54 protein-coding genes (1 of these 54 running past the window's edge) are annotated in these 57,671 nt (G+C 39.9%); 45 read left to right on the top strand and 9 right to left on the bottom strand.

What is annotated here, in order from left to right; all coding sequences use genetic code 11:
- Positions 1-169, bottom strand: partial view of a hypothetical protein gene (locus BDR01S_RS06510; RefSeq protein ID WP_066255161.1) — the 5' end (the start) only. The gene continues 1,217 nt to the left of window position 1, outside the view; 169 of the gene's 1,386 nt are visible here — the first part of the coding sequence; the start codon lies at positions 167-169; its stop codon lies off the left edge, out of view.
- A gap of 390 nt (positions 170-559) precedes the next feature.
- Positions 560-895 (bottom strand): hypothetical protein, encoded by a 336-nt coding sequence (locus BDR01S_RS06505; RefSeq protein WP_066255158.1) that lies wholly within the window; start codon positions 893-895, stop codon positions 560-562.
- Between the two features lie 242 nt (positions 896-1,137).
- Between BDR01S_RS06505 and BDR01S_RS06500 the strand changes: the two genes are divergently transcribed.
- From BDR01S_RS06500 to BDR01S_RS06460, 9 genes are all read left to right on the top strand, one after another.
- A complete protein-coding gene (locus BDR01S_RS06500) occupies positions 1,138-1,467 on the top strand; it encodes a 2Fe-2S iron-sulfur cluster-binding protein (protein WP_066255156.1) in 330 nt (109 codons plus the stop codon).
- Between the two features lie 64 nt (positions 1,468-1,531).
- Positions 1,532-2,308, top strand: coding sequence for a creatininase family protein (locus tag BDR01S_RS06495; RefSeq protein ID WP_066255154.1), 777 nt, complete (start codon positions 1,532-1,534; stop codon positions 2,306-2,308).
- A gap of 235 nt (positions 2,309-2,543) precedes the next feature.
- The gene (locus BDR01S_RS06490; RefSeq protein ID WP_066255152.1) at positions 2,544-3,275 is read left to right on the top strand and encodes an iron-containing redox enzyme family protein; all 732 of its coding nucleotides are present in this window, start codon (positions 2,544-2,546) and stop codon (positions 3,273-3,275) included.
- 300 nt (positions 3,276-3,575) lie between these two features.
- Complete coding sequence (locus tag BDR01S_RS06485; RefSeq protein ID WP_066255150.1) at positions 3,576-5,039, top strand: aldehyde dehydrogenase family protein; 1,464 nt, start codon at positions 3,576-3,578, stop codon at positions 5,037-5,039.
- A 29-nt stretch (positions 5,040-5,068) separates the two neighbouring features.
- Positions 5,069-5,548 carry a GlcG/HbpS family heme-binding protein gene (locus BDR01S_RS06480; RefSeq protein WP_066255147.1) on the top strand — a complete coding sequence of 160 codons (480 nt, stop codon included), beginning with the start codon at positions 5,069-5,071 and terminating at the stop codon, positions 5,546-5,548.
- A gap of 126 nt (positions 5,549-5,674) precedes the next feature.
- On the top strand, positions 5,675-6,253 hold the full coding sequence (locus tag BDR01S_RS06475; protein WP_235846501.1) for a chromate transporter: 579 nt from the start codon (positions 5,675-5,677) through the stop codon (positions 6,251-6,253).
- Positions 6,250-6,780 carry a chromate transporter gene (locus BDR01S_RS06470; protein WP_066255145.1) on the top strand — a complete coding sequence of 177 codons (531 nt, stop codon included), beginning with the start codon at positions 6,250-6,252 and terminating at the stop codon, positions 6,778-6,780. Before BDR01S_RS06475 ends, BDR01S_RS06470 begins: the two co-directional genes overlap by 4 nt.
- A gap of 44 nt (positions 6,781-6,824) precedes the next feature.
- On the top strand, positions 6,825-7,526 hold the full coding sequence (locus BDR01S_RS06465) for a GntR family transcriptional regulator (protein ID WP_066255142.1): 702 nt from the start codon (positions 6,825-6,827) through the stop codon (positions 7,524-7,526).
- A gap of 185 nt (positions 7,527-7,711) precedes the next feature.
- Positions 7,712-8,062: a 2Fe-2S iron-sulfur cluster-binding protein gene (locus BDR01S_RS06460; RefSeq protein WP_066255140.1), complete on the top strand. Its 351-nt coding sequence runs from the start codon at positions 7,712-7,714 to the stop codon at positions 8,060-8,062.
- Between the two features lie 344 nt (positions 8,063-8,406).
- Here the strand turns inward: BDR01S_RS06460 and BDR01S_RS06455 are convergent, their stop codons facing one another.
- Both BDR01S_RS06455 and BDR01S_RS06450 read right to left on the bottom strand, forming a co-directional pair.
- Positions 8,407-9,549, bottom strand: a complete 1,143-nt coding sequence (locus BDR01S_RS06455; RefSeq protein WP_066255138.1) for a CAP domain-containing protein — start codon at positions 9,547-9,549, stop codon at positions 8,407-8,409.
- 215 nt (positions 9,550-9,764) lie between these two features.
- Positions 9,765-11,084, bottom strand: coding sequence for a helix-turn-helix domain-containing protein (locus tag BDR01S_RS06450; RefSeq protein ID WP_066255135.1), 1,320 nt, complete (start codon positions 11,082-11,084; stop codon positions 9,765-9,767).
- A 231-nt stretch (positions 11,085-11,315) separates the two neighbouring features.
- Between BDR01S_RS06450 and BDR01S_RS06445 the strand changes: the two genes are divergently transcribed.
- The 10 genes from BDR01S_RS06445 to BDR01S_RS06400 all read left to right on the top strand — a co-directional run bounded on the left by BDR01S_RS06445 (position 11,316) and on the right by BDR01S_RS06400 (position 21,073).
- Complete coding sequence (locus tag BDR01S_RS06445) at positions 11,316-11,831, top strand: flavin reductase family protein (RefSeq protein WP_066255131.1); 516 nt, start codon at positions 11,316-11,318, stop codon at positions 11,829-11,831.
- A gap of 57 nt (positions 11,832-11,888) precedes the next feature.
- Positions 11,889-13,349, top strand: a complete 1,461-nt coding sequence (locus BDR01S_RS06440) for a 4-hydroxyphenylacetate 3-hydroxylase family protein (protein WP_066255129.1) — start codon at positions 11,889-11,891, stop codon at positions 13,347-13,349.
- A 141-nt stretch (positions 13,350-13,490) separates the two neighbouring features.
- On the top strand, positions 13,491-14,750 hold the full coding sequence (locus BDR01S_RS06435; protein WP_082797321.1) for a Zn-dependent hydrolase: 1,260 nt from the start codon (positions 13,491-13,493) through the stop codon (positions 14,748-14,750).
- Positions 14,751-15,165: 415 nt separating this feature from the next.
- Positions 15,166-16,335, top strand: coding sequence for an ABC transporter substrate-binding protein (locus BDR01S_RS06430; protein ID WP_235846500.1), 1,170 nt, complete (start codon positions 15,166-15,168; stop codon positions 16,333-16,335).
- 11 nt (positions 16,336-16,346) lie between these two features.
- Positions 16,347-17,213: a branched-chain amino acid ABC transporter permease gene (locus tag BDR01S_RS06425; protein ID WP_066255119.1), complete on the top strand. Its 867-nt coding sequence runs from the start codon at positions 16,347-16,349 to the stop codon at positions 17,211-17,213.
- A gap of 14 nt (positions 17,214-17,227) precedes the next feature.
- On the top strand, positions 17,228-18,253 hold the full coding sequence (locus BDR01S_RS06420; RefSeq protein ID WP_066255116.1) for a branched-chain amino acid ABC transporter permease: 1,026 nt from the start codon (positions 17,228-17,230) through the stop codon (positions 18,251-18,253).
- Positions 18,243-19,037, top strand: a complete 795-nt coding sequence (locus BDR01S_RS06415) for an ABC transporter ATP-binding protein (RefSeq protein ID WP_066255113.1) — start codon at positions 18,243-18,245, stop codon at positions 19,035-19,037. The genes BDR01S_RS06420 and BDR01S_RS06415 overlap by 11 nt, the downstream gene beginning before the upstream one ends.
- On the top strand, positions 19,030-19,728 hold the full coding sequence (locus BDR01S_RS06410) for an ABC transporter ATP-binding protein (protein WP_066255110.1): 699 nt from the start codon (positions 19,030-19,032) through the stop codon (positions 19,726-19,728). Before BDR01S_RS06415 ends, BDR01S_RS06410 begins: the two co-directional genes overlap by 8 nt.
- Positions 19,729-19,854: 126 nt before the next feature.
- Entirely contained in the window at positions 19,855-20,307 is a 453-nt protein-coding gene (locus BDR01S_RS06405) for a RidA family protein (RefSeq protein WP_066255108.1), read from the top strand.
- A 91-nt stretch (positions 20,308-20,398) separates the two neighbouring features.
- Positions 20,399-21,073, top strand: a complete 675-nt coding sequence (locus BDR01S_RS06400; RefSeq protein WP_066255104.1) for a DUF1028 domain-containing protein — start codon at positions 20,399-20,401, stop codon at positions 21,071-21,073.
- 146 nt (positions 21,074-21,219) lie between these two features.
- On the opposite strand, the gene BDR01S_RS06395 is transcribed toward BDR01S_RS06400, so the two are convergent.
- The gene (locus tag BDR01S_RS06395; protein WP_066255101.1) at positions 21,220-22,194 is read right to left on the bottom strand and encodes a 2-hydroxyacid dehydrogenase; all 975 of its coding nucleotides are present in this window, start codon (positions 22,192-22,194) and stop codon (positions 21,220-21,222) included.
- Positions 22,195-22,361: 167 nt separating this feature from the next.
- On the opposite strand from BDR01S_RS06395, the gene BDR01S_RS06390 reads away from it, so the two are divergent.
- The 10 genes from BDR01S_RS06390 to cysI all read left to right on the top strand — a co-directional run bounded on the left by BDR01S_RS06390 (position 22,362) and on the right by cysI (position 36,025).
- Positions 22,362-23,552, top strand: a complete 1,191-nt coding sequence (locus tag BDR01S_RS06390; RefSeq protein ID WP_066255096.1) for a MalY/PatB family protein — start codon at positions 22,362-22,364, stop codon at positions 23,550-23,552.
- A gap of 34 nt (positions 23,553-23,586) precedes the next feature.
- Positions 23,587-25,137, top strand: a complete 1,551-nt coding sequence (locus tag BDR01S_RS06385; RefSeq protein ID WP_082797320.1) for an NAD(P)H-hydrate dehydratase — start codon at positions 23,587-23,589, stop codon at positions 25,135-25,137.
- A 569-nt stretch (positions 25,138-25,706) separates the two neighbouring features.
- Entirely contained in the window at positions 25,707-25,934 is a 228-nt protein-coding gene (locus BDR01S_RS06380) for a hypothetical protein (RefSeq protein ID WP_066255092.1), read from the top strand.
- 159 nt (positions 25,935-26,093) lie between these two features.
- Positions 26,094-28,697: a bifunctional acetaldehyde-CoA/alcohol dehydrogenase gene (gene adhE, locus BDR01S_RS06375; protein WP_066255090.1), complete on the top strand. Its 2,604-nt coding sequence runs from the start codon at positions 26,094-26,096 to the stop codon at positions 28,695-28,697.
- A gap of 78 nt (positions 28,698-28,775) precedes the next feature.
- Positions 28,776-29,303, top strand: a complete 528-nt coding sequence (gene hpt, locus BDR01S_RS06370; protein WP_157406112.1) for a hypoxanthine phosphoribosyltransferase — start codon at positions 28,776-28,778, stop codon at positions 29,301-29,303.
- A 99-nt stretch (positions 29,304-29,402) separates the two neighbouring features.
- A complete protein-coding gene (locus BDR01S_RS06365) occupies positions 29,403-29,906 on the top strand; it encodes a DinB family protein (protein WP_066255088.1) in 504 nt (167 codons plus the stop codon).
- Between the two features lie 189 nt (positions 29,907-30,095).
- Positions 30,096-30,542, top strand: coding sequence for a hypothetical protein (locus BDR01S_RS06360; protein WP_066255085.1), 447 nt, complete (start codon positions 30,096-30,098; stop codon positions 30,540-30,542).
- Between the two features lie 460 nt (positions 30,543-31,002).
- Complete coding sequence (gene ftsZ, locus BDR01S_RS06355; RefSeq protein ID WP_066255082.1) at positions 31,003-32,157, top strand: cell division protein FtsZ; 1,155 nt, start codon at positions 31,003-31,005, stop codon at positions 32,155-32,157.
- Positions 32,158-32,461: 304 nt separating this feature from the next.
- Positions 32,462-34,282: an assimilatory sulfite reductase (NADPH) flavoprotein subunit gene (locus tag BDR01S_RS06350; protein ID WP_066255078.1), complete on the top strand. Its 1,821-nt coding sequence runs from the start codon at positions 32,462-32,464 to the stop codon at positions 34,280-34,282.
- Between the two features lie 24 nt (positions 34,283-34,306).
- Entirely contained in the window at positions 34,307-36,025 is a 1,719-nt protein-coding gene (gene cysI, locus BDR01S_RS06345; RefSeq protein WP_066255076.1) for an assimilatory sulfite reductase (NADPH) hemoprotein subunit, read from the top strand.
- A 125-nt stretch (positions 36,026-36,150) separates the two neighbouring features.
- On the opposite strand, the gene BDR01S_RS06340 is transcribed toward cysI, so the two are convergent.
- Positions 36,151-36,606, bottom strand: a complete 456-nt coding sequence (locus tag BDR01S_RS06340; protein WP_066255074.1) for a S1 domain-containing RNA-binding protein — start codon at positions 36,604-36,606, stop codon at positions 36,151-36,153.
- 202 nt (positions 36,607-36,808) lie between these two features.
- On the opposite strand from BDR01S_RS06340, the gene BDR01S_RS06335 reads away from it, so the two are divergent.
- The 9 genes from BDR01S_RS06335 (at position 36,809) to BDR01S_RS06295 (ending at position 46,955) form a co-directional block, all read left to right on the top strand.
- Positions 36,809-37,240, top strand: a complete 432-nt coding sequence (locus tag BDR01S_RS06335) for a hemerythrin domain-containing protein (protein WP_235846499.1) — start codon at positions 36,809-36,811, stop codon at positions 37,238-37,240.
- Positions 37,241-37,278: 38 nt separating this feature from the next.
- Complete coding sequence (locus tag BDR01S_RS06330) at positions 37,279-37,590, top strand: hypothetical protein (protein WP_066255068.1); 312 nt, start codon at positions 37,279-37,281, stop codon at positions 37,588-37,590.
- Positions 37,591-37,608: 18 nt separating this feature from the next.
- Positions 37,609-37,896, top strand: coding sequence for a hypothetical protein (locus tag BDR01S_RS06325; RefSeq protein ID WP_066255066.1), 288 nt, complete (start codon positions 37,609-37,611; stop codon positions 37,894-37,896).
- On the top strand, positions 37,886-41,569 hold the full coding sequence (locus tag BDR01S_RS06320) for a nitrate reductase subunit alpha (protein ID WP_066255063.1): 3,684 nt from the start codon (positions 37,886-37,888) through the stop codon (positions 41,567-41,569). The genes BDR01S_RS06325 and BDR01S_RS06320 overlap by 11 nt, the downstream gene beginning before the upstream one ends.
- The gene (gene narH / locus BDR01S_RS06315; RefSeq protein ID WP_066255060.1) at positions 41,559-43,061 is read left to right on the top strand and encodes a nitrate reductase subunit beta; all 1,503 of its coding nucleotides are present in this window, start codon (positions 41,559-41,561) and stop codon (positions 43,059-43,061) included. The genes BDR01S_RS06320 and narH overlap by 11 nt, the downstream gene beginning before the upstream one ends.
- A complete protein-coding gene (gene narJ, locus BDR01S_RS06310) occupies positions 43,058-43,660 on the top strand; it encodes a nitrate reductase molybdenum cofactor assembly chaperone (protein WP_066255058.1) in 603 nt (200 codons plus the stop codon). The genes narH and narJ overlap by 4 nt, the downstream gene beginning before the upstream one ends.
- Before the next feature lie 46 nt (positions 43,661-43,706).
- Positions 43,707-44,396 carry a respiratory nitrate reductase subunit gamma gene (gene narI, locus BDR01S_RS06305; protein ID WP_066255057.1) on the top strand — a complete coding sequence of 230 codons (690 nt, stop codon included), beginning with the start codon at positions 43,707-43,709 and terminating at the stop codon, positions 44,394-44,396.
- A gap of 198 nt (positions 44,397-44,594) precedes the next feature.
- A complete protein-coding gene (locus BDR01S_RS06300; protein ID WP_066255051.1) occupies positions 44,595-45,578 on the top strand; it encodes a proline dehydrogenase family protein in 984 nt (327 codons plus the stop codon).
- 189 nt (positions 45,579-45,767) lie between these two features.
- Complete coding sequence (locus tag BDR01S_RS06295) at positions 45,768-46,955, top strand: NAD(P)/FAD-dependent oxidoreductase (protein ID WP_066363064.1); 1,188 nt, start codon at positions 45,768-45,770, stop codon at positions 46,953-46,955.
- Between the two features lie 175 nt (positions 46,956-47,130).
- Here the strand turns inward: BDR01S_RS06295 and BDR01S_RS06290 are convergent, their stop codons facing one another.
- Positions 47,131-47,556, bottom strand: coding sequence for a hypothetical protein (locus BDR01S_RS06290; RefSeq protein WP_066255049.1), 426 nt, complete (start codon positions 47,554-47,556; stop codon positions 47,131-47,133).
- A gap of 424 nt (positions 47,557-47,980) precedes the next feature.
- On the opposite strand from BDR01S_RS06290, the gene BDR01S_RS06285 reads away from it, so the two are divergent.
- Together BDR01S_RS06285 and BDR01S_RS06280 are read left to right on the top strand one after the other, a co-directional pair.
- Entirely contained in the window at positions 47,981-48,844 is an 864-nt protein-coding gene (locus tag BDR01S_RS06285) for a SpoIID/LytB domain-containing protein (protein WP_066255046.1), read from the top strand.
- The gene (locus tag BDR01S_RS06280) at positions 48,837-49,769 is read left to right on the top strand and encodes an SH3 domain-containing protein (protein WP_066255043.1); all 933 of its coding nucleotides are present in this window, start codon (positions 48,837-48,839) and stop codon (positions 49,767-49,769) included. The genes BDR01S_RS06285 and BDR01S_RS06280 overlap by 8 nt, the downstream gene beginning before the upstream one ends.
- Positions 49,770-49,796: 27 nt before the next feature.
- Here BDR01S_RS06280 and BDR01S_RS06275 read toward each other — a convergent pair whose 3' ends face one another.
- Complete coding sequence (locus tag BDR01S_RS06275; RefSeq protein ID WP_066255037.1) at positions 49,797-50,315, bottom strand: methylated-DNA--[protein]-cysteine S-methyltransferase; 519 nt, start codon at positions 50,313-50,315, stop codon at positions 49,797-49,799.
- A 234-nt stretch (positions 50,316-50,549) separates the two neighbouring features.
- On the opposite strand from BDR01S_RS06275, the gene BDR01S_RS06270 reads away from it, so the two are divergent.
- From BDR01S_RS06270 to BDR01S_RS06260, 3 genes are all read left to right on the top strand, one after another.
- Positions 50,550-51,374, top strand: coding sequence for a formate/nitrite transporter family protein (locus BDR01S_RS06270; RefSeq protein ID WP_066255035.1), 825 nt, complete (start codon positions 50,550-50,552; stop codon positions 51,372-51,374).
- Positions 51,375-51,564: 190 nt separating this feature from the next.
- Entirely contained in the window at positions 51,565-52,563 is a 999-nt protein-coding gene (locus BDR01S_RS06265) for a VanW family protein (protein WP_066255030.1), read from the top strand.
- Positions 52,564-52,753: 190 nt separating this feature from the next.
- Positions 52,754-54,511 carry a bifunctional metallophosphatase/5'-nucleotidase gene (locus BDR01S_RS06260; RefSeq protein WP_235846498.1) on the top strand — a complete coding sequence of 586 codons (1,758 nt, stop codon included), beginning with the start codon at positions 52,754-52,756 and terminating at the stop codon, positions 54,509-54,511.
- A gap of 51 nt (positions 54,512-54,562) precedes the next feature.
- Here BDR01S_RS06260 and BDR01S_RS06255 read toward each other — a convergent pair whose 3' ends face one another.
- The gene (locus BDR01S_RS06255) at positions 54,563-56,245 is read right to left on the bottom strand and encodes a glycosyltransferase family protein (RefSeq protein ID WP_066255028.1); all 1,683 of its coding nucleotides are present in this window, start codon (positions 56,243-56,245) and stop codon (positions 54,563-54,565) included.
- Positions 56,246-56,448: 203 nt separating this feature from the next.
- On the opposite strand from BDR01S_RS06255, the gene BDR01S_RS06250 reads away from it, so the two are divergent.
- Entirely contained in the window at positions 56,449-56,931 is a 483-nt protein-coding gene (locus tag BDR01S_RS06250; protein WP_066255026.1) for a PaaI family thioesterase, read from the top strand.
- Between the two features lie 138 nt (positions 56,932-57,069).
- Positions 57,070-57,450 carry a hypothetical protein gene (locus BDR01S_RS06245; RefSeq protein WP_066255023.1) on the top strand — a complete coding sequence of 127 codons (381 nt, stop codon included), beginning with the start codon at positions 57,070-57,072 and terminating at the stop codon, positions 57,448-57,450.
- Positions 57,451-57,671: the final 221 nt, after the last annotated feature.

The raw sequence follows: 57,671 nt of genomic DNA, 5'->3' as shown, positions 1-57,671 counted from the left end.
GCAGCAAAAAGGTACCCCCTAAAACTTGAACAAATCGCTTCGCTTGAAATATGGTAAAAAGGACAATGGCAAGACTTAAACAGGAAATGATTCCCCCTAAATGAAGGACGGGTAAAAGCACATTTAATAAATACAATAATATCACGAAGAAAAGCATATATCTTAGCATATCCACCACCCTAACTTGTAAAGTTGTATACCAAACCCCGGATTAATGGCTAGGATAGACACGAATTAGCCATAAATCACGAATTATTTTGGTATTTGGTATACAAAAATCTTGTTTTATTGTTAAACCCATTATACAATTACAGTATCAAATAACTCATTAAATAGGGGGAACTTAAATGTTTAACTTTCTATTTGGATCTAAAAGTGCTAAAGAAAAAGCTGAGAGAAAATTAGCATCACTAAGAAAAACACTGAAGTTTTAGTTTTCTATTACACCCACCACTACCAAGTGGTGGTTTTTTATTATTTTAAAGAATAAAATCCGGAGAGAAAGCGGTATCTCTCCGGATTTTAGCTTTATGGAAGCAATCTTTTGCACGTTAATGACTTAAACTGCTAGCTCAGTTGATTTTACCAATTTGGAGTTAACGGAATCATTACTGTTCCCGGACGCTTTGACAATCTCATTTAATTCCTCGCGGGCAGCTTCGATCGTATCAAACTTTTCAAAAAACTTTACAGCAATTTGATTAACATATTCTTTACCTTCATAGTTTTCGAATAATTGAATTTTAATCGTTTCATCAAGAACTTCGGCAATGGTGTATTTCGCTTTTAAACTGTCAAAGAAATAGAAATGGTAGGTTTCAATCGGTTTTAATCCATCATTTTCAAGAATCGTTTGGAAAGTATCTTTATTCGTTAACACAATATATTTCCCCATGTAGAACACTCCTTTAGAATATTGTATACCAAACTACTTATGTGTATTTTATATCATGATGTGAAAATGTTCAAGGATATATTCTAAATATTTAATTTATTTCCGCAACTATTGATAGATTAGTCGATTTACAATAAAAATTTCAATCCAACCAAAAATTCTAGTTTGCTTCTCTAACAAAAAGATTGTATACTTCAGAAAAGTATCAAAATTTTTCGAATAAACTGAAAGGGGAAAACAATATGCCAAAAGTAATCCTTCATGCTGATGGAACGACAATCGAACAAGAGGTAAAAGAAAATGCCAATTTAGTAGTATTAGCAGCTACCCGTCTACTACCAAAATTAAAGTATGGCTGCGGCATGGGACGATGTACAAAATGTACTTGTATCGTTGTGAACGGAGCTGAGTCATTATCTCCACCGAATTGGAAAGAAGAAAAAATGCTTGGGGATAAGGTTAATGAGGGGTACCGCTTAACATGCCAATTAACGATTAAAGATGATATTGAAATTTCTCAAGAAAATATATCGATCCAGGTGCCGAAGAAGCAATCTGCTATTCAATCCTAATAAATGTTTCTGTTTAATATTTTATGGTATACAAAATACAAAGAAGTTAAGTAGGTGAGTTGGTATGGAAGAGTTTGATTTAACCAGTATGACCTGGAAAGAAGTTGAAGAAGCACTCAAAACTGTTCAATTGGCTATCATTCCGATTGGAGCTCATGAACAACATGGTCCCCATATGGTGGAAAGCTGTGATGCGGTCTTAGCTGAAAAAATGGCTCAGAAGTTAGGCAAGCGGATGTTTCCATATGCATTAATAACCCCAACGATTAATATGGGCGTGTCCCAACATCATTTGAATTTTCCAGGGACAATTTCCTTGCAGCCCACAACGTTAATTGCCATTTTAAAGGATGTCATATCATCATTGAAACACCATGGAATTGAAAAATTTTTACTTTTAAATTCACATGGTGGTAACCAATCAACACTAAATGTGGCTTCACTGATGCTAACCAAAGATTTAGATGTCGAAATTTACTATGCTAAAACAACGGCATCAGCGAAAAATGCGATTAAGGAAAATGTCACTTCGCCATTATTCGGCCATAGCTGTGAACGGGAGGTTTCCGAGGCACTTTATTTAGCACCCCAGCTTGTCCGGCTTGAAAACCTTGAAAAAGGCGATATTCAAGAAGAGGGAAGATGGAAGCAGCTCCGCCCTGGCAAAGCAATCCAAGGATTTTATTATTATGAAGAAATGACTAGAAATGGCAATATCGGGGATGCAACCAAAGCTAGCTGGGAAATCGGCCAGCAGATCGTTGAGGAAGCATTGGATAATCTATCGAATGAACTTTTTAAATTATTAGATTTGAATGTGGATGTGCATCAAAAAATTTAGTAGGGAAAGAAAACGATTGCAATCTTAAAAAAATTCTAAAAATTCTATTTACAAATAAACAATATATTGGTAGTATAAACGTAAGGTATACCAAATCGATATTTCAAACGAATAAAAGGGTGCTGGTAATAGTAAGAATCCACAATCTTTTTATTTTTACTCTAGTTTGGTATACAAAATATCAAATACCAAGTACGACTTGGGTACCTACATAAAAATAGAGGAGGAGTTTCAGTTGACAGAATTATTATCTAAAGATGAATTTCGCAAACAATTAGAGGAAGCAATTAAGGGTAACCATAGCCAGAAGGCTCCATTCACAGTAGCTTGGGCAGAGGGCAAACTTGGAAGAAAACACTTTTCTAGATGGGCTGAAAATCACTACCATTATGTAGGACCATTCGCAGATTACTTAGCTTATATTTACCACAACACTCCATCAGATCCTAAGTTTGCAGCTGCAAAAGATTTCACTCTTCAAAATATGTATGAAGAAGAAATCGCTGCAGACCGTCACACAGATTTATTGATTCGCTTTGCAGAAGCATGTGGTACAACTGCAGAAAGAATTATCGACCCTAACAATATGGCTCCAACGACTTTAGGTCTTCAAAGCTGGTGTTTCGCAGTTGCAGCGCGTGAGAATTTCGTCGTAGCAACAGCAGCTCTAGTTGTAGGCTTAGAATCACAAGTTCCTGACATTTACCGTAAACAAACGCCAGCTCTTCGTGAAAAGTATGGGTTTACAGATGAAGAAATTGAATTCTTCGATTTACACATCGTTTCAGATGAAATCCATGGTGAGCGCGGTTACAAAATTGTACTTGATCACGCCGATACTCCTGAATTGCAACAACGCTGTTTAGAAATCGTTCGTACGGGAGCAAAAATGCGTCGTATGTACATGGATGGATTATGGAAAGAGTATTGTGAGCAGGATTTAGGAGCTTTAGTAGAAACTAAGTAATATGAAAATTTTACCGGCCGTCCTATTAATCTTGTAAGTTAAAGGTTTAAGTGACGGCCTTTTTTTCTAGGCTGTGTTAAAGCTAAAGGCTGATTTTACACACTCTGTTGATTGGAGCGGAATGCGCGAGACTCCTGCGGGAGTACGGGGCAGGGGAGACCCCACAGGCGCGTAGCGCCGAGGAGGCTCCCCGGCACGCCCGCGGAAAGCGAAGCGCATGGAGCGGAAATCAACAGACAAGTTTAACACAGCCTTTTTATAAAAAACAGGGAACATAATAAATGAAAAAAGGTGATAGCAGTGATTACTACAAAAGTAGAAACATTTAATAATTATATAAATGGGGAATGGCAGGAATCGGTGAGCAAGAAAACGTTTTTTAGTGTAAACCCGGCAAATACCGAAGATGTAGTTGGGGAATTTCAGGCTTCAAATGAACAGGATGTAAAAATTGCGATTGAAGCGGCCAAAAATGCTTTTCCCGGTTGGTCTCAAACGGCTCCATCCAAGCGCGCGGCCATCTTAAATCAAGCCGCTAGTATATTGGAACAAAATGTGGCAGCCTTGGCCGAAGAGTTAACAAGAGAAGAAGGCAAGCATGTTGATGATGCCAAGAATGAAGTTATCCGTTCAGCGCAAACGCTCCGCTACTATGCTGTCGAAGGACAAAGCTTTACGGGGGAAACCTTTCCAAATGATGATGCAAACATGAAAGTTTCAACGGAAAGAGAACCGCTTGGAGTAGTAAGTGTCATCACTCCTTGGAACTTTCCACTTTCTATTCCTGCCAGAAAAATTGCTCCCGCTTTAATTACGGGGAATACGGTTGTATTTAAACCATCCTCCGATACTCCACTGATTGCATTCCGCCTAGTCGAAGCATTAGCTAAGGCAGGAATTCCTAAAGGTGTGATTAACTTTGTAACGGGCAAAGCTTCAGACGTGGGTGATCTATTGGTAACCCATCCTGCAGTTAGAGCCGTCACATTTACAGGTTCAACCACAGCCGGAGAAGATATTCATAGCAAGGCCTCTTTTACAACTCGCACTCAAATGGAGCTTGGCGGGAAAAATCCGTTAATTGTCATGGATGATGCGGACCTCGATCTAGCAGCTACTTTGACAGTAAATGGAGCCTATTCCTTAACAGGGCAAGCATGTACCGGAACAAGTCGGGTCATTGTTTTAAAAGAAGTCAAAGAGGAGTTTATTCAAAAGCTAGTACAAAAAACTAGTGCGTTAAAGATTGGAAATGGTTTCGAAGCAGGCGTGAAAATTGGCCCGCTTGCCAACGAAAAACAACTGAAAAATGCCTTGAAGTACATTGAATTTGGTAAAGAAGATGGAGCAGATTTAGTATACGGCGGGGAGCAAATCCTTACAGGAGAATTCGAAAAAGGATACTATGTTGAGCCTGCAATTTTCACCAATGTAAAACCGAATTCGCGAATTGCGAAAGAAGAGATTTTTGGACCGGTAGTGGCTGTGATTGAAGTAGATACATATGAAGAAGCCATTGCTGTTGCAAATGATGTTGAGTATGGGTTGTCTGCATCAATTGTTACCAATAATCTTAAAATTGCTAACCAATTTACTAAGGATATCCAAGCCGGGACGGTTAAGGTTAACCGTACGACGACTGGAAACCTAATGAATGCGCCATTTGGCGGCCTGAAAAAATCAAGCACTTCAACTTTCCGTGAATCCGGAAGAGTGGGTCTAGAGTTCTTTACCCAATTAAAAACTGTCTATATGGGCTATTAAAATAATACATTATCTAAAGGAGAACAAAAATGAAATCTGCGTTGAAATTAGAACTAGAAGAAGCGAAGTTAATGATTGAGGCAGCAAAGAAAAAATCGGAAGAGATCAATGTTTTAGAAACCATCGCTATTGTCGATGATGGAGGCAACCTGCTTGCGCTTGAACGTATGAATGGCGCACGCATCACTGGACCGGAAATATCGATTGCGAAAGCATACACAGCTGCGGGCCACAAACGCTCAACGCATTTATTTAACAAAGAGCCTAATGGACCTGCACTTCCCGGAAATGAAGCCTTTGGAATTCAACAAATGCTTCCAGGGAAATTCGCTATTTTTGTTGGTGGTTTTCCAATTGTTGTCGATGGTGAAGTCGTAGGTGGAATTGGCGTGAGCGGCGGGAACGGCGAACAAGACACTGCCGTGGGTACAGCAGCCTTGAAAGCATTGCAAAGCTATGTAGAAAGTGCCGGGCATGAAGTAATCACGGTAGCTGATATAAAAAAATAATAAAGCAGGACCTCATTCAACGCGTTTTTTAGCAGAATGAGGTCTATCTTAATCTCGGGTTCTATAAAAATTACTGTTAGAATGTTATATTGGTATAAAAAGGGGGAGAGTCAACTGAAAGCATATATGGAGTTAGCTATTGGATTTGCCCGGACCGGAGTGACGGGCTATGGCGGCGGACCCTCGACAATACCGTTGATTGAGTTTGAAGCTGTCAAAAAATATAAATGGATGAATGAGGATGAATTTGTAGAAATACTGGCATTAGCTAATACCTTGCCAGGGCCGATTGCAACCAAAATGGCGGCGTATATTGGTTATAAAGTGAAGGGTTATTTAGGGGCGACCGTAGCTATTCTGACTCACATTCTACCATCTATTATTGCGATGATCGCATTATTGGGCGTGCTTTACAAATTTAAGGAATCACCGATTGTCAGTGGGATGGTTCAAGGGGTTACGCCTGTCATTGGTTTTATGCTCTTGGAGATGGCCTACCGTTTCTTCCAAAATGGCCGTAAAGGTTTGGGGTTACCAATCATGCTGTCACTGTCGGTTGTTTCATTAATATTTGTCCAGTTCCTTGGATTGCATCCCGGAATCTTAATTGCGGTTTTTCTTATAACTGCTTTTTTTATAGCGGACCGAAAAGAAAAAGCTGCTGCAGCTGCGGCACTTCTTCAGAGAAAGGAAAAAAGTTCATGATCTATTTGCATATCTTTTGGGCGTTTTTTGTTGCTAATTTATTGGGTTATGGCGGCGGACCTGCAACCATTCCATTAATTCAAAATGAAGTGGTCAACAATTATCACTGGATGAGTCTATCCGAGTTTGGAGATGTATTGGCGATTGGAAATGCCTTACCCGGACCGATTGCTACTAAAATGGGAGGCTATATTGGATATGAAGTCGGTGGGATTCTAGGTTCGATTATCGCACTTATTGCTACAATTCTTCCTTCCGCTCTCGCAGTCATTTTATTATTTAAATTTGTGAATCTATTTAAAGGGTCACCCAAAGTATCGCTTATGACCAAGTCAGTACAGCCGATTATTGCTATTTTACTTGCTGTAATGGCGTATCAATTCTTTTTAACTGCTTATGAAAATAGTGGTATTTTTCACCTGCTGTTATTGGCAGTGGTCAGCTATTTTACATTAAGTAAAATAAAAATGCATCCTTCTCTAGTCATTGTTTGTGCATTAATCTATGGTGGTGTATTTCTCTCGTAACCTGGGATTTTGGAAAAAACTTTAAAAATGAGCGGGTGGAGTTTATGGATATAAGATGGGAGGAAAACAATCTTTTATCGATTCGAGAGCATGCCTATAAATACTTAAAGGAAATGATACTCGAGGGCGAACTAAAAGCAGGCGATCGGTTAATTGAAAGAGAGCTTGCAGGGAAATTAGGAATTAGTCGGACCCCCATTCGGGAGGCCTTGTTCCGGCTGGAATCTCAAGGCTTTGTTAAAACAGTGCCAAGAAAAGGTGTCGTTGTTAGCAATATTTCTGAAAATGAAGTCATCGAGGTTTTTACAATTCTTGCCTCTTTAGAAGTTTTGGCCGTCAAATTAGCAGCGAGGCGAATGGATAGAGAAACACAAGTAGAATTGGATCAAAAGATCGAAGAACTAATCGAGTTAAAGGAACAAGCAGAAGAAAACTTTAATCTTGAACATATTCAAATGAATCGTTTGATAAATAAAGCATCAAAAAGTCCTAAATTGTTTGAGATTCTTTCTGGTCTGATTGACTATATACATATGTCAGCAAATATGGGCTATGAGACACCAGGCCGAAGAATAGAATCCTTAAAGGAACATATTGATATCATGACAGCCTTGCGTGATAAAGAAGCCGAAATGGCCGAGTATTTAATGAGGATTCATATTGAAAACTCGAAAAAGGCTTATATCACTTATATTAATAGTTTTAAAGAAAAGTTAAATAAAAAGGAAAAATTGTTGTCCACTTGATCCGTTCCAATTTATGATTTTGAAGGAAACGATCATCTATATTAATGACCACACCGTCTCCTCGATGTGGTCTTATCTTTACCTTTATCAGAAAAATAAAAATATTTAAACTTTAATATTGTTAGAAAATTGTAAATGTGGTATATTGTATACCAAGAAGATAAATAAAGGGGAGGAAACTAGGCATGCCAAAAATAAATTTCATTAACAGTAATAAACAAATAGAGGTACCAGAGGATGCGAGTATTTTAAGGATGTCCCTTCGTTACGATGGAGAACTCCCAAACCGATGCGGTGGGGGAATTTGTGGAAGCTGCGTATTTAAAGCTGAGGAAGGTACTGAATTCCTCGATAACGTCAAGGTGCAGGAAAGAAGAAAATTAGGTGAAGAATGGCTAAATAAAGGGTACCGCCTCGGCTGTCAAACATTTGTGACGAACGGAGATATCTCGATTTCTTGGGATGATGAAGTTACTGAAGTAGTCAAAAAAAGAAAGCCTGATAAACTTCAGAAAGAAGTCTCAACTATTAAATAAGAAGTAAAAAAATATGAATTCGGGGTGAGATCATGTGGGCCTGTGACAGACATATGAAAGAAATATTAACCTTCTTAGAAACTCCCCATATTAGTAAAGCTTCCTATCAGATTAAATGTTCACTTTGCGATAACCATGCACTTGCAAAAATCTATTATACGCATAAACCCTTACATTTGAAAAAGAACAAAAAACTTCGTTCGCTGGCTTAACTAGTTATACGCGTCAAACAGTGATTGAATGTATAAAGTAGTAGGGACCGATCACTCAAATAAACATGTACAATAAAAGCGATGAGATTTCTGCTCATCGCTTTTTTGTGCAATAAATGCTTATCAAGTTTATTACTTCGCAAAAAAGTTTTCTGTATAGTAGGGCTGTGATTCATTATTAAAAGCTACACCTACCCCTAAAAACTCGTAATCCTTGCGCAAAATATTTTCTCTATGTCCGAGGGAGTTCATTAACCCTTCATGAGCGAAGATGCTGCTAAACTGACCATAGGCGAGGTTTTCACCGGCTAAGTAAAAGCTGATATCATCCTCTTTCATTCGGTCAAACGGTGATTCTCCCTTAAGATTCGTGTGATCAAAGTAATTATTGACCGCCATATCGGTGCTATGTTTTTGAGCTGTTCCTCGGACGTGTTCATCCCATGTTAGAATTGGAAGCTGATGCTGTACGCGAGCAGCATTAGTCAAATCGAATAATTGATATTCAAAACCTTCCTTTAAGGCAGAATTGGCCTTAGTATAAAAACCTGTTTTCTTTTCCTCAAAGTCTTTACGGATTAATTGCATCGCGGTTACCGTATTATCCTCATTCTTGTCATAAAAGATTGTTACATATGTTCCTTTAAGTAAGAACATATCATAGTCACTATTTTCCTGTAATTGATAAACGGTTAACCCTTTTTGAATTTTCGTTAGAGGTTCCCCTAGTTTTGAACGAACATCTTTCTTTGAACTGCCCATTTTGATTCCATTCGTTGAAGCAATTAAATCTTGGTTTGTATATAATCCTGCTGCCTTGTTGGTATCATCGTACATGACCATAAAAAAATCATGGTAATCTTCGTGATAGGTATACCACTTTGTCCCGTATTCATTTAGAGAAGACCGGTTTGCCTTGCCTATATTATGATCAATATCTTCTTTTAGATTACCAAGTTCAATATTATTGATTGAAAAAACTTGGTCCGACGGGGGAGTTAACTCTACTTTTTCGACTTCTTTCGGCTGTTGCGGCTCTTGTTTCGTGAAAGGAAGCTCATCCACCTGAAAACCAAGCTGATCCGCTAATTGTTGAATTTTTTGATAAAAACTAGTAAGCGTGTCTGATAAGGCAGGGTTATCTTTGCCACTTATTTCAGATTGAACAGAATCAATCGTTTTTTTGATATCTGTATTCTCCAACTGTTTATCAACAACAGGTAATGAAAATTTAAATAATAGTAAAAACGAGATGATCGCAAGTAATCGAACCATGAACTTTCCTCCATTCTTATTAGAATTCTAACCAAATAAAATAAAATGTATAAGTAATATGCTTACGGGGAAAATAGAATGCATTATGGCTGCAATACAAAGGTTATAAACAGTACTTCAAAGGACATCATAAAGGCACTATCTCAATTGGATAGTGCCTATAACTTTTCTAGCATAGGTAATTTATGGGGAAGAACGTTCATGCTTTGTCAGGTCTATTTATTCATCATTTCAGAAGTATCGCTGACTCTATATATTTTCCGAGGTCGTCCCTTGGAGGAAGGTGCCTCATCACCTATAATTTCCGCCATTCCTTCTTCCACTAAACCAGTTAGAATGCGCCGAGCATTTCTTGGTGTCATTTTCAGCCATTCTGCTATTTGGGTTGCTGTAATTGACCCATTACTCATTCTTTTCTGAACGGATAAAATTTTATTAAAAGTTGTAATGGTGATGCCGCATTTCTTTAGTTTTTCACTTATTTCCTTATTTTCTGTGCGATATTGAAAGGAGATGGCCTCTTGTTCTTTTAATGGACCTTCAATCGTGCCATTATTATCCACCAGGAAAGCACAAAATGAATCATAATTTTGGGCATGATTTAACGCAAGCCGAGCATTTTCTTCGGCTGTTAGGGCCGTATCTCCGTAACCAATTCCAATATTAGATGGTAAATCCGAAAGTAATGCTAATTTTTCCAATAGAGAGGCAATCGAATGATCTGTTTCTTCCAACGAACCCCTTGTTGAAAAAATAACAAATACCCCTGTACCAATCGTAACAAATGATCCAGATATCGATTCTGCGAAGTTTAATATAGCTGCCTGAATCTCTAAATTCAAACGATGAAGATCGTAGGACACCATATTATGGTCTTCTTTTTTCTCCATCCCTTGTACTTTCACGAGTATAGCCGCAATTTGTGAGTGTTTAAAATGCATCGTTTCCCATTGCTGGACGGCTGTCGACAGGGTCTCGCGGATATTGCTTCTTGTGGGTGAAACCCAATAGGATGTTAAGTTGTGTAAACATAGCTGATTATAAATGGAACGAAGGCTTGTAATACAAATATCAACTTTTCCATCTTGAAAATGTTTTAGATGAAAAGATAATAGTTTTTCAAGTGGTGTCTCATTTGTATACTCATGAACATAAACCTGGTTGCTTGGTATGCCAAGGTCGCGGTATGTTTCATAAACATCACGTTCAGTCAGCGTGTCAATGCTAATCCGTTCAAGACTTCTTTTATCATTGTAACCAATGTCAACTAAGGTCTTGGTTAAGCTGGCACCATCTAACTGTAGTAAAAAAAATGGCTGTTTGACAGCGCTTTTTTGAAATGGTTTAAAAAGCGCAGGTCCGGCCAGAATCCAAAGGTCAACGGCATGTTGATTTTTTTTCACGATGTTTGTGGCTTCTTCAGGGTTCTGGTAAATAAAGGGTACAACTAGCAGCCGGTCACTATATTCAGTTGCTATTTCAGAAATAAGCTGGACAGAGTCATTTGGTCCAATGATTCCGGCTTTTGGTTTCAAAAAACTTCCCTCCCAATAAAATTATGTTATTTAATTATAACAATAATGGAAAGCTTTCGTCATAAATTTTCTCTTGTGGAATTATTTCATATTTTCATATTACCATTTCTACGTTAATTATAGAGAATTTTTAGAAAATTCTGTTGACATTAGTATTCACTAGCTTTATAGTTTTAATTAAGGAACATATAAAGAAAAATTCCGTAAATAAAATGAGTAGGGGTGTTATAAATGAATAAATCCAAGGTGAATGAGAACCAGGAGCAAGTCACGTTGGTTGACCAAGAAGAATTCAAACAAGTCATTGGTCATTTTGCAAGCGGAGTTTCAATTATAACTGTCAGAAATAATGGAGTCGATTTTGGAATCACGGCAAGTGCCGTTTGTTCCGTGTCCGTTGACCCGCCCATGCTCCTAGTTTGCGTCAATAAAAATACGGGGACATGTCATGCTATCTCAGCGGCCGAATCCTTTACGGTAAACATAGTTAATGACACTCAAAAAGAGTTAGCATTAAAATTTGCCAGAGCCAATTCGGATAAATTTGCTGGAGTTGATTTTTCTTATGGTGAGTTAGGTAATCCTGTTTTAGGTCAAACACTTGCGACTCTCGAATGCAGGGTTGTCGAAGAAATAACAGGGGGCACACATTCCGTCTTTTTAGGCGAGGTACAGAAGGCCAATGCAGCTGATGGCGATCCTTTGGTCTACTATCGCGGGAAATTTGGTAAATTTGAGAAAGCCTAAATATCAATAACAGGATTTAATAGGTTTGTAAATAATGAAATCATAGGAGGTAGTAGAATGGCAATAATGACAGGTAAACAATATCGAGATTCTTTGAATGATGGACGAGAGGTTTTTATTGATGGGGAAAAGGTTAAAAATGTGGCCGAGCACCCATCGTTTAAACCCATCGTTGATGTAAAAGCCAGGATGTATGATATGGCTCTTGAAGCGAAATATGAGGATACATTAACAACCAGACTTCCGGACGGTGAAGTGGTTTCACGGGCGTATAAAATGCCTGAGACAAAAGATGATTTGACAGCGATTCGCAAGCATGTCGAAACTGTACTTGATGATCTTGGCGGGGTTGTTTATCGCGTCGGCGATGAAACGATCGGTGAAATGTGGTCCCTTTATGACGCTCAAGATAAATTAAATGAAATCGATCCGACCTACGCGAAAAATATTAGGTACCATATTGACCGAGTCGCACGAGAAGACTTGTTCCATGTTTCGGCAAACACGGATCCAAAAGGTGATAGAAGCAAATTGTTCGGCGGAAAAGATGGCGGTACCTTGCTTCACGTGGTTGAGGAGAATGACCAGGGAATCGTCGTTAAAGGGGCAAAGTTTGAAACAGCTGCTGCTTATGCGCACCAAGCATTTGTAAAACCAACAATCCTAGATTGGAATGCCGGATCCGAAAAAATGGCCCCGTTCGCCTGCGGCTTCATTTGTGATATGGGAGCACCGGGTTTAAAGCATATTTGCCGTACATCCTTAGGTTCGGATCGAAATCCTCAAGATTATCCAATCGCCACGAAATTCGAAGAAATTGATACCTTGCTCATTTTTGATAACGTCTTAATTCCGTGGGAAAATGTTCTATTCCACCGCTCCCTAGAATCTGCCGCCTATATTCGTTCCACACTACATCGCTATTCTGCCTTTAATTACACCCTTAGACTGTTACGCAGAGCTGATTACTTAATTGGTGCAGCGCTATTAAATGTTGAACAAACAGGTCTAACGCATCTCCAAGCTGTTAAAGAAAAAATCTCTGATCTCATCAATTACCGTGAAGGAATCAATGCCCATTTAACCGCGGCCGTAGCTGACGCCAAAAGAAGTCCAGGCGGGTTAATGATGCCAAATCCATCCCTTCTGTATACCGGACGTGTTTTTGCTTTAGCCAATTTCCCGGCGATGGCCCATCTAACGCGAGAGCTCGTGGGCGGTCAATTAGCGGTAACTCCGGATTCTGCAACGATGGCAGATCCAGAAATCAAGCAATATTTTGATCTATATTATTCTGTGGGTGAGTGGACGCCTGAAGACCGCGGGAGATTACTTTATTTCGCAAGGGATTTGTTAAATTCCTCTTATGCGGGCCATAGAACTACGTTTGAATTATTTGCACAAAGTCCGCCGTTTGCTCAACAGATGGCTGTATTTAATAACTTTGATATGGAACCGCAGCGTGAATTAGTGCGAAAAGCAGCAGGGCTGAATCAATCTGCGCCTGTTTCCAAATAACTTGATAGTATTTAGAGCTTAATAAAATTTACTGGAGCAGCAAGACTGGATTTATTCCATATTGTTGCTTCAATTTATTTTATATGGTCCAATTCTGAAATCGAAATTGGTATTGATATATTAGGAAAGTGAGGTACAGTTTTGAGAATAAATCTAAAGAGATTACTAATGGATATTGAGAGATATGCAACGTATGGGGAAAATGATCAGGGAGGGGTAACAAGGCCGAGTTTTTCTCCAGCAGATATTGAGGTTCGTCAATTATTTATTGAAGAAATAAAGGAAATGGGGTTAGAAGTGACCATTGATGGGGCTGCAAATATTTGGGGGAAATATAAGGGGACGGGGAAAAAAAGGGGGAGTATCGTCATAGGTTCCCATTTGGATTCGGTTCCAAATGGAGGTAAATATGACGGACCTTTAGGAGTGTTAATGGCTAAAGAAATTGTGAAAAGATTAATAGAATCAAATATTCGCCTTGATCATGATCTCGAAATTGTCTCCTTCACTGCGGAGGAATCTAATGATTTTAATTTATCCACATTCGGGAGCCGCTCATTTGTTGGTCGTTTAACCGCGGAAATGCTCCAAGATGCACGTGATTTAAAAGGCGCTCGGCTTAGCGATGAATTGAAGAAGGTTAACGGTGGACTTGATAAATTTGCGATGATGAAGAATATGCACAGTGATAAACTGGCTTTTATTGAATTCCATATTGAGCAAGGACAGCGTTTAGAAAGTGCTAATATTCCAATGGCCGTAATTAACAATGTTGTCGGGACATATCGAAGTACTGTCAAAGTAATAGGCCAATCCAACCACTCGGGTACAACGATGATGCAGCATCGAAAAGATGCACTTACTGCCTCCTCAGAGATGATTCTTGCAGTAGAAAGATATTGCCAGGGCCAGGGGGATGTTGTTGGTACTGTCGGAAAGTTAATGGTCAGCCCGAATGCAGCCAATATTATTCCAGGTCAGATAGATTTTATCTTAGAGGTTCGAGCTGAAAAGACGGAAACGATTCAACAGGCGCTAGAAGCAATCCAAAAGATTTGGCAGGAAATTGCTGCAAGACGAGAAGTGAAAATTCAACAGGAAGTTTTTCTTGATCAAAAACCTGTGGTCTTAGATCAAGATATTGTTAATAGCCTTGTCGAGACTGCAAGAGATATGAATGAACCGTGTTTAATACTACCTAGTATGGCTGTTCACGACGCAGCACATATGGCAAGTGTCACAAAGTCGGCCATGGTCTTTGTCAAAAGCATAGACGGGAAAAGTCATTGCCCTGAGGAGTATAGCCAGCCTGAGGATATTGAAAAAGCAGGTAATTTAATTTTGCGGGGGATCATCAATTTAGATCGTATACTTTCTATGAAAAGTTATAATTTTCAGTGAGTTAGAGTACAAGCATGCCTGTAAAATATGATATAGTATGGTAAAAATAAAAAGATTACAAAAGTTAGAATTTTTAGAAAATTAAATTGACATTAACACTATGAATTTGTTATTTTTAATTAAGAGAATAATTAAAGAAAAAATCCGTAAATAAAAAAGAAAGGATTTTGATCATTCATTATGGGAGGGAGGAGCTCGTGTTGCACATATGAAAGGCAAACAGATACCTTACTTATTATTGATCAGGTCCTAATTCAATGAAAAAAATTTACTCACCACTCCTTAGAAAACTGCCGCCTATATCAGTTCTACACTTCATCGTAAATCTGCCATTAATTACTCCCTTAGAATCATTTTCATCAAATAGAGATATGAAAACGTTTAAAAAATGCAAATAGAAAGAGGAGGAATGAAGTTGGTATTCTCTAAAAGCTTAATTGCAAAAAAAATGTTTATGTTTTTGGTCCTAGCCGTATTGTTGGTTGGATGTTCGGCAACGAATTCATCATCCGGAAATAGTGATTCTTCTTCCAAGAGCAGTGACACGTTAAAGGTAGGATTACAAGCACCAATGACAGGTGACAATGCCCAGTATGGCCAGGATATGAAAAATGGGGTGGAACTTGCTTTTAAAAAGATTAATAAAGATGGCGGAATCAATGGAAAAAAGCTTGAGTTGATTGTCGGTGATGATAAAGCTACTCCGTCTGAAGCCGTTGCCGTCGTAAATAAAATGATTATGAATGATGGCGTTAAGGCGATTATTGGAGGATATAATTCATCGCCGACATTGGCTGCACAAGATGTTTCAGGTCCGGCGAAAGTCCTTCATTTAAATATGGGAGCCAGCCCAGACCTTTCAAAAACGGGGAACAAATATCTGTTCCGCGTAATCTTAACCGGTTCGGTTTATGTTCCTGCTGTAATGAAATATATGGCAGAAGAGAAAAAGGTAAAGAAAATCGCTGCGCTATTTGAAAATACGGATTACGGAATCACCATGTATGATGCGGCGAAAGTTTCGACGAAAGAACTTGGCGTAGAATTTATTGCAGCTGAAAAATATAACCCAGGTGATAAAAATTTCTCAGCCCAATTATCAAAGATAAAAACACTGAATGCCGATGCGGTAATGGTTGTTGGTCTATACAATGAAGTAGCCTTAATTGAACAACAAGCAAAACAGGCAGGTTTAAATATTCAATTCTTCTCACCAGATGATTCTATGTATTCCGAGCAGCTGATCAAATTGGGCGGCGATGCAGTTGAAAATCATATATTTGCTTCGATGATTGATTTGAATGCAGAAACTCCGGAAATGACAGAGTTTAAAAAATTAGCCGAGGAAAATAATACTCCTGCTCAAGCGAATACGGCTATTGCTTATGACGCTGCAATGGCGTTGGCCAAAGCATTGACCGAAGGCGATGGTGACACAGACAAATCCCGTGACGCACTAGCAAAAATAAAATATCAAGGCATTACAGGGCCGATTAAGTTTGATGAGAACGGTGACCGTGCTAATACCCCAATGATTATGCAAGTGCAAAAAGGTGATTTTAAGGTTATCAAAGAATCGGAATAGGGTGATTACTAGTGTTTATTGATCAACTCATAAATGGAATTGTTCTCGGCAGTATTTATGCATTAATGGCCATCGGTTATACCATGGTGTGGAATGTACTGCGTTTTATTAACTTTGCACATGGTGAGGTTTATATGGGAGGGGCATTCGTGTCCCTTTATCTTCTATTATTAGATACTCCAATTTGGCTGGCTTATCTAGGCGGGGTCTGTGCTGGAGCGTTACTCGGTTACTTAATGGAAAAAATGGTTTATATGAGGATGAGAAATGCGCCTAAATTAAATCTACTGATCGCAGCGATCGGGATATCGATTGTTTTGCAAAATTTAGCTCAATATATTTGGGGGGCAACACCTGAGCGGCTAACCTCTCCCTTTCTATCAAAAAATATTGCGGTCGGAGATATGCTGATCAATCAGCATTATATCTTTATTATTATCCTGACCATTCTTGTCATGATCGTTTTGGAGTTATTTATTAATCGAACACTGATGGGGAAAGCCGTTCAAGCTGCCTCGCAGAATATCAAAGCAACGCAGTTAATGGGGATTAATGCCAATAAGATTATTTCAATCACGTTTGCTATTGGATCTGCTGTGGGTGCGCTAGCAGGTATATTAGTGGGACCCGTTTTCCTTGTCTATCCAACGATGGGAGTATTTGCTGGATTGAAAGGGTTTACAGCATCCGTTATGGGTGGTATGGGAAATATTCCAGGCGCCATGATTGCGGGGTTATTGCTTGGAGTCATTGAAAGTTTTGCTGCCGGATTTATCTCTTCTGGTTATCGTGATGCGGTCGCAATGGTAATCTTGTTATTTATTTTATTAGTTCGTCCGCAAGGAATATTCGGCAAAATTGTCCAACAAAAAGTGTAAAGGGGGGAGAAAATATGGAACTAATCAAAAGATCAGCTTTCCGAAAAAGTGTGCTTCTATTGGGGGGGATTGCATTATTTCTCCTTCCACTTGGAATCGTAAATCCCTACTTTATGTATATTATTAATCTAATCCTAATTTATGCCATTCTCGCTTTAGGTCTTGATTTAATTGTTGGTTATACGGGTCAGGTTTCTGTTGGCCATGGGGCATTCTTTGGAATAGGAGCCTATGTAGCTGCGATTCTAGCAAAAAATCTAGGTTTTTCATTATGGTTAACACTGCCTTTCTCGATTATCATCACGGCAGTTATCGGGTTGATCATTGGATTTATTGGTCTGAAATTAATCGAGGAATACCTGGTAATGGCCACCCTCGCTTTCGGAACAATTATTTGGCTTGTTTTTCTCAATTGGACGGACTTAACGGGAGGTCCAATGGGGATTGCAGGAATATCAGCTCCCCCTACTATTACATTGGGAACCTTGCAATTTCCGTTTATCCAATACCATGACTACTACCCATTACTATTAATCTTTGTGTATCTAGGCATCTTGATTACAAGGTTAATAATTAAGTCCGGGTTTGGACGTGCCTGTACGGCAATTCGTGATGATGAATTGGCTGCTCAAGCAATGGGGATTCCAGTATTTAAAACAAAAGTCATCATGTTTACTATATCGGCGGCGTTCTGTGGAGCTGCGGGTGCTTTATATGCCCATTTCCTTCATGTAGTTAGTCCAGAAACCTTTGCTTTTGGCATGTCTGTTACCATTTTAACAATGGTCATGATCGGCGGACAAGGATCGATTACAGGAGCGATCATTGGAGCGGCAATCCTCACCGTTTCTTCCGAGGCATTAAGGGAAACACCTGAATTGAGAATGTTAATTTATGGTTTTTTAATCGTCATCATGATCATGTTTTTCCCTAAGGGAATCATGGGTTTATTCCAAATTTCCAAGCAGCGTCTCCTAAAGAAAAGTATTCAAGTTGAAAAAAACGTAGTCGAGAAGGAGGGGTTGAGTTATGAGCAGTAATTTTGTTGATGATTCAGCCATTTTAACTGTCAATCAGCTCTCTAAATCTTTTGGGGGCGTTAAGGCAGTCAACAATCTATCATTCTCTGTAAAGGAAAATAATATCCATGCGATCATAGGTCCAAATGGAGCTGGGAAAAGTACACTTTTCAACTTGATTACGGGTGTAATTACCCCTGATACAGGCGAGATTAAGTTATCGAATCAAGATATTACTTCGTTGAGGCCTGATAAAATTGCGGAGCGAGGAGTTTCTAGAACATTCCAAAATATTAGACTATTTCCAGATATGACGGTGTTTGAAACGGTATTAATTGGGACCTATCTAATGACAGGAGGAAAGCTGCTGCCTGCAGTATTTCGTACTAAAAGCTTCCGAAACAAGGAGCGGGAAGCAAAAGAACGAATTGAAGAAATTTTAAAATTCGTTGGGCTGTGGGATATGCGCCATGAGTATGCAGCACGGTTATCCTATGGGAATCAAAGACGGGTGGAAATTGCCAGGGCTTTAGCAACAAACCCTGATTTATTATTGCTTGATGAGCCGACTGCAGGCATGAATCAGCAAGAGACAAAAGAGCTTATGCAGCTATTTTCCCAAGTGAATAATCAAGGTATCACCATTTTAATCATTGCTCATGACATGCATCTTGTGAATACGTTGTCCAACCAAATCACTGTGATTAATTTTGGTGAAAAGCTGGTTGAAGGTCCTCCTGAAATGATTCAAAATCATCCAGCGGTATTGGAAGCTTATATGGGGAGGGCTGAAGCAAATGCTTAAGGTTGAAAATGTAAGTACCTTTTATGGGCAGATTTGTGCTTTAGACAATGTGAGCATGATGGTAGAAGAAAAGGAAGCCGTTTCGGTGATTGGTGCCAATGGAGCGGGAAAAAGCACGCTCTTGAAAACTATTATCGGCGATCTCCGTCCAAAAAGCGGAAATATTCAGCTCTCGGGTAAATCTATTATTAAGGAAAAAACGTTTAAACTTGTTAGTCGCGGCATGACACTTGTGCCTGAAGGCCGCCATGTATTCCCTTTACTTTCTGTGTGGGATAATTTGCTGTTAGGTGGTTATACACTACCAGCTAAAGATCGTCAGCAAAGAGCGGAAGAGGTTACAGAGCCGTTTCCCATCCTCCGTGAAAGAAGAGACCAGCAGGCAGGTTTGCTTTCAGGCGGCGAGCAGCAAATGTTGGCGATTGCCCGTGCAATGATGACAAAGCCAAAACTGTTATTACTTGATGAGCCGTCCATGGGTTTGTCCCCAAAACTAGTTTTTGAAGTATATGACAAAATTACTGAATTACACCAGCAGGGAACGACTATTTTATTAGTTGATCAAAATGCGGAGATGGCCATTGACTTTTGCAGCCGTGGTTACGTGCTAATGGCGGGGCGTTTAGCGGGTCAAGGGACGAAAAACGCTCTAAAAGAAAGTGAAATTGTCCAGCGTTCTTATCTGGGATAAAAAAGATTACCGGGCATTATTGGTGATATTGACAATTTTCAGAATAAACTTTATATTTAATTTGGGGAATAATTAAGGATTAATTCCTTAAATAATATCAGCTTACTTTAGGGAGGAAAATTAAAAATGTCAGTTCATGGTGAGACTAAAAAAGTAGAGATTCAGAGATTCCGGAAGTTTAAAACAGAACAGTATTATCCTAAAAATTTAGGAAAACCGGAACACCACATTGTCAACGAATTTAGTATGGCTGTAAGAGCAGGGAACCGCATTTTTTTAAGAGGGCAAACAGGCTTTGATTTGGATGGAAACTTCCATGGTATTGGTGATGTCGAAGCACAGGCGGAAATGGCATGCACATGTGTGAAGCAGCTAATTGAAGAAGCTGGGGGCACCATTCAAGATATTTGTAAAATTACTGTTTATTTAATGAATCGTGAAGACCGCAGTAAAGTGTACCCGGTTATCGGGAGGCATTTTAAAGATGTTTATCCATGCAGCACCGGATTACTAGTCAGCGGCTTTGCTATGCCTGAAATGCTAATGGAGATAGATGTTGAAGCAGTCATTAGTGAGTAATATTTCTTTTTTTACTGTTTTATCACTATTTTCATAGTAAAAGCAGTAGTTAATAGATTGAATAAAAATTATTTATAGGAGGGGGATTATTTTGACATTTTCGGTAGCAGGCCGCTGTCAATCCACCGGTGCGTTTGGAGTCATTGTTACATCCAGCAGTCCATCGGTTGGTGCAAGGTGCCCATGGGCAAAGACAGGAGTAGGTGCTATTTTAACACAAAATGTAACCGATCCTAGATTGGCTTCGATTGGATTTTCTGTGTTAGAGAACGGGTTTGATGCCCAATCAGCGATCCGCGCGATGAAAGATGCTTCACCATATCCAGAGTATCGACAAATAGCAGTTGTGGATGCGAAAGGAAATTCGGCTGCCTTCACTGGAAGCAGGGCACTGGGTGTACATGGTGAATTTTGTGATAAAAACGTTGCCAGTATCGGTAATCTTCTCAGCGATCCCACAATTCCGGAAGCAATGGGTTGCGAATTTTTACGAACAGAAGGTCAGCCTTTAGCTGATAGACTAATCTTGGCGATTGAAAAAGGCTTCCAGATGGGTGGCGAGCTCGATCAGGAGCATTCGATCGGACTACTCGTTTACACAGATGAACCGTTCGCATATGTTGATTTACGAATTGATTATAGTGAAAACCCGTTGGAAGATTTAAAGAAACTGTGGGAGATATACAAACCACAGGCAAATGACTATAAGGTAAGAGCAGTTGTACCTGAGTTGGCCCCTTCCTATGGGGTGAAAGGTGACGAATAAGCTAATTTAACAATAACACATGGGGATGATTACTCTCGATCCCCTATGTGTTATTTTTTTGGAAATTTACTGACTCTTTCTGTTTTCTTTTATATAAATCAATTGATTTGTAGCCCTCTCCTAAACTTTTTATACTCATTGTAAAATTAGTTCAGTACCTCAGGGTTAATAAGGTTTTGTGGACGTTTACCTGATAATCCTGCTAATAAATTTTCGACAGCAAGCTTAGCCATCTTATATTCCGTTTCGTGAGTAGATGAGCCAATATGCGGGGTCGTCACCACATTTGGAAACTGGAGAAGCGGATGGTCCGCTTTGACTGGCTCACTTTGGAATACGTCTAAGGCTGCACCATGTATCTCTTTTCTTTTTAAAGCTTCAATCAATGCCTTTTCATCTACTGTTTTCCCACGCGAACCATTGACAAAAATAGCGGACTTTTTCATCAATTTAAATTCCCGTTCACCGATTAAATTTTCGGTCTCTGGTGTGAGCGGGGTCATTAAACAAACAAAATCTGCTTCCATAAGTAAGCTATCAAGCTTTGCGTAGATAGCATTATATTTTTTCTCTGCCTCAAGGTTACGGGTCCGATTGTGGTATAGAATCTTCATATCAAAACCTAAATGCCCTCGTTTTGCAATTAATGAACCGATTTTCCCCATCCCAATAATCCCTAAGGTTTTATGATGGACATCAATGGCATACTCGTTTCGGGTTAAATGCTGCTTCCAATGTCCTGCCTTCACGAAGTGATCCAGTTCAGGGATGCGTCGGGCGGCAGCGAGTAAAATACCGAAAATTGCATCTGCCGTCGTATCTTCAAGGACGCCGGGTGTATTTGTTCCCATTACACCACGTTTAGTCATCTCAGCAATGGCAAGGTTATTATATCCGGTCGAGTTATTTGAGACTATTTTCAAATTCGGGGCACAATCTAGTAATTCTTTATCGACTGGGAGTGCTAGACCGACAATTCCTTCGGCCTGCTTGAGAGATTGTAAAAAGGCTGGGTTTGTTTTGGGATTTATTTTTTCAAAAATTTCTACATCAAAACGATCCCTCAAACGATCTAGGGTTTCAGAGAATTCAAAGTTATAGGCAAGTATTTTTCTTTTCATAAGTTAATAGTCTCTTCTCCTTTTGGCATCTATCTTTAAATAGACATAGAATTTTTAAAGAGTCAATATTTTGAAAATGAAAAAAGCACAACGATTTTGAAGAAGTGGATGGAACCATCCAAAAAGTGTTAGTATACAGGTAATAACTAGTAGAAAGGTGGATTTACATGAAATATAACTTTGATGAAATTGTCAACCGAAGAGGAACCTATTCAATCAAATGGGATGGCGGGGAGCTCCTTAAAGAGATTGGCCTGACTGATCGGTATGATGAAGAAACGATTCCATTGTTCACAGCGGATATGGATTTACCTGTACCCCAGCCGTTAATAGAGGCTTTACATAAGACAGTCGACCACCGGATTTTTGGTTATACCATCTTTCCAAAAGAGTATTTTGAGGCTATTCAGCATTGGTTTAAAAAGAGACACGATTGGGATATTCCACAGGAGGATATCAGCTTTAGCCCTGGAACAGTACATGCTCTAAATGTAGCGGTTAAGGCATTGACTAACCCAGGAGATGGCATCATTATTCAACGGCCTGTTTATCCACCGTTTACTTCCGCAATTGAAGCAAACGGACGAAAAGTCATGAATAATCCACTTAAAGCAAATAGTGAAGGCTATTATCAAATAGATTTTGAGGATTTCGAAGCGAAGGCAAAAGACGAAACGACGAAAATGTTTATTTTATGTAACCCCCATAATCCAACGGGAAGAGTGTTTACTAAGGAAGAACTTAGAAAATTAGCTGATATTTGTGCTAAACATGATGTCCTGATTGTTGCAGATGAAATTCACGGTGATTTGGTTCGCCGCAATCAAACCTTTATTCCAATTGCAAAAGCTACCGAACATGGTGAGCGAATTATTACGTTTACGGCCATCAATAAAACGTTCAATGTCGCTGGGCTTCATTGCACAAATGTGATTATCTCAAATCCAGAACTAAGAAAAACCTACAATACCGTAATGGGAATGCATCTACCTTCACCATTTACCGTTTCTGCACTGATTGCCGTTTACAATGAGGGAGACGAGTGGTTAGAGCAGTTGAAGGACTATATTGATGGCACAATGGAATGGGCTGTCCAATTTCTAGCGGAGAAAATGCCGAAAGTAAAGGTGAGAATTCCAGAGGGAACCTATATCATGTGGATGGATTTTAGTGAATATGGCCTCTCGCCAGAAGAAATTCATGATCGAATCTATAATAAAGCAAATGTTCTTCTCGAAGATGGAAAGATGTTTGGCGAAGAAGGGTTACAGTGGCAAAGAATTTGTATCCCGTCGCCTCGCCCCTTAATTCAGGAAGCGTTTGAAAGGATTGCTAGAGAATTCGAGGACGTACGATAAACAGATAGGAAGGTTGGTAAAGGAGGGGTGAAATTTGTTTGCCGCGGGTCAAAAGGATATGCAGAAAATGGATCAGTTTACGATGGAGAAGCTTGGCTTACCTGGTGTTGTATTAATGGAAAATGCCGGTGCGCAGGTGGTTGAAGAAATACTTGCCAGTTCACCTTGTAAAAATCCTAAGGTGATTGTGCTTGCAGGCGGCGGAAATAATGGTGGGGACGGTTTTGTCATCGCCCGCCGTCTGTCCGATATTGGTCTGAAGCCCCTGTTGTGTTTGTTAATTACCCCCGAACGAATCAAAGGAGATGCGAAAGTACATTTTGATGTGTATCTTAACAGAGGCTTACCTATTTTCTATCTTCACGAACAAACGCTGGCTGCACTTCAAAATGAATTAAATCATGCAGACATTATCATTGATGCCATGTTAGGGACAGGGGTGAACGGTGCTGTAAGAGATCCTTTGAACCAGGTTATTGAGATGGTTAATGAATTTAATGGGGGAAAATTGGTCATTGCTGTCGACATTCCTTCAGGTGTTAACAGCGAAAATGGAAAAGTGGACGGATTGGCGATAAAAGCAACAAAGACGATAACGTTTGTTTTTCCTAAAAAGGGCTTTTTTTTGAATGAAGGATCAAAGTTTATTGGGGAGTGGAAGTCGGTTGACATTTCCGTCCCTCCATCGTGTGCAGCGGAATTGGGACTGGTCATGCCTAAATTGATTACGGAGACACTTGTTAAGTCTTCTGTACCGATTCGACCGAGGCATGGTCATAAGGGGACCTTTGGCCATGCTCTGATAGTAGGCGGGTCACGTAACTATGTCGGTGCGCCTATTTTCTCTGCTAAGGCAGCCTTACATTCCGGTGCGGGATTAGTCACGTTAGCAGTTCCTGAAAGTATTTATCCAATGGCTGCCGTCCAAAACCCGGAATCCTTACTTTTACCACTTCCAGATGAAAATGGACATTTCGCTGAAAAGTCAGTTGAAGTCCTGGTACCTTTGCTTCAACAATTTGATAGTATCGCGATAGGTCCTGGATTGAGTCGCTTTTCTGGTGGCGAGGCATGGATTCAATCGATGCTAACTAGTCTTCAATACCAGGCTGTTGTTATTGATGCTGATGGCTTATATTTGCTTAGGAATCAGTTGGATGTTGTCCGTAGCTACCAGGGACCAGTGATTTTTACCCCGCACCCAGGGGAAATGGCTCGTCTTGTTAATAAGACGGTAAACGAAGTGGAAGATGAACGCCTTGAAATCGCCGCAGCTTTTGCGAAGGATTATGGAGTTTATTTGCTTTTAAAGGGGCATCGCTCCATAATTGCCAATCCTGATGGTAACCTATACATAAATCCATACGGCCATGATGCGCTTGGAAAAGGTGGGAGCGGCGATGTACTGACAGGGCTGATTACTTCCTTCCTTGCACAGGGTGCCTCACCCTTACATGCCCTGATTTCGGCAAGTTACTTCCATGCAAGGGCTGGTGAGGAAAAGGCAAAAGTTCTTTCTCATTATGGAGTAGGACCGTTCGATCTTATTGATGGAGTGAGAGATCAATTGAATCTAATTTTGTAAAAAAATATATAAGGAGCCCTTTAATGACCGTAATCATGTTTTACAAGGAGTTACGGTAAGAAAGAGGGCTCTTAAACGACCGAAAACTAGTTTGAGAGGTGGTTACGGTAAGAAAGACGGCTCTTAAACGACCGAAGACTAGTTTCAGAGGTGGTTACGGTAAGAAAGAGGGCTCTTAAACGCCCGAAGACTAGTTTCAGAAGTGGTTACGGTAAGAAAGAGGGCTCTTAAATGACCGAAAACTAGTTTGAGAGGTGGTTACGGTAAGAAAGAGGTTCTTATGTGATTACTCTCGGCCAGTTCCAAATTGTATTACGCTTATTCATGGTCGCGTTACTGACCGTAGATAAATCGATTAAGAACTATTTCGATATAATAAAATTTATGTAAACGTTTTCAATGCAAGATAAACAAATATGCAGATATCCTCATTTAAAACACTGATTTATAAGGACTTGGACCTATTTTAGCTAAATTAACCATTATTCACACTTTGTTCAATACTTCACAAACTATTATCTGAAATTCATGCTATGATAAATTCATAAAGAAACAAGGAGTGATAAGACATGATGGTTTGTGAATGGAGAACCTTCTCTACCGATTCTGAAACTTATTCCCTAAAAACATTTGAAGAAGCAGTTGGGGACGAATTTGAGGCGATGTATTTTAAAGAAAATGAAGAAATCCCCGCCTATATCTGGACCGTAAATTATGTAATCATGGTTAAAAAATATTCGAAGGTTCTTAATGACATTTTATTTGAAAAGATTCCACGCAATCCAGTCTGTGAATAGTTATTTGCACAATAGTCAATTGAAGTTTTATTATTTTTTTACCTAATCATGTGAAATATTTCACAAAGATTTAAGGCATCCAGAGAGAATACCAGACAATATTTTTTAGAGAAACTTGTGAAATACTTCACAATCACTTAATCAAATGGAGGTATTACGATGGCTATAGTTGAAAAGGCGGTTAAAGAAAAGCAAGATGTAACGAAGATGGTTAACGGTTTAGTGGAAAACGGACTAAAAGCATTGGCTGAGTTCCGCAGCTTTGACCAAGATATGATTAATGAAATTGTGAAGGAAATGGCCTTAGCCGGTCTTGACCAGCATATGCCGCTTGCAAAGCTTGCTGTAGAAGAAACAGGCAGAGGCGTTTATGAAGATAAAATTATTAAAAATATGTTTGCGACAGAATATGTCTATCATAATATCAAATATGATAAAACCGTAGGTATCATTAACGAAAATGAACATGAAGGAATGATTGAAATTGCGGAACCAGTGGGAGTAATTGCAGGAGTAACACCTGTAACCAACCCAACGTCGACCACAATGTTTAAATCACTCATTTCGATAAAAACACGCAATCCGATTATTTTTGCTTTCCATCCCTCAGCACAGAAATCTAGCAGTGAAGCTGCAAGAGTGCTTAGAGAAGCAGCGATCAAAGCAGGTGCACCAGAGAATTGCATTCAATGGATTGAAGCACCATCGCTTGAAGCAACACAAGCTTTAATGAACCATCCGAAAATTTCGCTAATTCTTGCCACAGGCGGTTCGGGAATGGTGAAATCCGCTTACAGTTCAGGTAAGCCGGCACTCGGAGTAGGACCTGGAAATGTACCATGTTATATTGAAAAAACAGCCAATCTCGATCAAGCAGTAAATGACCTCATTCTATCAAAAACGTTTGACAATGGGATGATTTGCGCTTCCGAACAAGCAGTCATTATTGATCAAGAAATTTACGACAGTGTAAAACAAAAAATGGTGGCTAATAATTGTTATTTTTTAAATGAAGAAGAAAAAGCTAAGGTTGAAAAATTAGTCATTAATGAGCAATCCTGTGCGGTTAATCCAGTTATTGTTGGGATGGCTGCTTCAAAGATTGCCCAGCTGGCAGGGGTAAAGGTTCCAGATGATACAAAGATTCTTATCGCAGAATTAAAAGGTGTCGGACCAGGATTTCCGCTTTCAAGGGAGAAATTAAGCCCGGTGCTTGCCTGCTACAGGGTAAGCGGTCTTGAGGAAGGACTAAAACGGGCCGAAGAAATGCTGGAGTTCGGTGGGTTAGGCCACTCGGCTGTCATTCATACCACGGATCAGACCGTTATTAAAAAGTTTGGACTGCGGATGAGAGCGGGCCGTATTATTGTCAATGCTCCATCATCACAAGGTGCGATAGGTGATATTTATAATGCGTATATGCCATCATTGACCCTTGGCTGTGGAACATATGGCGGAAACTCGGTTTCTACCAATGTTGGTACCATTCATCTAATGAATATTAAAAAAGTGGCGAAAAGGAATATTAATATGCAGTGGTTTAAAGTGCCATCTAAAATCTATTTCGAGAAAAATTCAACTCAATACCTTGCGAAAATGCCGAAAATATCAAAAGCATTTATTGTCACCGACCCTGGAATGGTGAAATTAGGTTATGTTGATAAAGTACTTTATTATTTAAGAAAGCGTCCGGATTATGTGCATTGTGAAATCTTTTCCGAGGTAGAACCGGATCCATCGATCGAAACAGTCATGAAAGGTGCGGAAATGATGGCTAACTTCCAGCCAGACGTGATCATTGCCCTCGGCGGTGGTTCCGCAATGGATGCTGCCAAAGGAATGTGGTTATTCTATGAACATCCGGATACCGAATTCTTTGGCTTAAAACAAAAATTCTTAGATATACGAAAACGGATTGTTAAATATCCGAATCTCGGACAGAGGGCACAATTTGTAGCTATTCCTACTACATCTGGAACAGGCTCCGAGGTAACTTCATTCTCGGTAATTACGGATAAAGAAGCCAATATTAAATATCCACTTGCAGATTATGAATTGACACCAGACGTCGCCATTATCGATCCGCAGTTTGTGATGACGGTACCTAAACATATTACCGCCGATACTGGATTGGACGTATTGACACACGCGATCGAAGCCTATGTATCGTGCATGGCGAATGATTTTACCGATGGCCTAGCCATTAAAGCGATCCAACTTGTATTTGAGTACCTGCCAAGAGCTTACAAAAACGGCCAGGATGAAGAAGCGCGTGAAAAGATTCATAATGCTTCGACGATTGCCGGTATGGCGTTCGCCAACGCATTTTTAGGCATTAATCATAGTCTTGCCCATAAGCTGGGTGCTGAGTTCCATATTGCCCATGGACGGGCAAATGCAGTGCTAATGCCGCATGTAATCCGCTATAATGCAACAAAACCGAAGAAATTTACTGCCTTTCCGAAGTACAATCATTTCAAAGCAGACAAACGGTATGCTGAAATTGCTAGAATCCTAGGTTTACCTGCAAGAACCATTGAGGAAGGTGTGGAGAGTCTAGTTCAAGCCATTATTCAATTGGCGAAAGAACTTGAAGTCCCAATGAGCCTTGAAGCAAATCATATAAATAAAGTCGAATTCGAGAGCAAGGTTGACTACCTGGCAGACAGGGCCTTCGAAGACCAATGTACTACTGCTAATCCTAAGCTTCCTTTAGTAACTGAATTAGCTGAAATTTACCGCCAAGCGTATAAAGGGGTATAATAATCCTTGCCAATACGAAAAATCAAACTAATTGGTTTTTCGTATTGGCTTTTTATTTTTTAGAAGAGGGTGGATTTTTTGGCATACAGGATTAAAGATGTGATGATTTCCGAAACAGCAATTAAAGAACGAGTAAAGGAATTAGCAGAGCAAATTGAAAGTGATTTTAATAATGAAGCAATTGTCCTCATCGCTGTCTTAAAGGGTTCCTTTGTTTTTGCCGCGGATTTAATTCGTGAGATGAAGGGGGATATTAAAATTGATTTCATCTCTGTATCGAGCTACGGAGACGAAACAGAGTCAACGGGGAAAGTAAGGCTATTGAAGGATCTGGATGCGAATATTACCAATCAAAATGTAGTGGTAGTGGAGGATATTATCGACAGCGGGCTGACACTGCATTTCTTACGTGATCATTTGAAGACACACAAACCGAAACACATTAGGATTTGCACTCTTTTAGATAAGCCTGAAAGAAGAAAAGTTGAGTTGCCGGTCGATTATGTTGGCTTTGTGATTCCGGATGAATTTATTGTTGGGTATGGGATTGACTATGCCCAAAAGTATCGGAATTTACCACATATCTCCACGGTGGAGGAGTATTAGGAATATCTTTGAAAAACAGTTTCTGCGGGAAATTTTGCTATCAAAAGTAACGATGATATACTTTTATTGAACTACAGTTGAAAAATGGAGGAATGAATGATGTATACTTCTATCGCTGAATTTACTAAGGATTGGAACCAAGAAGCAGCTTCTACGCAAAAGGTTTTGGATGTATTAACAGATGATTCACTTCAACAAGCCGTATCACCAGACGACCGTACCTTAGGGAGAATTGCATGGCATGTTGTAACAAGTACACCGGGAATGCTGAATGAATTTGGAATTACTGTTGAAAATGTGGAAAACTCAAGTGCTGTTCCGTCATCGGCAAAGCAAATCGCGGACACCTTTCGTAAGGTTAGTGCCGACACAATCGACGCTGTTAAACAGCAGTGGACTGACGCTTCCTTGAAAGAAATGAAAAATGTGTTTGGTATGGATATGCCAAAAGCAGTAACACTTGATCTATTGATTAAACATATTATCCATCATCGCGGACAAATGACCGTTCTAATGCGCCAAGCTGGATTGAATGTCCCCGGAGTTTATGGTCCATCAAGAGACGAATGGAGCCAAATAGGGATGGAAGCACCGGCATTATAAAAGTACATATTGTTTTAGACTAAGCACACTTAACAAAAGTGTGCTTTTTGATTATGGGCTAGAAAAGGCTGGCCAAAACATTCAATTTCTTTCCTTTTTTTAACAAAAATAGTATAATATAGACGGATAGAATAACTCTCTTTGTTTCGACGACGATTTTCCAAATCTAATCGAAAGAAGATGGGGATCATGAAAACGTACAAGGCTTTAAGATTTGTTACTGCAGATTTCTTATTGTTTATTGGTGCCGGTGCAATACTCTGTGGAATGATGTTTATTGTAAGTCCGGACGGCAGCAGGCTAAGTATGACAGTGGATTTATTGAAAGATAGTCCATATAAAGACTTCTTTATTCCAGGGATTACTCTGCTAGCAGCTAATGGGATGCTAAGCATCATTGCCGCGCTATTATTATTTTTCAACTATCGTTATGCAGGTGCAGGCGTCATACTACTAGGAGCAGTGATGCTGATCTGGATCGCCGCTCAGGTTTACTGGATTGGCTGGCAAAGTTGGCTTCAACCGGCATTTATGGGGGTTGGACTAATTGAAATGCTGATTGGCTTTTTATTGGAAGCCCAGTATCATAAAAACTGGAGGAATTTTAGCGGCCGCCACGATTCACATGCACATTAAATACAAATATCTCACGTTACTTATCAAAGTACCTTTAATGCGGCAAGCGTAACTGCTGTATTAAAGGTACTTTTTTATTCCTGTGCTAGGCTAATATATCATGGTGCTAGCATAATGATATAACTATGATATAGGCATCCTATCATTGATTTTTCTCAATAAATCATTGGGAGTACTTCAAAAGAACTACTTTGTCTTTCGGTTTTTATTAATTTTACATTTTTGAGAAAAATTTCTACATGTTTCAACAAATTAATCTGAATTGAGTGTTAGCAAACTATATTAAATCATTGATTATTTTGTTAAAATACCAATAAGCAAATAAATATACATAGGACAGAAGATTAGATTAGTCATTTAATCTATCACAATCCAATGCTAGAGTTATACGAATTTCCAGAAGAAGTCTACGATTATTTTAAAATAATGAAGCAATAAACGCTGGATGAGGAGGATTAATATGTGGGATTTTGACATGAATATAGATCAAGTTGCTAGAATTAAAGTAATTGGTGTTGGCGGCGGAGGGAACAATGCCGTTAATCGTATGATTGAAGGAGGAGTTCAAGGTGTTGAGTTTATCGCGGTAAATACAGATTCCCAAGCTTTAAACTTATCAAAAGCAGAAATCAAAATGCAAATTGGTGCCCAATTGACAAGAGGATTAGGGGCAGGCGCGAATCCGGAAGTCGGCAGAAAAGCGGTTGAAGAAAGCAGAAGGCAATTGGAGGATGTACTAAAAGGAGCGGATATGGTTTTCGTTACAGCTGGAATGGGCGGTGGTACCGGGACTGGCGCTGCACCAGCGATTGCTGAAATTTCACGCGAGATTGGGGCGTTGACAATTGGTGTGGTTACTCGTCCATTTGGTTTTGAAGGACGTAAACGCGCTCAAAATGCTGCAAATGGGATTGAATTAATGAGGGAAGCAGTGGATACGTTAATTATTGTTCCAAATGACCGTCTGTTGCAAATTGTTGACAAAAGAACACCGATGATTGAAGCGTTCCGGGAAGCGGATAATGTCCTTCGCCAAGGTGTTCAAGGTATTTCTGATTTAATTGCTGTCCCAGGTTTAATCAATTTGGATTTTGCAGACGTGAAGACGATTATGAGCAATCAAGGTACAGCCTTAATGGGCATTGGAGTTGCCAAAGGAGAAGGACGCGCGGTTGAAGCAGCAAAAAAGGCTATTTCTAGTCCATTATTAGAAACTTCGATTGATGGGGCACAAGGAATCCTCATGAATATCACCGGTGGGAAAGATTTAAGTCTTTATGAGGTTCAAGAGGCAGCCGACCTTGTCGCTTCTGCAGCAGATAAAGAATTAAATATGATCTTTGGCTCAATTATTAACGAAAATTTTAAAAATGAGATCATGATCACCGTCATTGCAACGGGCTTTGAAGAAAAGCATACACGAACGATTACCAAATCTGCCCAACCTTCAAAGGAAAGATCACAATTAGTGTCCAAACCTCGGCATGAACAACCGCGACATGAACAGGTAAGGCATGAAGAACCTATATATGAAAACGATTCATATGGGCAGGAACCAGAGGATTCTCTCGACATTCCGACATTTTTACGAAATCGAAATAAAAGAAATAAATAGAAATTTTAAAAATCTGCGACGTGAGGAGTGTTCACAGGACTTCCGAATAAATAAGATAATGTCCTGTGCACAGCTCCATTGCGTTTTTTTTTTTAATATGATAATAGTCAATAACACATTAAGATTCAACAACTTTAATTTGATTTTAATGGATTAAATCATTAAAACCGACTTGACTTATAGGAATAGTAAAACTATTATTATATTAATCATTTTTTGACTGAAAAGTTTGTATTGTTAGATTTTTAAAAAAGTCATGATAAATAAATGATCACGATAATAATCCTTTGTGAGGTGGATTTTGGTGCAACTTCAAGTATTGAACAGTCCTTTTAATCAGGAGCAGGCAGAGCTCCTCAACCGTATTCTCCCTACCTTGACAGAATCTCAAAAAGTCTGGTTGAGCGGGTTTTTGGCAGCGGCCCAATTTGCTTCGGTTCCTGGATCAGGAAATGTCCAAGTGGCAGATCGTCCTGTTGGGATTACTTCCCCAACTGTTTCAAAAGATGTGACCATTCTTTTTGGCTCACAGACCGGTAACGCTCAGAGTCTTGCTAAGATGGCGGGCAAAAAACTTGAGGGAGAAGGCTTTCAAGTAACAATCCAGTCGATGAGCGATTTTAAAGCTAACAATTTAAAAAAGGTCCAAAACCTGCTGATTGTCGCGAGTACCCATGGAGAAGGTGATCCACCGGATAATGCATTGTCATTTCATGAGTTTCTCAAAAGTAAGCGGGCTCCAAAGCTTGAAAATCTTCGTTACTCCGTTTTGGCGCTGGGAGACAGCTCGTATGAGTTTTTCTGTCAAACGGGTAAAGACTTTGATACACGACTTGGGGAACTTGGTGGTACAAGGCTTTATCCACGCTTTGATTGCGACCTTGATTATGATGAGCCTGCAGCCGAATGGTTGGCTGGTGTTCTTAACGGCTTAAATGAAGCTGAAGGCGGTAGCGCTGTTCCTGAATCGGAACTGGCATCACAACTTGTTGAGTCAACGTATTCCAGAACCAATCCGTTTAAAGCTGAAGTGCTAGAAAATATTAATCTGAACGGGAGAGGCTCGAATAAAGAAACACGACACCTCGAATTATCACTCGAAGGTTCCGGGCTTACATTTGAACCAGGAGATAGTCTTGGAATTTACCCGGCGAATGATCCTGAACTTGTTCAATTACTTCTGGAAGAAATGAACTGGGATCCAGAACAACAAGTAACGGTAAGTAAAAAGGGAGAAGTTCTTTTACTTAAAGATGCGCTCCTATCACACTTTGAAATAACTACTTTGACCAAACCACTCCTTGAGAAGGCAGCACCGCTTTCTGCAAACGAGAAGTTGCAGGACCTTCTGGCAGCGGGGAATGAAGAACAATTAAAACAGTACCTTGAAGGTCGCGATTTACTTGATTTAGTGCGTGATTTTACACCTTGGATCGGCGCAGCACAAGAATTTGTCTCCATTTTGCGAAAGATGCCGTCTCGTCTATATTCGATAGCGAGCAGCTTAACAGCAAATCCTGAAGAAGTTCATTTAACGATTGGTGCAGTCCGTTATGAGGCACACGGACGTGAACGAAAAGGCGTTTGTTCTATTTTAGCTTCGGAACGTTTGCAGCCAGGCGATACAGTACCTGTGTACATTCAGCATAACGAAAACTTTAAGCTGCCACAAAATTCAGCCGCTCCAATCATCATGGTTGGTCCTGGAACAGGTGCAGCACCGTTTCGCTCCTTTATGCAAGAACGTGAGGAAATCGGAGCGGAAGGAAAATCATGGATGTTCTTTGGAGACCAGCATTTTGTGACGGATTTCCTTTATCAAACCGAATGGCAAAAATGGTTGAAAACAGGTGTGCTAACGAAACTGGATGTGGCCTTTTCTCGTGATACAGCTGAAAAAGTATATGTGCAGCATCACATGCTAGAGCATAGTAAAGAGCTATTTGAGTGGCTTCAAGAGGGTGCTCACCTGTATATTTGCGGAGATGAAAAACACATGGCGCATGACGTCCATACTACTTTAATTGAGATCATTGAAAAAGAAGGCGGCATGAGCCGTGAAAAAGCAGGAGAATATCTTGCTGAGATGCAGCAGCAAAAACGTTATCAGCGTGACGTATACTGATTTGGGATGGAAAGGAGTTTCACCATGGTTAATCAAATTTTAAAAGCGCCTGAAGGCCCGCCTAGTGATGTAGAAGGTATTAAAGAAAGAAGTAATTATTTGCGGGGAACACTGAAAGAAGTAATGCTAGACCGAATAAGTGCAGGAATTCCTGAAGATGATAACCGACTTATGAAACATCATGGCAGTTACTTACAGGATGATCGTGATCTGCGTAATGAGCGTGCCAAACAAAAACTTGAGCCTGCGTATCAGTTTATGCTGCGTGTCCGCCTGCCTGGCGGAGTTGCTTCGCCTGATCAATGGCTCGTTATGGATGAGCTTGCAGATAAATATGGTAATGGAACACTGAAACTGACTACTCGTGAAACGTTTCAAATGCATGGGATTTTAAAATGGAATATGAAAAGCACCATTCAGGGAATTCATAATGCACTGATGGATACCATTGCCGCATGCGGTGATGTCAACCGTAACGTTATGTGTTCTTCAAATCCGTACCAATCTGAGATACATGCCGAAGTTTATGAATGGTCAAAAAAGCTAAGTAATGACTTACTGCCCCGGACAAGAGCGTACCACGAAATTTGGCTGGACGAAGAAAAAGTTGCAGGGACACCGGACATGGAAGAAATCGAACCAATGTACGGCCCGCTATACTTGCCTCGAAAGTTTAAAATTGGTATTGCTGTGCCGCCTGGAAATGATATTGATGTTTTTTCACAGGACCTCGCTTTTATTGCGATTGTAGAAGATGGAAAACTAATCGGTTTTAATGTGGCGATTGGCGGCGGAATGGGAATGTCACACGGGGACACAGCTACGTATCCGCAGCTTGCAAAAGTAATTGGTTTCTGTAAACCAGAACAGTTATATGATATTGCCGAAAAAACGATTACGATTCAAAGGGACTATGGTAACCGTTCTGTTCGTAAAAACGCTCGTTTCAAGTACACGGTCGACCGACTAGGTCTTGAAAATGTTAAGGCGGAACTCGAACATCGACTTGGCTGGAGTTTAGATGAAGCAAAACCTTACCATTTTGACCATAACGGTGACCGCTATGGATGGGTTAAGGGCATAAAAGGTAAATGGCATTTCACACTATTTATTGAGGGAGGACGAATCGCTGACTTCAATGATTACAAGCTTAAGACCGGCTTGCGTGAAATTGCAAAGGTTCATACCGGTGATTTCCATCTAACTGGGAATCAGAACGTAATAATAGCCAATGTTTCCACTCAGAAGAAGAAGGAAATTATCGAACTTATTGAGCAATATGGCTTAACTGATGGGGAGCATTATTCAGCGTTGCGCCGCAGCTCCATGGCATGCGTAGCTTTTCCAACCTGCGGTTTAGCGATGGCGGAAGCAGAGCGTTATTTACCATCATTAATCACTAAAATTGATACCATTGTAGAAGAAAATGGTTTGCGCGACAAGGAAATCACCATCCGCATGACTGGCTGTCCGAATGGCTGCGCCCGCCATGCCCTAGGGGAAATTGGTTTTATTGGGAAAGCACCTGGAAAATATAACATGTATCTTGGCGCCGCTCATGATGGCAGCCGTTTAAGCAAGATGTATCTTGAGAACATCGGTGAAGAAAAAATATTAAGCGAACTAAATGTTTTACTTTCTCGTTATGCGAAAGAACGTGAAGATGGTGAGCACTTCGGTGATTTTGTCATTCGTGCAGAAATCATCAAAGCTACGACTGATGGAACCAATTTTCACGATTAATCAAATTTAAAAAGAGACAGGGGCTTCCTGTCTCTTTTTGCTGTTTAAAGTGAAAATAAAAAAGGCAAACATGTCAATAACATATTTGCCTTTCACTATATGTTGATGTATTAAAAACGTTACAGTTATCCGCGTCTTCCGCCTCTGCCGCCCCGTTTTGTTTCAGTGCTGCGCTTTAAGGTGGATAGATTCTCTTCACTAGCCTTTAAAAATTTAGCCATTTTGTCTTCAAAGTTTTCTTTAGGTTTAAAAGTGCTGCCGCCTTTTGAACGAAAATCTTTCGAACGGCTATCTACTCTTCCCTGACGTGGTGGTCGTTGGGAATAAGACGAGGTTTGTCCTTCGGGCTTATCTATAGCTTTTTTGATGGACAAGGCAGTCTTTCCGTCCTTCTCACTAATTACTTTTACTTCAATTAGGTCGCCAACTTTAAGATGGTCATTAACGTCTTTAACATAGCTATCCGCTACCTCACTGATATGGACTAACCCTGTTGTTCCACCAGGCAATTCTACGAATGCCCCAAAACTAGTGATGCCTGTTACTTTACCTTGTACCTTAGTACCTACCTCGATTGACATAAAAAAATGTTCCTCCTCAATAATGTTACAACTACTTCATTATAACAAATAGATAGGGATAATATCAATTCTTTCCTGAAGTGCCTGCCACCTTTTTTTTGAAACGTTCTTAAATTCCAAAGTTTAATGATGAGTGTTATGGAATAGAATATAAAGATTACCATATTTTAGTTAAAAAATATGAGGGCAATTAAGGAGTGAAGTGATTTTGTCAGGTCCAAGTTTAAGAAAACGGGATGCTCATTCATCCATTCATGAGGCAGCACTCAATGAGGCACTTGAGTTAAGAGAATTATTTCAGAGATGTCTAGAAGATAATGAAACGGAAAAAGCATTACAGGTGATCGAGGTAGCGATTGAACACTGGGAATCAAGAACATTGAAACATGCGGAGGCGGAAGAGGAAGGGTTATATAAGGATATTGTTGATGAGAATCCAGATATGATCTCAACTGTGATTCAGTTAACACGAGATCATGATCTTATGCGCAGGATTGTAGAAACCTTGAAAAATAGGCTTCAATCACAACAGCCCGACCAACGGATGGTTACTTTATTAGATAGTCTTGTCATCATTGATGAAATCCATAATGCAGATGAAATGAATAAACTTCTAAACCACGGAGAAAAATAAGCAGGGAAATTTAGGTAAAACAGGAAATGAGGGTGAAAATGAGTAATCCACAGGAACTCGAGGAAAAGTTATTACGGTTTGCGGCACCGGTATTATTTAAACAATTAACCGATATATTCTCAAGTTATCATATCCATCCTTACGATTTCCACGGGACAGTCAAAAAAGATGAAACAGGCTTTGATATCACCTTAAGATTTTCGCAATCATTTTCGCAATCTATTTCAACGCATGTTAGCTTTGAACAAGCGATGAACCCCGATGAACAGGTGGTACATTTTTTTAAAGAAGCAGCTGAGAAATGTAAGTCACTGTTAATCTCGGATTATTATAAAATGATTAAACTGTAGAAGGAGATGACGGGACCATTGTTTTCATTTGAAAATGATCATTTACTTGTCGATGATCGGGAGGATTTAATTGCAGTACTTAGAATGCGCTTTGGGGAACTATCTGGAGGAATGATTCAAGAAATCTATGAAATAGATGATATGAATACGTTGCAGAGGCTAATTCTTGCAGCTGCAAATGCAGCCAATTGGGATATCTTTTTGGAAGAGTTACAAAGTGGGAAAGAATCATTTCGACTTTTAGGTGAAGAGTTTAACCCATTAGCAGATCTATTGAGAGGAAGAGATGACAGCGATGCAGTCTAAAAAAAATAACCTCCTTCATTCTCTTAAACATTTAGTGCGCGGGGAACGAATCAATGAGGGGTGGACAGAGGAAAACCCTCGTCCCCGGGATTGGGAGGAGGTCTACCGACGACGCTGGCAGCATGATAAAGTCGTTCGTTCGACACACGGGGTGAACTGTACCGGCTCCTGCAGTTGGAAAATTCATGTTAAGGATGGGATAATCGCTTGGGAAACTCAGCAAACGGATTATCCGTCAACTGGTGATGATTTCCCGGAATATGAACCAAGGGGCTGTCCGCGTGGAGCCAGTTTTTCCTGGTATACATATAGCCCCACTCGTGTGAAATACCCGTATGTTCGCGGGGATTTGTATGCATTGTGGCAAGACGAACTTACCCGGGCCAGTAACCCTATTGAAGCATGGGAAAATATTGTGACCGACCCGAAAAAACGCGAACAATATGTGCAGGCTCGTGGTAAAGGCGGATTTGTCAGGGGCACGTGGAAAGACGTTTGTCTGATGATTGCAGCCTCGACTATTTATACAATTAAAAAATATGGCCCGGACCGTGTTGTTGGGTTTAGTCCCATTCCTGCGATGTCGATGGTCAGTTATTCCGGTGGAACGAGATTTTTATCATTAATCGGAGGGACTATTTTAAGCTTTTACGATTGGTATGCCGATCTTCCACCTGCATCTCCTCAAGTATGGGGGGATCAAACGGATGTTCCTGAAAGTGGAGATTGGTATAATTCAAAGTATTTCATCATTTGGGGAACGAATATCCCGCAAACCAGAACCCCTGATGCCCATTTTATGGTGGAATCACGTTATAACGGAACGAAAGTAGTCGGTGTAAGTCCTGATTATGCGGAATATGATAAGTTCGCAGATATGTGGCTGCCGGCGAAGGCTGGAACCGATGGGGCCCTTGCGATGGCAATGACGCATGTCATTTTAAAGGAGTTTTATGTGGATCAAGAAACACCCTATTTTAGTAATTATGCAAAACAATATACAGACTTGCCCTTTCTTGTCACGTTAACGAAAAAGAATGGCAGCTATCGATCCGATCGTTTTTTACGAGCATCTGATATTTCAGACCAAGAAGATAAATTAGGTGACTGGAAAACTGTGGTCTGGGATGAAAAGCTTAAGAAATTTGCAATTCCAAACGGCAGCCAAGGTTTTAGATGGGATGAAGGTAACAAGTGGAATTTAGATTTGGCGGCCGAAGATGGATCACAAATTAGTCCCCAGCTTAGCTTATTAAATGAAAAAGATGATGTAGCAATGGTTGAATTCCCTTATTTTGCTGAAACAGAGGGCGGAAAAAGCGAACGTGGTGTTCCGGTAAAGCGTATTAAGGACCAATCTGGAAATGAACTAATCGTTACGACTGTCTACGATCTGATGCTTGCCCATACGGGGGTAAACAGAGGTCTTCCAGGTGATTACCCTGTTGATTATCATGACGTAAATAAGCCCTATACACCGGCATGGCAGGAAAGTATTACAGGTGTGAATCAAGCACACGTAATCCAGGTGGCCAGAGAATTTGCTGATAACGCGGCCCGGACGCAAGGAAAATCTATGATTGCGATGGGCGGCGGCACAAACCACTGGTTCCACAGTGATCAAATCTATCGGTCGATTTTGAATCTCGTTTTATTAACGGGTTCGCAAGGGGTAAATGGCGGCGGTTGGGCCCATTATGTTGGCCAGGAAAAGGTCCGTCCCTTGGAAGGATTTTCGCAAATTGCGTTTGCGAATGATTGGGTCAAATCGCCGCGCTTTATGAACGGGACATCCTTCTTTTATTTTGCTACCGAACAATTTCGTTATGAATATGATGCAAACGATTCACAAACGGACTGGGGAAGCCATTATGCAAAAATGCATCCTGCTGATTTTAATGCGATGTCAGCACGTTTAGGCTGGCTGCCAAGCTTTCCACAGCTCTCCCAAAATTCATTGGAAGTGATGAAGGAGGCGAGATCACGCACGGTTAATGACCTTGCATTGATTGAAGATGTGGCGAAGCAGCTAAAAGAAGGAAAGCTTGATTTTGCGATTGAAAATCCGAATGACCCGCGCAACTTTCCGCGTGTGTTTTTTAATTGGCGCTCGAATCTGCTTGGTGACAGTGGAAAGGGCCACGAGTACTTTGTGAAACATTTAATTGGCTCAAAGGATTCAGTCCTATCAGAGGTTGAAAACTCGTGGCAGCCAAAAGATGTGAATATTACCGAAACGCCGCCAGAAGGTAAGACCGATCTTTTTGTAAGTATGGACTTCCGAATGACCAGTTCAGGACTTTTTTCAGATATTATTTTGCCTGCTGCGACCTGGTATGAAAAATATGATATCAGCAGCACGGATCTACATCCCTTTGTGCATCCTTTTAATGCGGCGATTAACCCTCCATGGGAAACGAGAAGTGATTGGGATGCATTCCGAGAAATAGCAAAGGTTTTCTCCGAACTTGCTAAGGAACATCTTCCTGCCCAAGAAGACTTGATCATGTCACCACTTGCACATGATACGATTAATGAAATAGCCCAGCCATTTGGAAAAGTAAAAGACTGGCGGAAGGGTGAAGTGGAGGCAATTCCTGGGAAAACCATGCCAAACTTCACGATTTTAAACCGGGATTATCCTCATGTCTATGATATGTGGATCACGGTCGGGCCCAATATTAAGAACGGATATGGAACAAAGGGTGTTCGTATTCCAGGCGATAAAGTGTACAAGGAATTACTCAGTCGACTTGGAACGTCCAAGCATGAAGGGATCGGAATGGGCTATCCTGATTTATATTCTGATAAAAAGGCAATCAATGCCATCCTGTTAATGTCCGGTGCCACCAACGGAAAACGGGCGGTTGAAGGCTGGAAGTCGATGGAGGAAAAAACGGGTAAAAAGCTTGCCCATATTTCAGAAGGTCGCGAAGAAGAGGATTATACGCTCGATGCGTTAACAATCCAGCCGCGCCAAGCGATATCAACACCTGTTTGGAGTGGCCTGGAAAATGATAATCGTCGCTATTCGCCGTTCACGGTAAATAAGGAATACCATATTCCATGGCATACACTTACAGGACGGCAAAGCTTTTATCTCGATCATGAGGTTATGCTTGATTATGGTGAGGGACTTCCCTTGTATATCCCGCCAATTTCTAAGGGCCCATTTATTAAAGGTGAAAAGGAAGTGGAGAATCAAGGGAAATCGATCACGCTTCGCTATATGACTCCCCACCAAAAATGGGGCATTCATACCATGTTTACGGATACAACCAATATGATTCAGTTATTCCGGGGCTGGCAGGTTGTGTGGATGAATGAAGAGGACGGGGCAGAAATCGGCATTAAGGATAATGATTGGATTGAACTTTACAATCGAAATGGTGTTGTTGTCGCCAGAGCTGTATTAACGTACCGGATGCCGCGCGGGGCTGTTTATATGCATCATGCGCAGGATCGAACCATGGGCGTGCCAGGTAACACCATAAATAAAACGCGTGGTGGAACACATAACAGCGTGACGAGAATATACCCAAAAGCCACCCATATGATTGGCGGGTATTCACAACTAAGCTACGGGTTTAATTATTATGGACCCACAGGAAGTCAGAGGGACACATTGACGATTGTCCGACCATTAAAGGAGGTCGATTGGCTTGAAAATTAAAGCACAAGTGGCAATGGTCATGCACCTTGATAAATGTATTGGCTGTCATACTTGTTCTGTTACCTGTAAAAATGTCTGGACAAACCGCCCAGGGATGGAATACGTCTGGTATAACAATGTGGAGACACGACCAGGGCCCGGCTACCCCAAAGAATGGGAAAATACCGACCGTTACAAGGGCGGCTGGATCATGCGAAATGGAAAATTACATTTAAGAGCAGGGGGACCTATATCCAAGCTGGCAAATATTTTTTACAATCCCAATATGGCTGAAATGGACGATTTTTATGAGCCATGGACGTACGATTTTCAACACTTGCATAATAGCCCGAAGAAAGAAAATTTACCGGTGGCACGACCGAAGTCGATGATTACCGGTAAGTATATGGATAAACCGGAATGGGGGCCTAACTGGGATGATGATCTAGCGGGAGGCAGTGCTGTGGTACCGATGGATCCGAATGTCCAAAAGGTTCAGGAACATATTGCGATGGAATATGAAAAGACATTTATGATGTATTTGCCAAGAATTTGTGAGCATTGTCTTAATCCATCTTGTGTGGCCTCGTGCCCTACCGGTGCTTTATATAAAAGGGATGAGGATGGAATTGTCCTGGTCGACCAGGATGCCTGCCGGGGCTGGCGTTTCTGCCAGAATGGCTGTCCCTATCATAAGGTATATTACAATTGGAATACCCATAAAGCCGAGAAATGTAATTTTTGTTACCCACGGACGGAAGCAGGACTCCCGACGATTTGTTCGGAAACCTGTGTGGGTCGGATTCGCTATATCGGAGTTGTATTATATGATGCAGACAGGGTAAAGGAAGCTGCCTCTGTTGAAGACCCAAAGGAATTGTATGAAGCACAGCTGTCCGTATTTCTAGATCCCTTTGACCCTGAAGTCATTGAGGAGGCGGAAAAACAGGGTATCAATCATTCCTGGATTGATAGTGCACAGGCATCCCCAGTATACAAGATGGCGATAAAGTGGAAAATCGCATTGCCGCTTCACCCGGAATATCGGACATTACCAATGGTTTGGTATGTTCCGCCGCTCAGCCCAATCATGAATCATATTACCAATGCAAATGAGTTATGTGCCGATGGTTATATACCGGCTGTTGATCAAATGCGCATTCCAATGGAGTACTTAGCATCCTTGTTATCTGCAGACGACACTGATGTAATCCGCAGAGTCCTATTAAAAATGGCAGCCATGCGTGTTCATATGCGTGAAAAAACGGTGGGCGGGGCCGATAAGCTGAAGGTCAGCAAGCTTTTAGAAGAAGCGAAAACAACACCGGAGGAGCTAGAAGAGATGGTTCGCTTACTTGCCGTGGCCAAATATAACGAACGATTTGTTATTCCAACCGGCCGCCGTGAAATGGATGGCGATTTACATTATAAGCAGGGTTCCTGCAGCATTGAAGATATAGCCCCCGCTGAAGGAATGACGACATATCCATATGAAAGAAGTGAAAGTCAATGACGAATGAATCCTCCGCCCTTTTAGTAATAATGTCCCGGATTTTGGAATATCCAAATGATGAATTTTTTGAAGAGCGCCCAATCATTGAAAAATTCGTCAATGAACAGATTCATATAGAAGCACAGCGGATGGAAATTTTGGAGAGGATTGCCCCATTATTTGAAATGGGACAAAAGAAACTCCAAGAACTTTATGTGGAAACATTTGATTATAAGGAAAAAACGAGTCTATATTTAACCGCACATGAGCTAGGAGACAGTCGGAAACGTGGTGCCGCCTTAATTAAATTACAAAAGCTCATTTGCGAAGCAGGCTTTGAATATGAGGGGAAGGAACTGGCTGATTATATCCCGATGTTATTGGAACTTTTGGCAGTGGCACCGGGGGAAGAAAATATTATCAGGCTGACGCGCCGTCTGTCCTATGCCATCCATAGGCTTTTAAACAATCTTCCCGGCAGCAATCCATATCACAATGCCATTGACCTTTTGATGATGTTTGTCTTTACAGCACCGGAAAAAGAGGAAATTGCATTCTTGGAAAATGAACGTGAGGAAGCTGATTTGGATGAACTTCCCTACCCTGTAATGTATCGATAGTAAGTTACTCAGTTACTTCAAAGCTAGTCTAAGAAGGAGGTAGGAGATGGAAATGATTTTTTGGTGGACCATTTTTCCTTATATATGCGGTACCATTCTCATCGTGGGAACTTTTTATCGCTTTATTTTTCGTGGGAAAAGCTGGTATGCCCCGTCAACAGAAATTTTTGAAAAAAAGTGGCTGCGATTCGGTTCCGTCCTTTTTCATTATGGGATTATTTTTGCCTTTATTGGTCATGTAATGGGCGTCTTGATTCCAATCGGAGTCTATGAAGCCCTAGGCGTTGGTGAACATCTGTACCATATGGGTGCAATTGCAGGAGGTGGGATCGCTGGACTAATGGTTGTCATTGGCTTGGTGGTGATGATTATTCGGAAGTTTTCTTTTCCGAAGGTCCGTGTGCATACCACTTTTGGTGATTATTTCACGATCGTTCTGTTACTCATAATTGCTGCCCTGGGCACCTATATGACACTCATTTATAGTTATACAGTGGTAGCCTATGAGTATCGATTAACGATTGGTCCGTGGTTTCGGAGTTTATTCACCTTCCATCCATTATCTGAACTCATGTTAGGGATACCAACCGTATTTAAGATCCATGTTATATTGTCATTCTTCCTATTCGCATCCATTCCGTTTACCCAGCTCGTTCATATGTTTAGTTTCCCGGTACGCTATCCAACAAGGGCTCCACAGCAATACCGCTCGCGGAATGGGTATGATAAGAGCTGATTGGGTGCCTGACACCATAATGAAACCTACAGAAAAAACAGCCAGCGGTTTTGGCTGTTTTATCTTTGTCTAGAAGCGGAATTTTGAGCGGTGTCAGGCACTTTATTTAGGCACTTTATTTTAGAAAATTCTCAAAATAAACTTTATTGAAAGCGTATGCTATAATAAATTTAAAAACAACAGCAAGGGGAAATCGCTATGTTGAAAGATATTTTTATGGGTCTATCACAAAATCAATTTCTAAATAGTACAGCTAAAAAATATGGCTTAAAACTAGGGGCACAAAGTGTCGTTGCTGGTACAAATATACCGGAAGTAATCAAAAGTATTAAGGAGCTTAATGCTCATGGAATCTCTTGTACTGTTGATAATTTAGGAGAATTCGTTTTTAAAGAAGAAGAAGCAACTGCTGCGAAAGAACAAATTCTTAAGGTAATCGAAGCAATTCAGGAGAATAAAGTGGATGCACATATTTCCTTAAAACCAACGCAGGTCGGATTAGATATTGACTATCAATTTTGTCTCAATAATGTAAGAGAAATCGTCGATAGAGCACATCGATACGATATTTTTGTCAATATTGATATGGAGGACTTCAAACACCTGGAGCCCACCTTTAATTTATTGGACGACCTGTCACTTGAATATTCTAATGTTGGTACGGTTATTCAATCTTATTTCCACAAAGCACAAGAATACCTTGAAAGATATAAAAATTTCCGGATTCGTCTTGTTAAAGGTGCCTATAAAGAATCCGAAGAAATTGCCTATCAAGATAAAAGGGATATTGATGAAAACTTTATCAAAATTACCGAGTGGCATCTATTAAATGGTAAATTCACTTCGATTGCGACACATGATCATCGAATTATTAACCATATTAAGGAATTTGTTAAGAAGCACACTATTCCCAATGATAAATTCGAATTTCAAATGCTTTATGGTTTTAGAAAAGAAATGCAGCTGCAATTAGCTAGTGAAGGCTATAACTTCTGTACCTATGTTCCTTTCGGCAATGATTGGTACGGTTATTTCATGAGACGATTAGCAGAAAGACCGCAAAACCTAAATCTTGTGGCTAAGCAAGTCTTTAATAAAAAAACAAACACTGTCATCGGTGTAGCAGCAGGTGCATTCTTATTAGGAAGATTAACAAAGGCTGAAAAGAAAAAGCGGCGCTAAACATTTTTAAATTATGAAAGCAAAATTTATCAACCTCCCATTTCAGTAAATGGGAGGTTTTTTGCCAGAATTATAGAGCAAATTATGAAACTTTTGTGTTTCGTTAAATTTCTACCGCTTACCTATTGCGCAAATTGGTAAATTATCTCTATAATAAGAGCAAAGAGATTGTGAAGGAGTGAGCAAACTGTGGATTATGATAAAAAGAAGGTGGTAATCCTAGGCGGGGGCTACGCGGGATTAATGACCGCAGTTACTTTGCAGAAAAAAGTGCATCCATCCCGAATTGAAATTTATTTGGTCAATAAAAATGATTATCACTATTTTACGACCAAGGTACACGAAGCAGGAGCAGGGACGGTGGATCCAGAATCAATTAAACTGCCTATTCAGGAATTAATTGATTCCAAGCGGGTCACATTCATACAAGATGAAGTCACCGGATTGGACATAGAACGGAAACGGGTCATATGTAAAAATCAGACTCTAAATTATGATTTCGTAGTAGTGGGCATTGGCGGTACTCCTAAAACGTTTAACATTCCTGGATTAGAGGAACATGCCTTCTTTTTATTCAATTGGGAAGGAACCTATCGTTTGCGAAAACACATTGAAGAAAAGTTTCAGGAATTTAGCAGGCAGCGAACAGGAAAAATAAACTTGGTGATTGGTGGTCCAGGATTTACAGGGATGGAGTTTATCCATGAATTAACTAATAGTATCCCTATGCTGTGCAAACGTTTTAAAGTGGTTCCTAATGATGTAAACATTATTGTTGTAGAACCAAACCAAGGCATACTTCAAGGTTTTCCGGAAGCAATAGTCTCAGATGCCGTTAATTCACTCCGAAAAACGATTATAGAATATAAAGTTGGCCTTCAGGTGACGAAGGTCGAGGATAGAAAGGTAATCTTAGAAGACGGTACTGAAATTCCGACTGACACGTTTATCTGGGCAGGCGGGGTTATGGGGAATCCACTTCTAGATGGTCTAGGGTTTGAATTGTTAGATGGCAGAGTCAAATTGAATGAGTTTTGTGAAGTTCCTGGCTGTCAGGATGTCTATGTCATCGGCGATGCCTCAGTTAGTTTAAATGAAAAAGGTAAACCGTATCCACCCACCGCCCAAATTGCAATTCAACAAGGACAGTATTGTGCCTATAATATGGCCATGAAAATTTATGGTCAGCCTGTTAAACCGTTCCACTATATTCATCGTGGAACCGTTATGTCATTAGGAAAAGGTAATGCTACGGGGACAGTTTATGATCATCATATCAGCGGACATTTTGCTGCATTGATGAAATGGATGATCGAAATGCGCTATTGTTTTATGTTAGGCGGTTTGCCTCTAGTTCGTAAACAATGGAAAAACTAATTTTAGCTAGTTGCTGACAACATTTGCTGTTCTGAAAAGGAATTTTGGTGTATATGCAGATTTTTGCGGTAAAAGGAAAAATGAAATACGTTAAGTGATAAAAACCCGCAAGGATGGACAATCCCGAGGGTTTTTTCATGAAATCCTAACGCATCAGTTTTCAAAGATAAAGGTGTCATGCACCAGGTTTTACAGCATTGTAGGAGAAGTTATTATCATCCCATTGAAAGATACCTTCTTGAAGCTTAATTGTGTCATTAAAAGGGCATATGATGGGAAAATTGCCGTCTTCGGCTTCCTCATCCAAACTATTAGTCTTTTGATCGATTAGCTGGTTCTTTAGTTGAAGCATGTCTATTTTTGAAGCAACACGAAGGATTTTATCAAGAGTTATTTTCTTTTCGCTAATTCCATGACTGTTACATATGCTTGTCTGAAAACTCTTGTTATATTGGATCATCATATGCAAATCATTGATACATGCAACTCCAAAAACCTCTTTTATTACATCCTCATAGCGCAGCTGGGTGCCAGTTGCAAATTTAATAATATTCTTTTCAGGATTTTCTAAAAAATAAACTGTTTCAATAAAATTTTCCATAAAAACACCCTTTCTATATTTTCATTTCATTTGCCGATTCATAAAGATGAATTTCAATGAGACAGTGAGTAAAAATTTATGTCATTTCATCTGATTAGGAGTATTTACCTATACAGCTGCTCCCTGAAAATCAGTACGTTTATAAATATTATATCATATTTTGGTTTTGTCTGCTGACTCAACTCGAAATATGAAGATATTTGTCGGAAAATTTATTTTCTTAATTATCGTGATGTTAATAATTTTCCATATAATGATGCACCTAAAATAAGTAATATCATAAGCTTGAACTCACCAAATTGGTGAGTTTTTTTATTTTCAATTCCTAATGTTTCTTACCAATATTAACAAGTAGTAAACTAATAGTTTTATACTGTAATATTCTAATATAAGTACCTCATCCTAATATGAACGGAGAATGATATTGAAAAAATTGGGCGCCTGTTTTCTGGCCTTATTATTATTAATAAATGTACTCATTCCAAGTGTTTCAGCTGAAAAACTAGAACCAAAGATAAAAGTAAAGCTGGTTAATTATTTTGGCAATAAAACAGAGGTAACGATTAAACCCACAGGCGAATATTTAATTGATCAATCAATTGTCCGCTTAACAACCGGAAAGTCCTATCTAGTAAAATATAATAATAACAAAATAACTATACTAGATGGAACAACACCACTTTTTACCTCAGACACAGTAAAGCTATTACCACTTAAGGAAACTAACTATCTAGCTATTAATAATCGTAATTATCTAGGTTCATTCCAATTTGTCCCAGAAAATTCAAAGTATGTTCGTCCTATTAACGAGATCTTCATGGAAGATTATTTAAAGGGTGTTGTACCTACTGAAATGTATGCTGAATGGCACCGAGAAGCCTTGAAAACACAAGCGGTAGCTGCTCGAACGTATGCTTTTTCATATCAAGGGGTAACAATCGATGATACCATCAACTATCAAGTATATGGTGGATACAATTGGCATCCGAACAGCACGGCGGCAGTAGATGAGACAAAAGGGGAAGTAATAAAGGTAAACGGACGCTTGATCAGTGCTGTTTTCTCTGCCAGTAATGGCGGGAAAACAGAATCGAATGCAAATAGTTGGAACAACTCACCTGTATCTTACTTGACGATTAAAGAAGATAAGTATGATGCAAAAACAGCCTGGGATTTTTCTGTAAAAAAACAACAATTTATCCCTGCCAAATTAACATGGAATCAAATGAAGGAAAATGATACAACCATAACAAACACGATTAAAACATGGATGGCAAACCATGGCTGAAAAGGAAATTAAAATAACCGCAATCCCTATTTTATCTTTACACACTCCTACATCAGGAGGCCGAGTCTCTAAAGGAGATATTACAGTTGAATTTTTCACAAAAGATAAAGTGGACGAAAAAGGTTCTTTTATTCCGCAAAAGAAAGAATATAAAAATGTAGCGGCTTCGCAAATCCGTGCTATGGTTGGCAATCGAATCATGAAGAGCTATCTGGTAACGAACAAAACAGAGACCGACGAAACCATTACAGTCAAAGGACTAGGTGACGGTCATGGAGTTGGGTTAAGTCAATGGGGTGCTCAGAATCGTGCTATGATAGGGAATCAAAAATACGATGAGATTCTTGGCTTTTATTATGAAGGGGCGGCTATTGTTAAAGAATATAGTGAGCGACCATTAACGGTTGTACAAGCACCTGCAAACACGAACGAACCAAAAAAGGATAACATAGCTCCAAAATTAAGCAGTGTTATAGCAAGTGTTGACAACAAAAAAAATAAAGCTGTCATTTCTTTTAAGACGAATGAAATAGCAAAAGTGACCGTCTATATAAAGAATATTAGTGGAAGAACCCTAAGTTACTTGAAAAAAGATGTTTCCACAAAAGCAGGTACAACTAAGCTAGGATACAGCACAGCTTCGCTTGGAAATGGAAGATATTCCGTTGTAATCTCGGCAGCAGACCCAAATAAAAATCGGTCGAGCGTTACAACAACTTTTAATGTAAAAAAAGTTGTTAAAACAAAAAAAGGTAAAGTGACAGCATCAAGATTAAATGTACGAGCTACGGCCTCAACCAAAAGTAAAGTCATTGGTACATTAAAGAAAAATCAATCTGTGACCATTGTCTCAACAATTGGTTCTTGGAAAAAAATCAAATACGGCAAAACCACAGGTTATGTTTCAAGCAAATATATAAAATAAAAGGCAGATCAACCATCTGCCTTTTTTTTATCGAATAATAGGGTATTTTTCTATAGCCAACAATTTTTCCTTCATCTCCAAACCGCCCCGGAAACCAGTTAGCTTTCCGTTCTTACCAATTACACGATGGCAAGGGACCGTTATTAAGATAGGGTTCGCCCCGATGGCAGCAGCTACGGCACGTACCGATTTCGGTTTTTGCAGGATTTCAGCAATTTCGGAGTACGTATGTGTACTGCCAAATGGAATAGTGTTTAAAGCATTCCAAACTGATTGCTGAAAGGGAGTTCCGTGAAAATCGATTGGAAAAGTAAATGACGTGCGCTTCCCGTCAAAATACTCAGTGAATTCGTCAACATAGGGTTTTAATTTTTTATCATTTTGCTCTAATATGTGATGCGGAAGTTTTTTTTGGACCCAATTCACTAGTTCTTCCATATCCTTATGATTGGAACCTACATAACAAAGTCCGTCTACCGTTGCGGCAAGATACATTTTCCATGGTCCATGAAGAAACAAGCTCCAATAAATAATTTTTTTATCCATTGAAAAAACTCCAATCTTTATTTTTTAAATCATTAAACGATATTCTCAGTATACCTTTATTTGAATATGGGAAGTAAGATATTTTAAATCGAAAAACAAGATTACCCAAGATAAATGTAAGCGTTCTAAAATAGTTAAAGAAATATTCACAGGATTTTTGAAGAAAATGTTATAAAATAGTATTATGTTAAATATTTCACATACTATAGATGCATTTAAAAAGGAGTATGTCTTATGGGATACAGTAAACCCGAACAAATCATGGAAATTACCGTTGAAAATGGAGTAAAGAAATCAAAATACCCTCCTTTACAAACACTGATCTTAGGATTTGAAGCAGGTGCCTTCATTGCTTTAGGTTATTTACTTTTCATTCGAGTCACAGCAACTTTAACAGGAAATTTAGAGGGGTTAAGTAGTTTGATTGGTGCATCCGTCTTCCCAATCGGCCTGATCCTCACCTTGCTTGCAGGGGGCGAGCTATTGACAGGAAATATGATGGCTGTGCCTCTCGCTCGAATCGCAAACAAGATTAGCACTAGACAGGTTATTATTAATTGGTTTCTTGTTACGGTCAGTAACTTTATCGGGGCCCTGTTTGTAGCTTACTTTTTTGGACATCTGGTTGGACTTACCGAAACAGGACCCTTCTTGGAAAGAACGATTAGTATAGCTGACCATAAATTAGAAGCAACCTTTCTCCAAGCATTCGTTTCGGGGATTGGCTGTAATTGGCTGGTAGCAGCGGCAGTTTGGCTTTGTTATGGAGCAAACGATATGGTCGGAAAAATTGTAGGTATTTGGTTTCCAACAATGGCATTTGTCGCGATCGGATTCCAACACGTTGTAGCGAATATGTTTGTGATTCCCGCTGCAATATTTGCCGGACATTTTACTTGGCTAGCTTATATTGAAAATTTTATCCCAGTCTTTCTGGGAAATGCGGTTGGGGGTTCAGTCTTTATAGCACTCGCCTATTGGCATGCCTATAAGAAAAAAGAACTTCCTTATATGGAACCGAAAGTGGTACAACCGATAATGAAAAGCAGCGTAAGATAATTTGCAGTTTTATAAAAATCATATATCTTTACCGTTAAAGCTCCTTACATCCAAGGGGCTTTTTTGTTAATTTATCGATTCTTTTTTGTCATATTGACATCTCCATGTGAATAAAATCCAAGAATGAATGGACTTCGTTTGGAGTGCAGCATTTTCTGCACGAGAAAATATAGGATATGAGGTTGGGGAAATGACAAAACGCTCGTGGCTAGTATCGATATTATTAATCTGCGGCATCATCGTGATGACCGGATGTACAGGAAAGACGAAAACAGAAAAGGCAGTTGAAGAAAAAGTAACAGAAACACAGCAACAACCTGAGCAAAAACCACAAGAAGAACCACAGAAGGAAGAAGAACCACAACCAATCACCGTAAATGTCCTCGACCCAAATACAAGATCCATTTTGAAATCCTTTTTACCGGTGGAAATGGGTTTTGGAACCGATAATGGAACTTATAAAAAGGAACTTGAAATATGGGCAAAGAATTTAGCGAGAGGGACGGAAAATACCAAAGGATATGACCAACGAATGATTCTTGATAAGCTTGACTCTAATGGTCAAATCATTAAGGGGAAACCTAGAATTATCTTAGAGGAATCAGAGTTGGTTGAAAAAGTAATAACAGCATCGGCCGTAGGCGGTGATATTGAATTGCCTCTATACGTGACCGAGAGCGGCTATAAGCCTGAGGATGTTGAACATTTAGGGGAAGTAGTTGTGGCAAGCTTTACTACGAGATTTAATAGCGGGGTTATTGGCCGTTCAAAGAATATTGAACTATCGGCAGAGGCCATTAATAATATCATTGTTGGCGCGGGAGATAATTTTTCATTTAATACCACTGTGGGACCGAGTGATGCTTCCCATGGCTATCAGAAGGCAAAGGAAATTGTAAATAAGCAACTAGTCGACGGAATCGGCGGTGGGATTTGCCAAACGTCATCGACCCTGTTCAATGCTGTAGATCAGGTAGGCGTCAGTTATATTGAAAAACATCACCATTCCCTTTCTGTGGGCTATGTACCTGCCGGAAGAGATGCAACCGTATCTTACGGTGGACCAGACTTCCAATTTCAAAATACTTCTGGAGCCCCCTTTATCATCAAATCCATCTATAAAAAAGGAACCTTAACAATCGAAATAAGGACATCAGCAGCTTACCAAAGTCTAATAGCCAAACATTAACTGGTGTCAGGCACCAAAATCGTCTAACGGAAAAATGCCATACATTAAAAAACCCGCTATTATGCCTTCTACTGCGAAGTGGAAGTGTAATAGTGGGTTTTCTCTTTTCAAGCCTATTAAAATGTGTATATTCCTTCCTTTGAAAACAAAAAATACCATGGTTCATTGATAAAATGGTAGGAGGATTTGCATGGTATGGTGTAAGAAAGCGGTTATAGCCTTGACTCTCGTTTTAGTAGTCGGAGGATTGGGATGTAAAGGTGCAGACGCAAGGAATCTAACAGAAACAGATCTGCCTGACCAAATGATACGTCAAGCACAGTCTGTAGAGGCAGTCAAACAAAAGCCGACGAAGGTAAAGAACCAAGGACTCTCGAAAGTGCACCACGGACATATATCCAATCGTCCGGAAGCTGTTAATCCCAACAAAGGAAAACCACCTGCAGCAAATAATCAGTTTATTCAAGTTCAACTTTTAGGTATCAATGACTTGCATGGTCAATTAAATATCACGAGGAAAGTAAACGGGAAACCGGTTGGACGCGTGGATTATTTAGCAGCTTATTTAAAACAACGGGAGGCTGAAAATAAAAATACGCTATTGGTTCAAGCAGGAGACATGGTAGGTGCAAGTCCTCCAGTTTCCGCTCTATTACAGGATGAACCGACGATTGAGGTCTTGAACAAACTAGGATTTGATATTGGAACAGTAGGAAACCATGAGTTTGATGAAGGCGTAACAGAATTGCTTCGTCTTATTAAAGGGGGAGCACATCCGAAAACAGGTAATTTTGTCGGTTCGAAATTTCCATGGATCGCTGCGAATGTAATCAATGATAAAACAGGTGAGACGATTCTGCCACCTTATCAAGTGATGAAAGTAAATGGGATGCCCATCGGTTTTATCGGTGTAGTAACGACTGAAACTCCAAAACTCGTTGACCCAAGCGGGGTGGCCGGATTAACATTTACGGATGAAGTGGAAGCAATTAATCAAAATGTAGCTGAGTTGAAAAGGCAAGGCGTAAAATCAATTGTTGTATTAGCCCATATCCCTGGTACTTCAGGTCTAAACGGAGAAAATCCAGCAGGGCAGCTTGTCGATATCGCGAACCGAGTCGACGATGAAGTAGATATCATCTTCGGTGGCCATAATCATGCCTATATGAATGCAACGATTGACAATAAACTTGTTGTCCAAGCCTATTCCTATGGAACAGCCTTCTCAGATGTTGATCTAGAAATTGACCCAAAAACGAAAAATATTGTTTCAAAAAAAGCAGAAATTGTAACCACTTTTCAAGAAGGTATCGAGCCAGATCTCGGAATAAAAAAGATGATTACTGATTATGAAGCAAAAGTAAAACCGATTGTTAATAAAGTTGTTGGCACTTCATCTGAGGGTCTGTCCGCGAGGCTAAATGCAAATGGGGAATCAGAGCTGGGTGATTTTATTGCAGATGCACAAAGAAAGGCGCTGAACACCGACATAGCCTTAATGAATCTTGGCGGAATTCGAGCGGATATCGACCCAGGGGATATCACATGGGGTGAAATCTACACAGTACAGCCATTTAATAATACCCTAGTTAAAATGACGATGACTGGGGAGCAGATTCGTTCATTGCTAAACCAGCAGTGGAGTGCTGCCCACACGAATATGCTGCAAATATCTGGTTTAAGCTATAGTTGGGATTCAACTAAACCAGCAGGACAAAGAGTCATAAGCACTAAGCTCTCAGATGGCACGGAAATAGATCCAAATAAATCATATTCTGTGACAGCGAATAGCTTCCTTTCTAATGGGGGTGATGGATTCACCATATTTACCCAAGCCCGAAACAAAGAAATCGGTCCAACAGACCTTGAAGCATTAGTTCATTTTATTTCAGCGCAGCCTAAACCTTTCACTTTCCATATTCAAAATCGTATCCATAGAGTTCAGTAAAACAAAAGGGTGTCAGGCACCAATTGGTGCCTGACACCCTTTTGTTGTTCCCTATTGTAAGGCTTCAATGGTTAGCTCTTTAGCAGGCAGGAAGTCTTCACCGGTGTTGAAGTAACGGACGGTCACTTTATCTCCTTCTTTTAAGTAGATAGCCAGTGGAACCTTTTCTGATGAAATCATAAAATTTTGCCGGTTGTCTAATAAAAATGAGACAACCGTGAAATCTCCACTTTTCTCCTTATAAACTCTCACCACTGAACCGCTGATTAGCTTTTCTTCTGCTTTAGAACTGCCGTCTACAGTGCCCTTGCCCCTTTGCAAGGCAATTTTATACTGTTTAAGTGCGTCGTTCGGTGTGTTAGCGTATACAGAAATTTCCGGATTAGCTGCCGAAACGATAAAGTAATTTTGTAGAAAACCGTTTGAGTCCAAGACAGCCGTCAACCAGCTGGCTTCTCCGTAAAAATTGTAGAGAATCGGCATTTGCCCATGCCATTTCTTTTCAATAAACTTCTTTTCTATGATTTGCAAAGCCCCCTGTGAATCCATATAGGATTGTTCAGGATTACCTGTATAGAATGTTGCTTTTCCAGTCCTGGAATTGGTCAACGAATAACCCAGCATAGAATCTACACCTTCTTTTGGACTTGTGAAATCAGTAAAGTAATACATCGTACCATTTTCATCAAAGATTGGGCTAACATTTGACTCCGTTCCTTCATCTGATGGGAGTTTCACGTCTGATTTTCCAAACTTACTATTCCAGAAACCATGAATAAAGTTACCGTAATAACTGTTTTGCAAACTAACCGCTTCAGGTGAGACGGCTCCATCGATAAATGCTGGAACATCTGCTAGCGGAAATTCTTTCATTGCGCCACTCTTAGAATCTACGACTACTATCCCTTTAGCTGTAAATCCATTACGGGCTGAAATAAAATCACCATAGGTACGGATGTAAAATGGTTTTCCTTCCTCGTCAATTTCTAATTGAACATCCCCGTAGAAGATCTTCTTCGGATATTGCATACGTATATGCCGTTCAATACTTTTATTAAAAAAAGAGGAAGGGGTATAAACCATTTCGGATTTAATGAATTTGGGATTTGCAGTAGAATCCGTTGCACTTAAGGTAAAGTAGCCTGGTGTACTATTTCCTTTCCACCACTTAAAAAATCCAGAGAATTCCACCGGAGCAATATAAACATAATCTCCGTTCAGCTTTTGAATTTGAAGATTTCCAAGTTCGTAGTAGCTAGTGTTTGGGACTTGCCCAAATGCCTTTTTCATTTTGTTACGTGCAAACTGTGGAGGAACACTAGCAGGTGTTTCCTTCTCATCAAAGGTCTGAATCTCTACCTTTTCATCCATTTTTGCCAGTTTATACTTTACATCAGCATTAAAAATAAAGGCGGTTAAGAAATAAATTCCCAGTCCTAAACATGCGAGGAAAAGAAGTCCTTTGACCTTTCTTTCGATGCCTTTAGCTGGGAATGCACCACCGGCGGAAAGGAAGAGACCTAACAGCCATAAAGAAGAGAAGTTTCTATCAAAATTACTAAAATAATAGAATGAAAACACTGAAAACAAGAGAAATACAACAACGGTAATAAATATTCCCAGTTTCAGTTTTTGGCCTTCTTTTTTGCTGCCCTGCTCTTTTGTAAAAATGGGTATTAAAATAAGTCCGGCCCCTATACCAATTATCATGGTAAATAGAAAAATGTTTCCCATAAAATATCTCCTTTTCAACTTTGACTTCCAAATCAGTCTATTCATATACGTATAATCAGGCAGTTTGGTTTCATATTAATCTGGTGTCAGGCACCATGTGAAAATAGTTTTGTTTTTATAATATTTTGCCTATTAATTGACCTATGAAATTTTTCAATGATATCATATCAATGAAAGCGTTTTCGATAAAGGGGGAGAGCTCAATGGAAGAGAAGATAGTAAATGCCATTCAAGATGAGTATCCGAATGATTTTGCGTGGTGTTATGGATGTGGACGTTTAAATGAAGAGGGGCACCACTTTCGTACCGGCTGGAGCGGGGAGAAGACGGTAACCATCTTTACACCCGAAAACAACCATCTAGCATTACCCGGTTTTGTTTATGGCGGCATTGTTGCCTCATTAATAGATTGTCATGGAACAGGGTCTGCTGCGTTAGCTCTGCACCGAAAAAATGGTCATGAAGCAGGGGATGGGATGGAACCACCACGTTTTGTCACGGCATCATTAAATGTAAATTTTCTAAAACCCACTCCGCATGGGGTCCCATTACAAGCAATTGGTACTGTCCAAGAGATCCACCCGAAAAAATTTAAGGTGGAGACTGAGGTCTTTGCAAATGAAATTCTATGTGCACGAGGTGAGGTAGTAGCCGTTGTCATGCCTAATACTTTCTTAAACAAATAATATAGAAAGACCGGTCCGCTTTGCTATTATGGCAAAGTGGATTTTTGTAATACAAATGAAATATCGTTTTTCGAAACAAAACTCAACCTAGGTCCGTCTAACTAAGTATAAATGTCATTACGGAGGAGGACGGATGGGATGAAGGAAAGAATAATCATTACCTTGATGATTGTAATTATTGGAGGATCCTGTATTGGTATTAGTACTTTGGGTTCTGCCCTATTACAAGAAGAGAATCCCATCCGATTAATTATTTCAGCCATGAAGCTTAAACTTTCCGATACTGAATATGTCCAGTTTGCAAAAACGGAAAAACGGAGTAGGTATTTATCTATTAATACAGACCATAGTCGATATGAAGTAGTTAAGGAATATATGATTTCAAAAGGATGGATGTTTCAAGAGCAGATGGGGTCCGGCCTTATTTTTACAAAAAATGATGAAGATGCAGTAGTTGAAATTAAACAATACTCAAAGCATTATTTCATTTGGGAAGTTCAGCGGGCACTTTATAAGTAATAAGCGTACATAGAAAATTCTTGTTCCACAAAAAAACCCCTAATCATCTACCTAACGGGTTTACTTTAGAGGTGCAAACATTGTAAAAAACATAGGAAAACGCACTTGAATTCACAATATAATTCACAGGGTAAATCACAGGGTAAATCACAGGGTATGAAATAATTATTGGAGGTCTGTGAATTTGTTGTGATTTAGTACGTGGATTATGTTGGGATTAC

This window comes from Neobacillus drentensis NBRC 102427 (assembly GCF_001591445.1).
Taxonomy (GTDB): Bacteria; Bacillota; Bacilli; order Bacillales; family Cytobacillaceae; genus Neobacillus; species Neobacillus drentensis.
The sequence above is the reverse complement of the archived record's forward strand: the minus strand, read 5'-3'. Positions and strand labels throughout refer to the sequence as shown.

Bases quoted from the DNA above. Each gene is read 5' to 3' on its own strand.
- ftsZ (WP_066255082.1), top strand. From the start codon at position 31,003: ATGTGGGATTTTGACATGAATATAGATCAAGTTGCTAGAATTAAAGTA.
- BDR01S_RS06330 (WP_066255068.1), top strand. From the start codon at position 37,279: ATGAGTAATCCACAGGAACTCGAGGAAAAGTTATTACGGTTTGCGGCA.
- cysI (WP_066255076.1), top strand. From the start codon at position 34,307: ATGGTTAATCAAATTTTAAAAGCGCCTGAAGGCCCGCCTAGTGATGTA.
- BDR01S_RS06495 (WP_066255154.1), top strand. From the start codon at position 1,532: ATGGAAGAGTTTGATTTAACCAGTATGACCTGGAAAGAAGTTGAAGAA.
- BDR01S_RS06290 (WP_066255049.1), bottom strand. From the start codon at position 47,556: ATGGAAAATTTTATTGAAACAGTTTATTTTTTAGAAAATCCTGAAAAG.
- BDR01S_RS06320 (WP_066255063.1), top strand. From the start codon at position 37,886: ATGCAGTCTAAAAAAAATAACCTCCTTCATTCTCTTAAACATTTAGTG.
- BDR01S_RS06475 (WP_235846501.1), top strand. From the start codon at position 5,675: ATGGAGTTAGCTATTGGATTTGCCCGGACCGGAGTGACGGGCTATGGC.
- BDR01S_RS06460 (WP_066255140.1), top strand. From the start codon at position 7,712: ATGCCAAAAATAAATTTCATTAACAGTAATAAACAAATAGAGGTACCA.
- BDR01S_RS06410 (WP_066255110.1), top strand. From the start codon at position 19,030: ATGCTTAAGGTTGAAAATGTAAGTACCTTTTATGGGCAGATTTGTGCT.
- BDR01S_RS06420 (WP_066255116.1), top strand. From the start codon at position 17,228: ATGGAACTAATCAAAAGATCAGCTTTCCGAAAAAGTGTGCTTCTATTG.
- adhE (WP_066255090.1), top strand. From the start codon at position 26,094: ATGGCTATAGTTGAAAAGGCGGTTAAAGAAAAGCAAGATGTAACGAAG.
- BDR01S_RS06255 (WP_066255028.1), bottom strand. From the start codon at position 56,245: ATGGGAAACATTTTTCTATTTACCATGATAATTGGTATAGGGGCCGGA.
- BDR01S_RS06275 (WP_066255037.1), bottom strand. From the start codon at position 50,315: ATGGATAAAAAAATTATTTATTGGAGCTTGTTTCTTCATGGACCATGG.
- narI (WP_066255057.1), top strand. From the start codon at position 43,707: ATGGAAATGATTTTTTGGTGGACCATTTTTCCTTATATATGCGGTACC.
- BDR01S_RS06500 (WP_066255156.1), top strand. From the start codon at position 1,138: ATGCCAAAAGTAATCCTTCATGCTGATGGAACGACAATCGAACAAGAG.
- narJ (WP_066255058.1), top strand. From the start codon at position 43,058: ATGACGAATGAATCCTCCGCCCTTTTAGTAATAATGTCCCGGATTTTG.
- BDR01S_RS06245 (WP_066255023.1), top strand. From the start codon at position 57,070: ATGAAGGAAAGAATAATCATTACCTTGATGATTGTAATTATTGGAGGA.
- BDR01S_RS06360 (WP_066255085.1), top strand. From the start codon at position 30,096: ATGAAAACGTACAAGGCTTTAAGATTTGTTACTGCAGATTTCTTATTG.
- BDR01S_RS06280 (WP_066255043.1), top strand. From the start codon at position 48,837: ATGGCTGAAAAGGAAATTAAAATAACCGCAATCCCTATTTTATCTTTA.
- BDR01S_RS06465 (WP_066255142.1), top strand. From the start codon at position 6,825: ATGGATATAAGATGGGAGGAAAACAATCTTTTATCGATTCGAGAGCAT.
- BDR01S_RS06505 (WP_066255158.1), bottom strand. From the start codon at position 895: ATGGGGAAATATATTGTGTTAACGAATAAAGATACTTTCCAAACGATT.
- BDR01S_RS06415 (WP_066255113.1), top strand. From the start codon at position 18,243: ATGAGCAGTAATTTTGTTGATGATTCAGCCATTTTAACTGTCAATCAG.
- BDR01S_RS06470 (WP_066255145.1), top strand. From the start codon at position 6,250: ATGATCTATTTGCATATCTTTTGGGCGTTTTTTGTTGCTAATTTATTG.
- BDR01S_RS06445 (WP_066255131.1), top strand. From the start codon at position 11,316: ATGAATAAATCCAAGGTGAATGAGAACCAGGAGCAAGTCACGTTGGTT.
- BDR01S_RS06260 (WP_235846498.1), top strand. From the start codon at position 52,754: ATGGTATGGTGTAAGAAAGCGGTTATAGCCTTGACTCTCGTTTTAGTA.
- BDR01S_RS06395 (WP_066255101.1), bottom strand. From the start codon at position 22,194: ATGAAAAGAAAAATACTTGCCTATAACTTTGAATTCTCTGAAACCCTA.
- BDR01S_RS06480 (WP_066255147.1), top strand. From the start codon at position 5,069: ATGAAATCTGCGTTGAAATTAGAACTAGAAGAAGCGAAGTTAATGATT.
- BDR01S_RS06265 (WP_066255030.1), top strand. From the start codon at position 51,565: ATGACAAAACGCTCGTGGCTAGTATCGATATTATTAATCTGCGGCATC.
- BDR01S_RS06250 (WP_066255026.1), top strand. From the start codon at position 56,449: ATGGAAGAGAAGATAGTAAATGCCATTCAAGATGAGTATCCGAATGAT.
- BDR01S_RS06270 (WP_066255035.1), top strand. From the start codon at position 50,550: ATGGGATACAGTAAACCCGAACAAATCATGGAAATTACCGTTGAAAAT.
- BDR01S_RS06365 (WP_066255088.1), top strand. From the start codon at position 29,403: ATGTATACTTCTATCGCTGAATTTACTAAGGATTGGAACCAAGAAGCA.
- BDR01S_RS06440 (WP_066255129.1), top strand. From the start codon at position 11,889: ATGGCAATAATGACAGGTAAACAATATCGAGATTCTTTGAATGATGGA.
- BDR01S_RS06340 (WP_066255074.1), bottom strand. From the start codon at position 36,606: ATGTCAATCGAGGTAGGTACTAAGGTACAAGGTAAAGTAACAGGCATC.
- BDR01S_RS06380 (WP_066255092.1), top strand. From the start codon at position 25,707: ATGATGGTTTGTGAATGGAGAACCTTCTCTACCGATTCTGAAACTTAT.
- BDR01S_RS06390 (WP_066255096.1), top strand. From the start codon at position 22,362: ATGAAATATAACTTTGATGAAATTGTCAACCGAAGAGGAACCTATTCA.
- BDR01S_RS06455 (WP_066255138.1), bottom strand. From the start codon at position 9,549: ATGGTTCGATTACTTGCGATCATCTCGTTTTTACTATTATTTAAATTT.
- BDR01S_RS06405 (WP_066255108.1), top strand. From the start codon at position 19,855: ATGTCAGTTCATGGTGAGACTAAAAAAGTAGAGATTCAGAGATTCCGG.
- BDR01S_RS06300 (WP_066255051.1), top strand. From the start codon at position 44,595: ATGTTGAAAGATATTTTTATGGGTCTATCACAAAATCAATTTCTAAAT.